The following is a 57,669-nucleotide window of genomic DNA, read 5'->3' as shown; positions in this document are numbered from 1 at the left end:
CGGCGCGGGCTTCGATGGCGGCGGCAGCGCCGGCACCGTCGAGGCGGTCCATGTTGGCTTCGGTGGCGTGGCCGGCGTTGGCGCCTTTGGCGGCTACTTCGCCTTCTTCTTCTTTGTCGAATTCGTCCCAGCTCAGCATGACGTGTCGTCTCCTGCGTGAGGGCTCAAAGGTGCCCGTGTGAAACCGGATGGTTGGGTGTTCACACGGCCCAGAGGCCGCGGTGGATCTTAAGGAATCGTTTGTTGCAACAGCTCGCGCAGGCAATTAAACGGAATAGGGTTACGGGTTCTGCTTGAGGCTTGAGGTGCGCAGCAACAGATGCAGGCTCGCGCGCAGGCCTCAGGTCTGGCTCTTCATCCCAGTGTAAAGGGATATTGCAGGCCCGATTTACCCGCGCATTATAGGGAAAAAATCGGCTTTGTGTTGCGGCGGATGGTCACGATGGAGGGCCAAAATGCTGTGGTTTTCGGCCGGAGCGTGTGTTTGCAAGGCTTTGCTGGGGTAGGAATTTTTTGACGGGCGGTGGGATAGTTTTTGTAGGGCTGGGGGAGGTGGGTGTGTGGCGGGCTTTGGCGGGTGTGTGAGGCCGAAATCGCCATCGCCGGCAAGCCAGCTCCCACATTGGGTGGGCGGTGGGCCAGAGGGCGGTTCTTGGCCGCAAGAACGATTTCTTGCGGCGACCAAGATCCGGGTTTAAATCTTTCTGAAAAAGTTATTACCCGTTAGAGCAACCATTGCCCATCACTTGATAATTAAGAATATGCCGCTGACCTTGCGAGTCTTCATATTCCATTTGTACCGGTACAACGTTGCAGACATCCGGGATGTTGCTCATGGACAATACTTTGGCCACATCCAAGTGTGTGCTGTAAGTGTAGTCTTCAACGATCGGTGGGTTCTGTCCAGCCAGCTCAGTCGGGGCTTCGTCGGCCAGGGCGGCGGTGGCGCACAAGCTGCTGAGGGCCAAAACTACTAACGCTTTCATTTGTGTATTTACCTTCTTCAGGGCGAAAGGGGTCACGGGGCCCTTATGAGGCCGCGTGTGTAACTTAAGAGTTGGGAAGTTCGGATTAACGTTGCCTTGGTGGGGGCTGTTACGGTGTTAATCACGTTGCCTTGTTGGCGGAGTTGATTTTAGGCCTGCGGGTTATATTCATATACCCGTGCTTTTGATAAACACTATTGGCGGTTTTTGTAACAATCCCGCGGTAAAGGTTTTTTCATCAGGCGCCAAAGCCGCGCAGGCCGTGGGCCAGAGCCCTGAAAGGGCATAGCAGGGCATTTTGTAGGGGCTTGTTACTACCATCGTCGAATGGTTCTATGGGGCAGCCCCGGCTACAACAGGGGCCATACAACAACAACTATGTCACCGAGGTAAGAAAGATGAGTGCGGCTTCCCTGTACCCCGTTCGCCCCGAAGTAGCAGCCAACACGCTGACCGACGAGGCGACCTACAAGGCCATGTACCAGCAGTCGGTGGTCAACCCCGATGGCTTCTGGCGCGAGCAAGCCAAGCGCCTTGACTGGGTCAAGCCTTTCACTGCGGTCAAGCAGACCTCTTTCGACGACCACCATGTCGACATCAAATGGTTCGCCGACGGCACCCTCAACGTTTCCTACAACTGCCTGGACCGCCACCTCGCCGAGCGTGGTGATCAGGCGGCGATCATCTGGGAGGGCGATGACCCTTCCGAAAGCCGCACCATCACTTACCGCGAGCTGCATGAAGAAGTCTGCAAGTTCGCCAACGCCCTGCGCGGCCAGGATGTGCACCGCGGCGACGTGGTGACTATCTATATGCCGATGATCCCCGAAGCCGTGGTCGCCATGTTGGCCTGTACCCGCATCGGTGCGATTCACTCCGTGGTGTTTGGCGGTTTTTCACCGGAAGCCCTGGCCGGTCGCATCATTGACTGTAAGTCGAAGGTGGTGATCACCGCCGACGAAGGCATCCGCGCCGGTAAGAAAATTCCGCTGAAGGCCAACGTCGACGACGCGCTGACCAACCCGGAAACCAGCAGCATCCAGAAAGTCATTGTGTGCAAGCGTACCAATGGCCACATCAAGTGGAACCAGCATCGCGACATCTGGTACGAAGACCTGATGAAAGTGGCGGGCACTGTGTGCGCGCCTAAAGAGATGGGCGCCGAAGAAGCGCTGTTCATCCTTTACACCTCGGGCTCCACCGGCAAGCCTAAAGGCGTGCAGCACACCACCGGCGGCTACTTGCTGTACGCAGCCCTGACCCACGAACGCGTGTTCGACTACCGCCCAGGCGAAATCTACTGGTGCACCGCCGACGTCGGCTGGGTCACCGGCCACACCTATATCGTTTACGGCCCGCTGGCCAATGGCGCGACCACGCTGCTGTTTGAAGGCGTGCCGAACTACCCGGATATCACGCGGGTGGGCAAGATCGTCGACAAGCACAAGGTCAATATCCTCTACACCGCACCGACCGCGATCCGCGCGATGATGGCGTCGGGCACCGCTGCCTGTGAAGGTGTGGATGGCAGCAGCCTGCGCCTGCTCGGTTCGGTGGGTGAGCCGATCAACCCGGAAGCCTGGGACTGGTACTACAAGAACGTCGGCCAATCCCGTTGCCCGATCGTCGACACCTGGTGGCAGACCGAAACCGGCGCCACCTTGATGAGCCCGCTGCCGGGCGCTCACGCGCTCAAGCCGGGTTCGGCGGCACGCCCGTTCTTCGGCGTGGTGCCGGCGCTGGTGGACAACCTCGGTAACATCATCGAGGGCGCTGCCGAAGGCAACCTGGTGATCCTCGATTCGTGGCCAGGCCAAGCGCGCACGCTGTATGGCGACCATGACCGTTTTGTCGACACCTACTTCAAAACCTTCCGTGGCATGTACTTCACCGGCGACGGTGCGCGTCGCGATGAAGACGGCTACTGGTGGATCACCGGGCGGGTGGACGACGTGTTGAACGTCTCCGGGCACCGTATGGGCACCGCCGAGATTGAAAGCGCGATGGTTGCGCACCCGAAAGTCGCCGAAGCGGCGGTGGTGGGGGTGCCCCATGACATCAAGGGGCAGGGCATCTATGTGTATGTCACGCTCAAAAATGGTGAAGAGCCGAACGAAGCGCTGCGCCTGGAGCTGAAAAACTGGGTGCGCAAAGAGATCGGGCCGATTGCCTCGCCGGATGTGATCCAGTGGGCACCGGGCTTGCCGAAAACACGTTCGGGGAAAATCATGCGCCGGATTCTGCGCAAGATCGCCACGGCCGAGTATGACGGGTTGGGGGATATCTCCACCCTGGCCGACCCAGGTGTGGTGGCGCATTTGATTGAGACGCACAAGACCATGAACGTCGCGTAAGGCGGGCTGGGTCAGATAAAGCCCCATTTGGCGTGAGCCGGGTGGGGCTTTTTTGTGGGGCTCGAAGACGAAGGAAATCCCCTGTGGGAGCGGGCTTGCTCGCGAATTCGGTGGATCAGTGAGCAGAGATGTAGCTGACCCACCCCATTCGCGAGCAAGCCCGCTCCCACATTTTGAATGTATTTCATGGCCGGAATCAGCGGTGTCTGACGGGCCCGGATAAACACGAAGCCAATAAATATCGGTTTCTCTCGCAGGAAGTTTCTGAATGTTACCGTCCAGCCTAAATGTGTAACCCCACGCCCAAGCCTGAGGCAATGCGCTACGCCCATGCCCCGAAAACCCGCGTTTTAGACACCCTCACAAATAAGATTAAACGCCAGACTTGCCGTGCTAGAAGGGTTTGCGAATAATAGGCCCGCAATTTGCAGCATCATCAGGTTTTATATCTTTTGTCTCTGCATAAAAATCAGAGGCTGTCAATAAGCTGGAACCGCTTTCTCGGTGCTTCTGTAAATTGTTGTCGCATTGAGGAAATATCGGCTTCCGGCCTGTCGTTAGAATGCCGATCACTCGCTCGTCGTCTCCTGTATCAATTCGGGGTAGGACGCAGCACCGCTATTCGGTTTCACTTAAGTCGCATCGTGGGCCACGGCTCATTCTGCTTTTTGCCCTATACCGATGGAGTCCCAAGATGAAGAAACTTGTGCTGTTGGGCGCCCTGGCGCTGTCCGTGCTGTCCATGCAGGCCTTCGCTGATGAAAAGCCTCTGAAAATTGGTATTGAAGCGGCTTACCCTCCGTTTGCCTCGAAGGCGCCGGATGGCAGCATCGTCGGTTTTGACTACGACATCGGTAACGCGCTGTGCGCTGAGATGAAGGTCAAGTGCGTATGGGTCGAGCAGGAATTTGACGGCCTGATCCCTGCGCTCAAAGTGCGCAAGATCGACGCGATCCTGTCGTCCATGTCCATCACTGAAGACCGCAAGAAGTCCGTGGACTTCACCAACCGCTACTACCTGAGCCCGGCGCAGTTGGTGATGAAGGAAGGCACCACCGTCAGCGACAGCCTGGATGAACTCAAAGGCAAGAAAATCGGCGTGCAACGCGGTTCGATCCACGATCGTTTCGCCAAGGAAGTCCTGGCCCCTAAAGGTGTCACGGTGGTGCCTTACAGCTCGCAGAACGAAATCTACCTGGACGTGGAAGCCGGTCGCCTCGATGGCACCGTGGCTGACGCTACCCTGCTGCAAGACGGCTTCCTGAAAACCCCGGCCGGTAAAGGCTACGCGTTTGTGGGCCCACAGTTCACCGACGCCAAGTACTTCGGTGACGGCATCGGCATCGCGGTACGCAAAGGCGACAAGGCCGACCTGGACAAGATCAACGCGGCCATCGCTGCGATCCGTGCCAACGGCGAATACAAGAAAATCCAGGACAAATACTTCGACTTCGATATTTACGGCGCTGACCCTAAGTAACTCGTCGCAGCTGTCTGTCCAGAATGGCGCAAGCAACAGAAGATTCTGAAGTTTGCGCCATTTTTTCATCCCCCTTTTCGAGGACCTGAATCATGTTGAACGGCTACGGGGCTGTCATCCTCGATGGCGCATGGTTGACGCTTCAGCTCGCCTTGTCGTCCATGGCCTTGGCCATTGTTCTGGGTCTGATCGGGGTCGCGTTACGCCTGTCGCCGGTGCGCTGGTTGGCTTGGCTGGGTGACTTGTACTCCACGGTGATCCGCGGGATCCCCGACCTGGTGCTGATTCTGCTGATTTTCTACGGCGGCCAGGACTTGTTAAACCGCGTCGCGCCGATGCTTGGCTATGACGACTATATCGACTTGAACCCCTTGGCCGCCGGTATCGGCACCCTGGGTTTCATCTTTGGCGCCTACCTCTCGGAAACCTTCCGTGGCGCCTTCATGGCCATTCCCAAGGGCCAGGCCGAGGCCGGCCTTGCGTATGGCATGAGCAGTTTCCAGGTGTTTTTCCGTGTGATGGTGCCGCAGATGATTCGGCTGGCGATCCCCGGTTTCACCAACAACTGGCTGGTACTCACCAAGGCCACCGCGCTGATCTCGGTGGTGGGCCTGCAAGACATGATGTTCAAGGCCAAACAGGCGGCAGACGCCACCCGTGAGCCTTTTACCTTCTTCCTCGCAGTGGCGGCGATGTACCTGGTGATCACCAGCGTATCGTTGCTGGCCCTGCGTTATCTTGAGAAGCGCTACTCGGTAGGCGTAAGGGCGGCTGATCTATGATCTTCGACTACAACGTCATCTGGGAAGCCATGCCGCTGTACCTTGGCGGCCTGGCAACCACCCTGAAACTGCTGGCCATTTCGCTGTTCTTCGGCCTGCTCGCCGCCTTGCCCCTGGGCTTGATGCGCGTGTCCAAGCAGCCGGTCATCAACGGTGCGGCCTGGCTCTACACCTACGTGATCCGCGGCACGCCGATGCTGGTGCAGCTGTTTTTGATCTACTACGGCCTGGCGCAATTCGAAGCCGTGCGCGAAAGCTTCCTGTGGCCGCTGCTGTCGAGCGCCACGTTCTGCGCGTGCCTGGCGTTTGCGATCAACACCAGCGCCTACACCGCCGAAATCATCGCCGGCAGCCTCAAGGCCACGCCCAACGGTGAGATCGAAGCGGCCAAGGCCATGGGCATGTCGCGCTACAAGCTGTACCGCCGCATCCTGCTGCCGTCGGCCCTGCGCCGGGCGCTGCCGCAGTACAGCAACGAAGTGATCATGATGCTGCAGACCACCAGCCTGGCGTCCATCGTCACCTTGATCGACATCACCGGTGCTGCACGCACCGTGAACGCCCAGTACTACCTGCCGTTCGAAGCCTATATCACCGCCGGCGTGTTCTACCTGTGCCTGACCTTTATCCTGGTGCGCCTGTTCAAGTTGGCCGAGCGCCGCTGGCTGAGCTACCTGGCTCCACGGAAGCACTGATATGGAACGTATCGATCATCTGTTGCCCTGGGGCCACCTGGGGTGTGAACGCCAACTGAGCGTATTTCGTTTCGGCAGCGGCGAGCGCAAGGCCTATATCCAGGCCAGCCTGCACGCCGACGAATTGCCGGGCATGCGCGCGGCGTGGGAGCTGAAAAAGCGCCTCACCGAACTGGAACAGCAAGGCGCGCTTAACGGCGTGATCGAGCTGGTGCCGGTGGCCAACCCGATGGGCCTGGGCCAGTTGCTGCAAGGCAGCCACCAGGGGCGTTTCGAGGTGGGCAGCGGCAAGAACTTCAACCGTGATTTCGTCGAACTGAGCGCGCCGGTTGCCGAGTTGCTCAAGGGCAAGCTGGGCGATGATCCGCACGCCAATGTGCGCATGATCCGCCAGGCGATGACCGACGCACTCAACGCACTGCCCGCGCCGAGCAGTCAGCTGCAAGGCATGCAGCGCACCTTGCTGAGCCACGCCTGCACCGCCGATATCGTCCTTGACCTACATTGCGACGCCGAAGCCGCGTTGCACATGTATGCGTTGCCACAGCACTGGCCGCAGTGGCGCTCGTTGTCGGCGCATTTGAACGTGAAGGTCGGCCTGCTGGCAGAAGACTCCGGCGGCAGTTCGTTTGATGAGGCGTGCTCACTGCCGTGGTTGCGTCTGTCCCAGGCGTTCCCCGAGGCACAGGTTCCGCTGGCGTGCCTGGCGACTACCCTGGAATTGGGCGGCCAGGCCGACACCGGCCGTGATGAGGCGATTTTCCACGCCGAAGGCATCCTCGCGTTCCTGGCCGAGCAAGGCTTGATCACCGGCCAATGGCCGGCGCCGCAGTACGACGCGTGCGAAGGCTTGCCCTTCGAAGGCACCGAGTTGCTGTTTGCGCCCCATGCCGGTGTGATCAGTTACTTGCGTAAAGCCGGTGACCGGGTAGAAGCGGGCGATGAGATTTTTGAAGTGATTGACCCTCTGACCGACCGCGTCAGCATTGTCTGCGCGGGTACATCCGGGGTGTTGTTTGCCGTTGAACGGCTACGTTATGCCCAAGCGGGTTTCTGGCTGGCCAAGGTGGCGGGGCGCGAAGCGCTGCGTCACGGGCGCTTGCTCAACGACTGACCACCTGTTTTTGTGAGAACCGACCGCATGTACAAACTTGAAGTCCAAGACCTGCATAAACGCTATGGCAGTCATGAAGTGCTCAAAGGCGTGTCCCTGGCCGCCGCGGCCGGTGATGTGATCAGCATCATCGGTTCCAGTGGTTCGGGCAAAAGTACCTTTTTGCGCTGCATCAACCTGCTGGAGCAACCCCACGCCGGCAAGATTCTGCTCAATAACGAAGAGCTGAAACTGGTGGCCAACAAGGACGGCGCCATGAAGGCCGCCGACCCTAAACAATTGCAGCGCATGCGTTCGCGTCTGTCCATGGTGTTCCAGCATTTCAACCTGTGGTCGCATATGACGGCGCTGGAAAACGTGATGGAAGCGCCGGTGCACGTGCTGGGCATGTCGAAAAAAGACGCGCGTGAGAAGGCCGAGCATTACCTGGCCAAGGTCGGCGTGGGCCATCGTAAAGATGCGTTCCCCGGCCACATGTCCGGCGGTGAGCAGCAGCGCGTGGCGATTGCCCGTGCCCTGGCGATGGAACCGGAGGTGATGCTGTTCGACGAACCGACCTCGGCCCTCGACCCGGAGCTGGTCGGCGAAGTGCTCAAGGTGATGCAGGACCTGGCCCAGGAAGGCCGCACCATGGTGGTGGTGACTCACGAAATGGGCTTTGCCCGTGAAGTGTCGAACCAGTTGGTGTTTTTGCACAAAGGCATCGTCGAAGAACGGGGTGACCCGCGTGAAGTGCTGGTGAACCCGCAGTCCGAGCGGTTGCAGCAGTTCCTTTCGGGTAGCTTGAAATAATCAAGACTGCTTTTGTGCACTCAAATAGTGCATATTTCGCAGCTCGGAAGTTGACTTCCGTCCCTGTGGGAGCTGGCTTGCCTGCGATAGCGATATATCAGTAACCGGTGTGCCATCTGACCCACCGCCATCGCAGGCAAGCCAGCTCCCACATTGGATCTCCATTTGTTTTGAGATTTGTGTTGGTTTCCGGGCTAGCATTGGCCCTTGTCTTCATTACTGTTACTCGCTTCGGATAGCCCCTAAATGACCGCCCATAAAATTGGTTTCCTGATTTGGCCCAGCACAAAAGCCCTGACGCTTGCGCTGGCTGAGGAGGCTTTGCGCGTTGCTCAGCGGGTGCATCCGGACGTGGTGTACGAACTGTCGTTTTTGCAGGCCGAACCGCGCACCGAGGGCGACTGGCAATTGCCGGGCGAGCCCTGGGCCGGCAAGCTTGAAGGCTTTCAAAAACTGTTCCTGCTGGCGGATGAGCCGCCGACCGTCATCGCCTCCCAGCTCAGCAGCGCGCTCAAGCAGCTTGTGCGGGCTGGCTGTGTGATTGGTGGCTTGTCGGCGGGCGTGTATCCCTTGGCCCAGTTGGGTCTGCTCGACGGCTACCGCGCCGCCGTGCACTGGCGCTGGCAGGATGACTTCGCCGAGCGTTTCCCCAAGGTGATCGCCACCAGCCACCTGTTCGACTGGGACCGCGACCGCCTGACCGCCTGTGGTGGCATGTCGGTACTCGACCTGTTGCTGGCGGTGTTGGCCCGTGATCATGGCGCCGAACTGGCCGGTGCGGTCTCCGAAGAACTGGTGGTGGAGCGCATCCGCGAGGGCGGCGAGCGCCAGCGCATCCCCCTGCAAAACCGCCTGGGCTCCAGCCATCCGAAGCTGACCCAGGCCGTGTTGCTGATGGAGGCCAATATCGAAGAACCGCTGACCACCGACGAAATCGCCCAGCATGTGTGCGTGTCGCGACGACAACTCGAGCGCATCTTCAAGCAATACCTCAACCGCGTTCCCAGCCAGTATTACCTGGAACTGCGCCTTAACAAGGCGCGCCAGATGCTGATGCAAACCAGCAAGTCGATCATCCAGATCGGCCTGTCGTGCGGCTTCTCCTCGGGGCCGCACTTCTCCAGCGCCTACCGCAACTTCTTTGGCGCCACCCCGCGTGAAGACCGCAACCAGCGGCGCAGCAGCAGCCCGTTTGAGTTGTCGTCGGTGCCTTCCGAGCGCGGGTGAGCATTTTTCATTCTTCCCTTCTGCTCGTCCATTGGCATCCGGCGTGAAGGCTGTAATCAGCGGCGCAACAGCCCGTCAGTCCTCTTCCGTGTCGGGATAACTCATCGGCAACGGGTTGCCTTGATCATCCACTGTGGCGGCGTCAACCTGGAAGTCGATGCCTGTGCGTTGGTAATACTCACGCATACGCGCAAGGCTTGGCGCCGATAACGGGTTAGCGCTCAGGTCGCTGTCTTCATTGAACGGTGCCGGGGCGTGCAGCAAGTCCGCCGGTATCTCGCTGATCCCGTTATTGCTTAAATCCAGTGTGTGTAATTGATCCAGACGGAATACCCCTTCCGGCACTTCGCGCAATCCCGCATTGCTCAGGTGCAGAGCGGTCAGTTGGTGCTGGGAACTGACGTCAGGGGCGAGCCCCAACGGGTTGTGACTCAAATCAAGGAACTCAAGTTGGCTCAAGCTCGCCAGCGCCTCGCGGGTGTCGGGTGTCAAGCGGATCGCGCACTCCTCCATTGCAAGTGTGGACAGCTTGGGCATGTACTGGATCGAGTCAGGCAGAACGCCCAAGGAACACTTTTCGAGCGTCAGCGATTGCAGGTTGGTAAAGCTTCGCAGTGTGCCGTCGACGCCGGTCGTGGTGCCGTTGCCGGTCAGATGGAACGAGCTTACGTGGCTGAAGTTGGCGTTCAACTGCGGCAAATCACCCAGTATGGGTGTGAGCAAATTCACTTTATGGGTCAGTTCATCGTCCAGACTTTCTTCGTCTTCGATGCTTTCCCGTCGCCAGGCTTCTTCCAGCAGTGTCTTGAAGTTGCGCCGCGACAGCTGGTCCTGCGCACGGGTTTGCTCGTCAATCGGCACATCCAGGATCGGGTGCCGATCCGGCACATCCTGTACCCACAGTTGCAGGTCGTCTCTGAGTTGTTCGTATTCGGCTTTCAGGCGCGTCAATGTCGGGTCGACTGACGCCATGTCGCCGGGCAGGTGAAAGATAAACCGGTCTGCCTCGGTGTCCAGGAACGTGGGATAAAGCTGCTGCGCTCGGATGCGTTGTTCTGCGGGTGCCTGGGCAGCGAAGCTTTCGCCGGTGCGCTGGCAGTAGCGTTTGATCGACTCCAGGGTCTGGGGTGTCAACGGGTTTGCTGAAAGGTCCAGGCTGCTGGTGGATGAACTCGGCAGGGAAAAGAGTTCGTCGGGAAGTTGCTCAATGCCGTTTGCGCTCAAGTTCACCGTCTGGCGGGGTGGGTTACCCAGCAGCTCAAGGGGCATCTGCGTCAGCCCCGTATTTTTCAGTGAGACATGGCTCAAGCCGGGCAGGCGACTCAAGTCCGGCGGTTGTCCCAGAGGGTTATGGTCCAGGTTCAAGTACCTGAGGTTGTTCATCGCTTGCAGCCCCTCCCTGCTGGTGGGGCTCAGCGCGATTGAGCAACGTGGCAGCCCCAGTATGTCCAGTTCGGGCAGGTTGAGCACTGAGGGTGGGATGTCGCCGAGCATAACGTTATCGATGTCCAGAATCTTGAGGGCCGGGAAGCTGTCGATAAAGGCGGTTGATCCCATCGAGCCGCCGCTGCCTTTGATCATCAGCGAGCCAATATGCTTGAAGCGCGCGCTCAGGGTGGGCAACTCGCCCGCAAGCGCCTGAGGGATTTCCAGGTCATGGACCAATTGAGTGTTTTGAGGTGTTTCCCGGCGCCAGCTGTGCTCAAGTAATGTATTGAGCTCACGGCGCCGGGCGGTTTCCAGTGGCTGCGACTGCGGTTGTTGCTTCCACTGGTTGAGCTCGTGCTGCAAGGTGTCCAATTCACTGGCCAAACGTGCCAGCTCGCGCTTACCCGCTTCCAGCTCGCCCGGCAGGCTGTAGATGAACTGGTTGATCTGCTTGGCGTCGAGCGAGGGATATAACAGTTTTGCGTCGCGTACATCTACTGCGGGGGCATCGGCCTGCCAGTAAGTTCCATGTTGCTGGTAATAGGTTTTGACACGCTCAAGGGTGGCCGATGACAGCGGGTTGCCAGACAGGTCGAAGGCAACGCTGGCATGGGCAGGCATTTCGAACAGGGCCTCAGGTAATTCACTGATTTGGTTGCCGTTCAGAAAGGCCGCCGTCAGTTCGTTGCGGCTGAGCAGGCCAGGGGGGAGGCGATTGATGCCGGTGTTGGACAGGTCCAGGGTGTGTATTTCGTTCATCGCTTCCACACTGGGCACCCGGCTCAAGGGGTTGTTATGCAGGTCCAGTACTTGCAGTTGGGTCATCGAGGCGAGCCGGGTTTGGCTGAACGGCTTTAAGGTGATTGCGCAGTTGCTCAGGCTCAATGTGTTCAACGCGGGCATCTGGAAGACTGCCGGCGGCACGTCACCCAGCGCGATACTGTCAACGGCCAGATGGCGCAGTCGGGGAAAGTAGCCCAGGAACGCGGGCGCCCCCTGCGTGTGGTTGCTGCCTGCCAGGGTCAGCATTGATACGTGATCGAAGTTGGCGGATAACCGGGGCAGTTCACCGCGAATGGGGTAAGGAAGGTTCAGACGGTGGCCGTCACGGGTCGGGTCTTCGAAGAAGTCATCTATGGGCAATTCCCTTCGCCAGCAACGTTTGAGTTCGCGGGCAATGTGCGCGCGATTGTGTTGCTCGTACTGACGCTGCTGCAGGTTTAGTACGGGGCCGTTCCCGGCTTCCTGATGGGGAATATTGCCTTGCCAGGTATTGAGGTCACGTTTGAGTTGTTGGTATTCGATGTGCAGCGCTTCCAGGCCGGCGACCGCGCCACCAGGCTGTGAGTGCAAGTGGTTCAGCAGGTCAGTTAATTGATGTTCGGCGAGTTGGGGGTAGAGGGTACGTGCGCGCTGATGCAGGGTTGGAGCGCCCAGCGGCGTGGGCGCTTGGGCGTGGTAGCCATTGTCGTTGCCCAATAGGCGCAGGGTTTCAGTGACCTGTCGCGGCTCACTTTGAGGGGTGAGCAGTACACGTAGTTCACTGCGTGGCAGCGGCTTTTGGCGCAGACGCTGCTTGAGTTGTGCGCCCTGGTGTATGCCCAGGCCTAGCTGATCACGCTGCTTATCGGGCAGGGCACTTAAAATGGCTGAGTACAGGTCCGTCTCGCTGGAGAGGGCGCCCTGTTGATCATGAGGCTGGTAGCGGCCCGCTTCGGTGCGCACCAATGTGCGATGTATAGGCGCGTCATCCGGGCCTACCCGCAGCCAGGTCTCCCCAGTGGCCGAATGGTGACGGGCCTCAAGTTGTACCTCGCCCGACCAGCCCTGTAGTGTGCGCAACGAACTCAAGGCCAGGTGATCAGTGTCCAGAGGCTGCGGTGCATTCAGGTGCTGACCCTCATAGGCACGGTTGAGCCGCACTTCATTCAAGGCCGTGCGTGCCAATTCGGCCAGGCGCGGGGGCGTGTTTCGCTCGTGCAAGGCTTCAAGTTCTGCGCCGCTCGCCTCGCTCACAAGGGTGTTCGCAACGCTTGCCGGCAACTGCGGCGTGGTGTTGATCAATTGCTGCGTAAGCGGTTCGGTAGAGGCTTGCAGCGTCGCGTACCGCGATTCGAACAACGCGGTGCGCTGGCGATCGGCAATATCCGCCAGGGTGTGGCGCAATAGCTGGGCACGACGCACCAGGCTCAGCTCTGGGTCGCTGGCGCGCTCGCCGAACTGTGTGCGGATCTCTTCACTGGTCAGGCCGCGCAAGACGGTTTTCAGCAAGTCTCCGTTGTCCAGCTGGGTTTCGTATACCTGAACCACCGGCATGTTCTTGTCCCCGAACTCCCAGGCGGTCTGCCCTTTATCATTGACGATGCGCAAGGCTTTGGTGGGCGGCCACGAGCCGTGGGTGGTCAATAGTTGCAAGGTGTCTTGAGGATCAATCCGTTGGTACGCCGCTGGGTCGTCGCTGCGTAGCTGCTCGATAAGCCGTTGGATGTCGCGGTCGATGCGCAGACGGCTCAAGGTATCGTCCAGCAGCGCCGCCGGGCGCTCACCGTTGACGTGCATTTTGCGCAACGCGTGTTCAGTGGTGCCACTGATGTGCAGGGCCAGTTCGCGGTCGGCTTCGCTCAAGTCCTGGGCGCTGTGCCCCAGCCGACGCAACAGTGTGTGTTTGTCCCACTGCAAGGGCTGTTCGAGTTCCGTATGCCACGCGCCGGCTTGGTTGTGCTGCACGCTTGGGCGGTAGGCTTCAGGGCGGGTCGGGTGTTTGATCTGGTAAACCTCGCTGCTCGAGGTTTTCTCCACGGTGTAGAGCTTGTTTTCCAGTGGCAGGATTGTCTCCCCGCGCACCTCGTGCAGGCCCAACTCGTTGATGCCAAGGCGCGCAGGTAACGAGGATGGGCACTGGTAGGGCGTCAGGTCCGGTTTCCAGTAACGCTTGGCCTCATTGGCCAGGCTGACGGGTTTGAACGTGTCGATATAGGCGAGTACGTCCTTGGGCAGCACTTTACGCAACTCGGCCGGGCCAATATGGCTGCCCGCAGCGAATGCGCCCAATTGCACCAGAGACTCCAGCACGCCCATGAGATGACCGAAGGCTTCCTTGCCCTGGCCCTCAGCCCAATCGACAATGCCTTCGAACACCTCATCGAGCAACTGATAGGCCATGTAGCCAAGCATCAACTCGCCCAGCCCGGGGACGAAGGGCGCCACCACCATCAAAGCCGCGTTGAAGATCGAGGCAGCCACCTCGACGAACGAGTCCCAAAGCCGCCACCGCGCCTCACGATCCACATTGGCAGTGGAGACCGCAAGGGTGCGGGCATCGTTGAGCATTTTGTCGAGTTTGCGCTGGAACAGATGCGACCAGACATCGCCCCGGATCGGCACTGCATCAAACTGCAACTTGGGGTCGTCGGTAGGTGTGCTGCGCCAGGGCGCCTCGCTGCTGCCCTTGACGGGGGGATGCCAGGTAATGCGCGACAGGCGCCGGCCCAGGCCGGAAAAAAACTCCCCGCGATGGGAGTGGGGCACAAAGCGGCTGAAAAAGGTTTGGTAGTCAGGGTTACGCAGTTGTCGGATCAGTTCCTGTTTGAAGGCCAGCGACGAGGCATACTCCTTGAGTGGATGTTGTGGGTCATCCGGAACATAGGCCACCAGGCGTTGGGACGAGCGGGGATTTTCCAGGTTGGGAGCGAACAATTGGATACCCGTGAGCGGGATCCCCATCAGTTGCAAGTCTTGACAGAGCAAAGGCTGCCCCTGGAGCTTGAGGTGCGGCTTACCGTCGATCAGCCCTTCGATCAAGGTGGCGAAGTCATCGCTGATATCTGCGTGGATACGAGCCAGTTGCAGCGCTGCGCGCAGTGCGGTTTTGTGGCTGCGGTCGACCTCATGGCGCAGTACGGCGGCGGCAACGGGGTTGTCCATCGCTAATGCATCGTCAAGGTAACGAGCGTAGCGGGCACCAATGTCCACGTCGCGACACAAGTTGGTGAACGCCGAGATCGACAACACATGCTTTATGTGCGGCAAAGTGTCGAATTGCCCACTCTCCGAGGGGCGCGTGATGAAGGTTGAGGCCGGTTCATAGGCATCGGCCAGTGTTTCTTTGTGTTCGAAGTTGTGCAGGGCGGCGTCGAGCAGCGAGACCGTCCAGGTCCGCGTGGCGCCGGAGCGTATCGAGGTCCACGGAATGTGGTCGGGGATATACAGGCGCACGAAGGTGGTTTCGACGTCCAGTTCCAGGCCAAAACGGGCTTTCAGTGCCTGTTCGAGGAGGGGGGTTGCAAACGCCTTGACGTCCTGCAAGTGCTGCAATGTCTGGTCCACACTGTTTTGTGCAGCCCAGTGGGCGCCGGTCAGCCGCTTGAGTGCGGCGCGCTGCTCGGCGCTGCCCTGCAGCAGCCGTTGCGGTGTGGCCTTGGCAAGCGCCTGGCGTTTGTCGGCAGAGGCATTGCCCAGCCAGGTGGGCAGGGCGCGGGTCAGCAGTTGATAGTGGCTATCGGGCAGGCGGGTGTCGGTAAGATCGATATTTGTCATGGGGCGGGTCCGTGCAAGTCATGAAGGCTCGCAGTAAACCAGCCGCCTGCGGGCAAGCGACTTTAGATAGTTAGGGTGTTGCAGTCCTTTCACCTGATGACCTGACGCAAAGCGCCGCAGCGTTTAAACTGCGCCATTGCGACGCTATTTGTCGCATTGGCGTAAACCCGCCAAAAACGCGGGTTGGCGCTATAAGAAGTTGTCGCTTGGCGGCAAGGCCGCACTGAAAACTGTCCTTACAATCCCTGCATCGCCCGCCAGTTCCAGGCAGGCGTTCCTCTTCAGGAGACTCCGATGTCCGTTGAGCAAGCCCCGGTGCAACGTGCCGATTTCGACCAGGTGATGGTGCCTAACTACGCACCTGCCGCCTTTATCCCCGTGCGTGGCGCAGGTTCGCGCGTGTGGGACCAGGCCGGTCGCGAGCTGATCGACTTTGCCGGCGGCATCGCGGTCAACGTATTGGGCCACGCCCACCCGGCGCTGGTGGGTGCACTGACCGAACAGGCCAACAAGCTGTGGCACGTCTCCAACGTGTTCACCAATGAGCCGGCCCTGCGCCTGGCGCACAAGCTGATCGACGCCACCTTTGCCGAGCGCGTGTTCTTCTGCAACTCCGGCGCCGAAGCCAACGAGGCCGCGTTCAAGCTGGCCCGTCGTGTCGCGTTCGACCGTTTCGGCACCGAAAAGTACGAGATCATCGCCGCGCTGAACAGCTTCCACGGCCGTACCCTGTTCACCGTCAACGTCGGTGGCCAGTCCAAGTACTCCGATGGTTTCGGGCCTAAAATCACCGGCATCACCCACGTGCCTTATAACGACCTGGCCGCGCTCAAAGCCGCCGTGTCGGACAAGACCTGCGCCGTGGTGCTGGAGCCGATCCAGGGCGAAGGCGGCGTATTGCCGGCCGAGCTGGCTTACCTGCAAGGCGCCCGCGAACTGTGCGACGCCAATAACGCGCTGCTGGTGTTCGACGAAGTGCAAACCGGCATGGGCCGCAGCGGCCACCTGTTCGCTTACCAGCATTACGGCGTGACGCCGGACATCCTCACCAGCGCCAAGAGCCTGGGCGGCGGTTTCCCGATCGCGGCCATGCTGACCCGTGAAGACCTGGCCAAGCACCTGGTGGTCGGCACCCACGGCACCACTTACGGCGGCAACCCGCTGGCGTGTGCGGTGGCCGAGGCGGTGATCGACGTGATCAACACCCCAGAGGTACTGGCTGGCGTGAATGCCAAGCACGACCTGTTCAAGGCGCGCCTTACGCAGATCGGCAAGCAATATGGCATTTTCACCGAAGTGCGCGGCCTGGGCCTGCTGATCGGTTGCGTGCTGAGCGATGCGTTCAAAGGCCGTGCCAAGGACGTGTTCAACGCGGCCGAAAAAGAAAACCTGATGATCCTGCAAGCCGGCCCCGACGTGGTGCGTTTCGCCCCAAGCCTGGTGGTGGAAGAGGCGGACATCAACGAAGGCCTGGACCGCTTCGAACGTGCTGTGAAGACGCTGACGCAAGCCTGATGGACCGTTCGGCGCCTGGCGATCCGGGTGCCGAACAAAAATTCTAAAGGCCGGACCGGGTCAAATGTGCGAGCTGGCTTGCCTGCGAAGGCGGTGGTACAGGCAACCTCTGTGCTGACTGACACACCGCCATCGCGGGCAAGCCCGGCTCCCACATGGATTTGCTTACACCATCAGAATGGGGTGAGCAGGCCTCCTGTCCGGCATTTTTCCCTCTGTGAGTTTTTCGAGTTAAGGAGTGACACCATGCTGGTGATGCGCCCCGCGCAAATGGCTGATCTGGGCGAGGTACAGCGTCTGGCTGCGGACAGCCCGATTGGTGTCACCTCCTTGCCGGACGATGTGGAACGCCTGAGCGATAAAATCGCCGCCAGCGAAGCGTCCTTCGCGGCCGAGGTGAGTTTCAACGGTGAAGAAAGCTATTTCTTCGTGCTCGAAGACACCGAGACCGGCAAGCTTGCCGGTTGCTCGGCCATCGTCGCCTCGGCCGGTTACTCGGAGCCGTTCTACAGCTTCCGTAACGAAACCTTCGTGCACGCTTCCCGCGAGCTGAAGATCCACAACAAGATCCACGTGCTTTCCCAGTGCCACGACCTCACCGGCAACAGCCTGCTCACCAGTTTCTACGTGCAGCCTGCGCTGGTCGGTTCGCCGTGGTCGGAACTCAATTCCCGTGGCCGCCTGCTGTTCGTCGCCAGCCACCCCGAGCGCTTTGCCGACTCGGTGGTGACCGAAATCGTCGGCTACAGCGACGAGAACGGTGACTCGCCGTTCTGGGACGCCATCGGTCGCAACTTCTTCGACCTCAACTACGCTGCCGCCGAGCGCCTGTGCGGGCTCAAAAGCCGCACCTTCCTCGCCGAGCTGATGCCGCATTACCCGATCTACGTACCGCTGTTGCCGGACGAAGCCCAGGAAGCCATGGGCCAGGTGCACCCGCGTGCGCAGATCACTTTCGACATCCTTATGCGCGAAGGCTTCGAGACCGACCACTACATCGACATCTTCGACGGTGGCCCGACGTTGCACGCAAGGGTCTCGGGCATTCGCTCGATCGCCCAGAGCCGCGTGGTGCCGGTAAAAATCGGCGAGATGGTCAAGGGTGTCGGTCGCCAGTACCTGGTGAGCAACGCGCAATTGCAGGATTACCGTGCGGTGATGCTGGAGCTGGACTACGCGCCGGGCAAGCCAGTGACCCTGGACCTGGAAGCAGCCGAAGCGTTGGGCGTTGGCGAAGGCGCGAGTGTGCGTCTGGTAGCGGTTTAAATAGAGTTTCGCGGGTGGCTGACAACAGCGGCCCGTTCGAGGAGATAGCATGATCGTTCGTCCCGTACGCAGCAGCGATTTACCGGCCCTGATTGATCTGGCGCGCAGCACCGGCACCGGCCTCACCACCTTGCCGGCCAACGAAGAGCGCCTGACCCACCGGGTTGGCTGGGCGGAAAAAACCTTCCGTGGCGAAGCCGGGCGCGGCGATGCCGACTACCTGTTCGTGCTGGAAAACGACGAAGGTCGCGTGGTGGGCATTTCCGCCATCGCCGGTGCCGTCGGCCTGCGTGAGCCTTGGTACAACTTCCGGGTCGGCCTGACCGTCAGCGCCTCCCAGGAACTGAACATTTACCGCGAGATTCCGACGCTGTTTCTGGCCAACGACCTCACCGGCAATTCCGAATTGTGCTCGTTGTTCCTGCACGCCGATTACCGCAACGGCCTTAACGGTCGCATGCTGGCCAAGGCGCGCATGCTGTTTATCGCCGAGTTCCCTCAGCTGTTCGGCAACAAGATCATTGCCGAGATGCGTGGCGTGTCCAACGATGCCGGGCGCTCGCCGTTCTGGGAAAGCCTGGGCCGGCACTTCTTCAAGATGGAGTTCAGCCAGGCGGATTACCTCACCGGTGTGGGCAACAAGGCGTTTATCGCTGAGCTGATGCCCAAGTTTCCGCTGTACAGCTGCTTCCTGTCGGAAGACGCGCGCAATGTGATCGGCAAGGTCCACCCGGACACCGAGCCGGCGCTGAGCATGCTCAAGAGTGAAGGCTTCAGCTACCAGGGCTATGTGGATATTTTCGACGCCGGCCCGGCGGTGGAGTGTGAAACCAGCAAAATCCGTGCGGTGCGCGACAGCCAGTCGCTGGTGTTGGCCATCGGCACGCCGGGGGACGACGCCACGCCGTTCCTGATCCATAACCGCAAGCGCGAGGAGTGCCGCATTACGGCTGCTCCGGCCCGGCTGGCGGCAGGCACATTGGTGGTCGATCCGCACACCGCCAAACGCCTGCAACTGGTGGTGGGTGATCAAGTGCGCGCTGTTGCGTTGTCTGCTGCTCGGGAGTCGAAATAATGAATTCGTTGTATATCGCAGGAAGCTGGCTGGCTGGCCAGGGTGAACTGTTTGAATCACGCAACCCGGTGACCCAACAGGTGTTGTGGGCCGGCAATGGCGCCACCGCCGAGCAGGTTGAGTCGGCCGTGCAAGCCGCGCGCCAGGCGTTTCCAGCGTGGGCCAGGCGCCCGCTGGAAGAACGCATCAGCGTGCTGGAAACCTTCGCCGCCACCTTGAAAAGCCGCGCCGATGAAATCGCCCGTTGCATCGGTGAAGAAACCGGCAAGCCCCTGTGGGAATCGGCCACCGAAGTCACCAGCATGGCCAACAAGATTGCCATCTCGGTGCAAAGCTACCGCGAACGTACCGGCGAGAAGAGCGGCCCGCTGGGCGACGCCACGGCCGTATTGCGTCACAAGCCCCACGGTGTGGTGGCGGTGTTCGGCCCCTACAATTTCCCTGGTCATTTGCCGAACGGGCATATCGTCCCGGCCTTGTTGGCGGGTAACACGGTATTGTTCAAGCCGAGCGAGTTGACCCCCAAAGTCGCCGAGCTGACCGTGCAATGCTGGGTCGAGGCCGGTTTGCCGGCGGGCGTGTTGAACCTGCTGCAAGGTGCGCGGGAAACCGGTATGGCCCTGGCGGCCAACCCAGGCATTGACGGGTTGTTCTTCACCGGCTCCAGCCGTACCGGCAATCATCTGCACCAGCAGTTCTCCGGGCGCCCGGACAAGATCCTGGCCCTGGAAATGGGTGGCAACAACCCACTGGTGGTCGACGAAGTGGCCGACGTGGACGCGGCGGTCTACACCATTATTCAGTCGGCGTTTATTTCGGCTGGCCAGCGTTGCACCTGTGCCCGTCGTTTGCTGGTGCCGCAAGGCGCCTGGGGCGATGCGTTGCTGGCGCGTCTGGTGGCGGTGAGCGCGACGATTGCAGTCGGTGCATTCGATCAACAGCCGGCGCCGTTCATGGGCTCGGTGATTTCCCTCGGCGCGGCCAAAGCCTTGATGGACGCCCAGGAACGGATGCTGGCCAATGGCGCCGTAGCGCTGCTGGAAATGACTCAGCCGCAGGCGCAGGCCGCCTTGCTGACACCCGGCATCATCGACGTGACCGGCGTGAGCGAGCGCGAGGATGAAGAACTGTTCGGCCCCTTGCTGCAAGTGATCCGCTACGCTGATTTTGCCGGTGCGATTGCCGAGGCCAACAACACTCAATATGGCCTGGCGGCGGGGCTGTTGTCGGATTCCGAAGCGCGCTACCAGCAGTTCTGGCTGGAAAGCCGCGCCGGTATCGTCAACTGGAACAAACAGCTGACCGGCGCTGCCAGCACTGCGCCGTTCGGCGGTGTGGGCGCCTCGGGCAACCACCGCGCCAGTGCCTATTACGCGGCGGACTATTGCGCGTACCCGGTGGCTTCGCTGGAGACCCCGAGTTTGGTGGTCCCGGCAACACTGACGCCAGGGGTAACGCTAATCTAAATGTGGGTGCGGCCCATGTGGGAGCGGGCTTGCTCGCGAATACGGTGTGTCAGTCAATACATCTGGCGACTGAACCACCGCTTTCGCGAGCAAGCCCGCTCCCACACAAGCCCGCTCCCACAGTTGATTTGTGGTGTGTTCAAGTAATTTGATGCCTATAAAAACAGATGTTCGTGGAGCCTCGCCGATGAAATCCTGTGAAGTCAATTTTGACGGTCTAGTGGGGCCGACCCATAACTACGGCGGTTTGTCCTACGGCAACGTCGCGTCCCAGAGCAACAGCCAGCAGTCTTCGAACCCCAGGGAAGCGGCGTTGCAGGGCCTGCAAAAAATGAAGGCCCTGATGGACATGGGCTTTGTGCAAGGCGTGCTGGCGCCGCAAGAGCGCCCGGATGTGGTTGCGTTGCGCAGCCTCGGTTTCAGCGGCACTGACGCCCAGGTGATCGAGCAAGCCGCCAGGCACGCCATGCCGTTGCTGGTGGCCAGTTGCTCGGCGTCGAGCATGTGGGTGGCCAACGCCGCCACGGTCAGCCCGAGCGCCGACACCGCGGATGGCCGCGTGCATTTCACCGCCGCCAACCTCAACTGCAAATACCACCGCAGCATCGAGCACCCGACCACCAGCCGTGTGCTGGGGGCGATGTTTGCCGATGGCAAGCACTTCGCCCATCACGCCGCGTTGCCGGCGGTGGCGCAGTTCGGCGATGAGGGCGCCGCCAACCACACGCGGTTTTGCCGTGAATACGGTGAGGCCGGGGTTGAGTTTTTCGTGTTCGGCCGCAGTGCGTTCGACACCCGTTACCCGGCCCCGCAGAAATACCCGGCGCGCCAGACCCTCGAAGCCTCCCAGGCGGTTGCACGCCTGCACGGCTTGAAGGATGACGGCGTGGTGTACGGCCAGCAGAACCCGGCGGTGATCGATGCCGGTGTGTTCCACAATGATGTGATCGCGGTGGGCAACGGCGAAGTGCTGTTCTATCACGAGGACGCGTTCCTCAATACCGAGCAGATGCTTGCCGAATTGCAAGGCAAGTTGGGCAAACTGGGGGGCAACTTCCAGTCGGTGTGTGTGCCGCGTGCCCAGGTCAGCGTCGAGGACGCGGTGCGTTCCTACCTGTTCAACAGCCAGTTGCTGACCCGCGCCGACGGCTCGATGCTGCTGATCGTGCCGGAAGAATGCCGCGCCAACGAGCGTGTCTGGCAGTACCTGCAAGGCCTGACCGCCTCCGGCGGGCTGATCCGCGAAGTGAAAGTGTTCGACCTCAAGCAAAGCATGCAGAACGGCGGTGGCCCGGCATGCCTGCGCTTGCGCGTGGCCTTGAATGAAACGGAACTGGCGGCGGTGAACCCAGGCGTTATCATGACCGCGCCGTTGTACGAAACCCTGACCCAATGGGTCGACAAGCACTACCGCGACAGCCTGCGTGAAAGCGACCTGGCTGACCCGCAATTGCTGCTTGAGTGCCGGACGGCACTGGATGAACTGACGCAAATCCTTAAACTGGGCTCGGTTTATCCTTTCCAGATCAATTAAATCTGCCTCTTTTTACACCCTATGCTGAGAACAATTTATGACCACCGACACCCTGAAACTGATCCTTGAAGACACCGACGGCACCCAGCTGGAAACCTCCTGCACCCGCGTCGCCGTGGTGTGGCAGGGCAAGGAAATCTGGATCCAGCACGACGGCCGTGGCCAACTGCTGATCGGCGTAGACGTGGAAGAAGGTGACGCCGAATACGCCAACCTGCTGATGCGCCCGCTGGCCACCAACCTGATGAGCCTGCAATTGGAAATGGAACCGGCCGACGTTGAAGGCGATGACGACGATCACGTTCACGGCCCTGGCTGCAACCACTAAGGAAGCTGCTTATGCTCGCCCTCGGCAAACTGCTTGAACTGACCCTCGCCGGTCGTGAACCGGCGCAAAAAATTCAACTGACTGTCGACGGCGTGCAGATGCGCTGGCTCAGCGAAGGCGCGCTTGAAGTGCGCCCACCGCTGGCATTGGACAACGGCGGCGACCTGCTGCTGTCGTCCGGCATCCATGGCAACGAAACCGCGCCGATCGAATTGCTCGACCGCCTGTTGCATGGCATCGCCCGTGGGGAGATCAAACCCCGCCATCGTATTCTGTTCCTGTTCGGTAACCCTGAGGCCATGCGCCGCGGCGAGCGTTACCTGGAGCTGGACGTCAACCGGCTGTTCAATGGCCGCCACGAACAAAACATCGGCCCGGAGGCCATGCGCGCCGCCGAGCTTGAGCAGTTGGCTCGCAGCTTCTTCAGCCTGCCGGGCCGTTCGCGCCTGCATTACGACCTGCACACGGCCATCCGCGGTTCGAAGATCGAGCAGTTCGCGCTGTACCCGTGGAAAGAAGGGCGCCAGCATTCGCGTCATGAGCTGGCGCGCCTGAACGCTGCCGGTATGCAGGCGGTTTTGTTGCAAAACAAAACTTCGATCACCTTCACCGCGTTTACCTACGAGCAACTGGACGCTGAGGCCTTTACCCTGGAATTGGGCAAGGCCCGGCCGTTCGGGCAGAACCAGGGCGTGGATGTGTCACGCCTGGAAACGCGCCTCAAGCAGATCATCGAGGGCAATGAGCCCGAAACCGGGAGCCTCGATGGCTTGCAACTGTTTGCCGTCTCCCGCGAAGTGATCAAACACAGTGATGCGTTCCTGCTGCACCTGCCGGCGGATGTGGAAAACTTCTCGCCGTTGGCCAAGGGTTACCTGTTGGCCGAGGACGTGGCCAAGACCCGCTGGGTGATCGAGGAGGAGGGCGCGCGCATCATTTTCCCGAACCCGAAGGTCAAGAATGGTTTGCGGGCGGGGATATTGATCGTGCCGACCACGGATGCTGGCCTGGCCTAAATCTTAAGGCTTGCAGGGATCCAAATGTGGGAGCGGGCTTGCTCGCGAAGGCGGTCTGTCAGTCATTTATGTATTGACTGACACTGCGCTTTCGCGAGCAAGCCCGCTCCCACATTGGTTTTGTATTGTTGCTTAGACCGCTACAGCACGCGGCTCGCTGCGACGGATCGCACGCACCTTGTGCAGCGTGTCGGCGCAGGTGCGCGCAGCTTCCTGGCCTTTGTGCACGAAGTGCTCATAGAAGAAAGTGTGGTGCTCGCTGCCCGCGTGGAAGTGGTGCGGGGTCAGGGACACGGAGAATACCGGCACTTCGGTTTCCAGCTGAACCTGCATCAGGCCGCTGACCACCGATTGGGCGACGAATTCATGGCGGTAGATGCCACCGTCCACCACCAGCGCGGCGGCGACGATGCCGGCGTAACGGCCGGTCTTGGCCAGCAGCTTGGCGTGCAGGGGCAGTTCAAAGGCGCCGCCGACTTCGAAGAAATCGATGTCCGATTCCTGGTAGCCCTGGGCGATCATTTCGGCGAGGAAGCCTTTGCGCGATTGGTCGACAATATCCTTGTGCCAGCAGGCCTGGATAAACGCGACGCGCTCGCCGTGGTGGTTTTTGCTTTTGCTGTCGATTGCGGTGGGTTGCATGTTCTGACTCCTGTTTAAGAAAAAAACAGGGCGTTATGAATCGAATGGGATTTCGAGGGTACGAACAGCGGCGTCATGCAGGCATGAGTTCAGCGCGCGGCCCTCGGGTGCCAATCCCGTTCTCTCTTCATCCGGACTATGACCGTCGGCCCCGGGATCACACCGGGTCTGCTGACCTTGTCGCCGTCCTGCGTGAGCAGTTCGAGGCGCCAAGCGCTCGCGGGCTATGCACATTGCGTGCAATTACCGCCGGTGGGGAATTGCACCCCGCCCTGAGAACGTTGCCGCCAGAACCCTGGCGGCGGAGAGTTTTTAACATGGTTTTTCAGAAACTGCACGATCGCCGTATCGATAACCTATATCGGTTTGTTTGGTTGGTATTCGATTGAATGCACGTGGGGCTTGATATTGCGTGGCTTTGCCCGCAGTAATCATCAATACGACAACCCTGTTCAGAGGCCCCCGGATGACCGTCATAGACCTGCGCAGCGACACCGTGACCCAACCCACCGCCGGCATGCTCGATGCGATGGCCACTGCCGTCAGCGGTGATGACGTCTACGGTGAAGACCCGAGCGTCAACCTCCTGGAGGCCGAACTGGCCAAGCGCCTGGGCTTCGCTGCGGCGTTGTTTGTGCCAACGGGCACCATGAGCAATCTGCTCGCCTTAATGGCTCACTGTGAGCGCGGCGAGGAATACATCGTCGGCCAGCAGGCCCACACCTACAAATACGAAGGCGGTGGCGCGGCGGTACTCGGCTCGATCCAGCCGCAGCCGCTGGAGGTGCAAGCCGACGGTTCCCTGGACCTGGAGCACGTACTGGCGGCGATCAAGCCGGATGACTTCCACTTCGCCCGTACCCGCCTGTTGGCGTTGGAGAACACCATGCAGGGCAAGGTGCTGCCGCTGGCGTACCTGGCCAAAGCGCGGGCGTTTACCCGTGAACATGGCCTGGCGTTGCACTTGGACGGCGCGCGGCTCTACAACGCGGCGGTCAAGCTCGGCGTGGATGCACGGGAGATTGCCCAGCATTTCGACTCGGTGTCGGTGTGCCTGTCCAAAGGCCTCGGCGCGCCGATCGGCTCGGTGCTGTGCGGCTCCACGGCGTTGATCGCCAAGGCGCGGCGCCTGCGCAAGATGGTTGGCGGCGGCATGCGCCAGGCCGGCTCGCTGGCGGCGGCGGGCTTGTATGCCCTGGATCATCAGGTGCAGCGCCTGGCGGATGACCATGCCAACGCCCAATGGCTGGGGGAAGCACTGCGCGACGCCGGCTTTGAGGTGGAGCCGGTACAAACCAATATGGTGTACGTGCAGATTGGCGATCAGGCCCAGGCGCTGAAGGCCTTCGCCGCCGAGCGCGGGATCAAGTTGAGCGCCGCGCCGCGTCTGCGCATGGTCGCTCATCTGGATGTCAGCCGGGCGCAGATGGAGCACGTGGTGCAGACATTTGTCGAGTTTTCCCGAAAATGATCGTGCAGACCGTCTAATTGACTGTTTCTATCACATAAACACGCTGTACCACCGGCAAAGGGCCGATATAATGCGGCCCTTTGCCGTCGCTCCGTCTGATGATGTTGCGCACTGGCCTTTGGCCGCAGACTCCGTGGAAGAACCTAATGAAAAGCGCAGAAATCCGTGAAGCCTTCCTTCGCTTCTTCGAAGAGCAAGGCCACACCCGTGTAGCCTCCAGCTCCTTGATCCCAGGCAATGACCCAACCCTGCTGTTCACCAACGCGGGGATGAACCAGTTCAAGGACTGCTTCCTGGGCCAGGAAAAGCGCGCCTACACCCGCGCCACCAGCAGCCAGAAGTGCGTACGCGCCGGCGGCAAGAACAGCGATCTGGAAAACGTCGGTTATACCGCCCGTCACCACACCTTCTTCGAGATGCTGGGTAACTTCAGCTTCGGCGACTATTTCAAGAAAGATGCGATTACCTTCGCCTGGACCTTCCTGACCGGCGTGTTGAAGCTGCCCAAGGAAAAGCTCTGGGTTACGGTCTACGCGACCGACGACGAAGCCTATGACATCTGGACCCAGCAAATTGGTGTGCCAGCCGAGCGCATGATTCGCATCGGCGACAACAAGGGCGCGCCTTACGCGTCCGACAACTTCTGGACCATGGGCGATACCGGCCCGTGCGGCCCGTGCACCGAGATTTTCTATGATCACGGCGCCGACATCTGGGGCGGCCCACCGGGCTCGCCGGAAGAAGACGGCGACCGTTACATCGAGATCTGGAACAACGTCTTCATGCAGTTCAACCGCACCGCCGATGGCGTGTTGCATCCGCTGCCGGCGCCGTCGGTGGACACCGGCATGGGCCTGGAGCGGATCAGTGCGGTGATGCAGCACGTGCATTCCAACTACGAAATCGACCTGTTCACCCACCTGCTGAGCGCCTCGGCGGCTGCCATTGGCTGCGCCAATGACAACCAGTCTTCGCTCAAGGTGGTGTCGGACCACATCCGTTCGTGCGGTTTCCTGATCGCCGACGGTGTGCTGCCGTCCAACGAAGGCCGTGGCTATGTGCTGCGCCGTATTATCCGTCGCGCCTGCCGTCACGGTAACAAGCTGGGCGCCACCGGCAGCTTCTTCTACAAGATCGTGGCCGCGCTGGTCGCCGAGATGGGCGATGCCTTCCCGGAACTCAAGCAGCAGCAAGCCAACATCGAGCGCGTGCTCAAGGCTGAAGAAGAGCAGTTCTCCAAGACCCTGGAGCACGGCCTGAAGATCCTCGAGCAGGACCTGGCTGAGCTTAAAGGCACCGTGGTGCCGGGCGATGTGGTGTTCAAGCTGTATGACACCTACGGTTTCCCGATGGACCTGACTGCCGACATCGCCCGCGAGCGCGAGCTGACCGTCGATGAGGCCGGTTTTGAGCGTGAGATGGAGGCCCAGCGCGTGCGTGCCCGTTCCGCCAGCTCCTTTGGCCTGGACTACAACACCCTGGTCAAGGTTGACGTGCCCACCGAGTTCACCGGCTACGCGGCGACCGTGGGCGCGGCCAAGATCGTGGCCATCTACAAAGACGGCAAGTCGGTCGACGTATTGAGCGAAGGCGAAGAAGCGGTAGTCGTGCTGGACCAGACGCCGTTCTACGCCGAATCCGGTGGCCAGGTGGGTGACTGCGGTTTCCTCAGTTCGACCTCCGGGCGTTTTGAAGTGCGTGACACCACCAAGACCGGCGGCGCGTTCCTGCACCACGGTGTACTGGTGTTGGGCAACCTGACGGTCGGTGCGCCGGTTGACACTCAAGTCGACGCCGACGTGCGGCATGCAACTGCTTTGAACCATTCCGCCACTCACTTGCTGCACGCTGCGTTGCGCCAGGTGTTGGGTGAGCATGTGCAGCAGAAGGGTTCGTTGGTGGACAGCCAGCGCCTGCGTTTCGACTTCAGCCACTTTGAAGCGATCAAGCCTGAGCAGATCAAGGCGCTGGAAGACATCGTCAACGCCGAGATTCGCAAGAACACCCCGGTTGAAACCGAAGAAACCGATATCGAGACCGCCAGGAAGAAAGGCGCCATGGCGCTGTTTGGCGAGAAGTACGGCGACGAAGTGCGCGTACTGAGCATGGGCGGCAGCTTCTCGGTGGAACTGTGTGGCGGTATACACGCCAACCGTACCGGCGATATCGGCCTGCTGAAAATCATCAGCGAAGGCGGCGTGGCCTCCGGTGTACGGCGTATTGAAGCGGTCACCGGTGCTGCGGCCCTGGCCTACCTCAATGCGGCGGAAGAACAACTCAAGGAAGCGGCCGGCCTGGTCAAGGGCAGCCGCGACAACCTGATCGACAAGCTGTCGGCCGTGCTGGAGCGCAACCGCGCACTGGAAAAACAGCTGGAGCAGTTGCAGGCCAAGGCGGCGAGCGCAGCGGGCGACGATCTGTCGGCCTCCGCGTTGGACGTCAAGGGCGTGAAAGTGCTGGCTGTGCGCCTGGATGGCCAGGACGGCAAGGCGCTGTTGGCCTTGGTCGATCAGTTGAAGAACAAGCTCGGCCGCGCAGTGATCCTGCTCGGCGGTGTCCATGAGGAAAAGGTCGTTCTGGTTGCCGGTGTAACCAAAGACCTGACTGGCCAACTCAAGGCCGGTGATTTGATGAAGCAAGCCGCTGCGGCAGTGGGCGGGAAGGGCGGTGGTCGTCCGGACATGGCGCAAGGCGGTGGTGTAGACGCAGGCTCCCTGGACGCGGCCCTGGCCCTGACCGTGCCGTTTGTCGAGGCTGGCATTTAAGGCACTGTTAGCGAGCCCATGGTTTAGTCATGGGCTCGTTTGGGTGCTGGAAGATTTGTTTATTGGGCGCCCCTTTACGGGCTGAGGCGGCTTAGAAATGGCTTTGATCGTACAGAAATTCGGAGGCACCTCGGTCGGTTCTGTCGAAAGAATCGAGCAGGTCGCCGACAAGGTTAAGAAATTCCGCGACGCCGGCGATGACCTGGTGGTGGTGCTGTCGGCCATGAGCGGCGAGACCAATCGCCTGATCGATCTGGCCAAGGCAATCAGTGGTGATCAACAGCCGCTGCCGCGTGAGCTGGATGTGATCGTGTCCACCGGCGAGCAGGTGACCATCGCCTTGCTGGCCATGGCGCTGAACAAGCGTGGCGTGCCGGCGGTGTCCTACACGGGCAGCCAGGTGCGCATCCTCACCGACAGCGCGCATACCAAGGCCCGCATCCTGCAGATCGATGATCAGAAAATCCGCACAGATCTGAAAGCCGGCCGCGTGGTAGTTGTAGCAGGCTTCCAGGGTGTGGACGAGCAGGGCAACATCACGACCCTCGGGCGTGGCGGTTCGGATACCACCGGTGTGGCACTGGCAGCGGCCCTCAAGGCCGATGAATGCCAGATCTATACTGATGTGGACGGCGTGTACACCACCGACCCGCGTGTGGTGTCCGTGGCCCAGCGCCTGGACAAGATCACCTTTGAAGAGATGCTGGAAATGGCCAGCCTCGGTTCCAAGGTGTTGCAGATCCGCGCGGTGGAGTTCGCCGGCAAGTACAACGTTCCGCTGCGCGTATTGCACAGCTTCAAAGAGGGTCCGGGCACCCTCATTACTATTGATGAAGAGGAATCCATGGAACAGCCGATCATTTCCGGCATCGCTTTCAACCGCGATGAAGCCAAGCTGACGATCCGTGGCGTGCCAGACACCCCGGGCGTGGCCTTCAAGATCCTCGGCCCTATCAGCGGCGCGAACATTGAAGTCGACATGATCGTGCAGAACGTTTCGCACGATAACACCACCGATTTCACCTTCACCGTGCACCGCAACGAGTACGATGCAGCCGAGCGTATCCTGCAGAACACTGCGAGCGAGATTGGCGCCCGTGAAGTGGTCGGCGATACCAAGATTGCCAAGGTGTCGATCGTGGGTGTGGGCATGCGTTCCCATGCCGGCGTTGCCAGCCGCATGTTCGAGGCGCTGGCCAAGGAAAGCATCAACATCCAGATGATCTCCACCTCGGAAATCAAAGTCTCGGTGGTGATTGAGGAGAAGTACCTGGAGCTGGCTGTACGCGCACTGCACACTGCTTTTGAACTGGACGCTCCGGCGCGACAGGGCGAGTAAGGCAATGCCCGGAAGGCGCGGTTTACCGCGCCTTTCATTTTTTTGTGGAGCGCATGGTCTTTTGCGTGCGCTCGACAATACTTAGGCCGTTAGGGCTATGGCCGTCAGGTCATGGGTCGAACGCCTTTTTTTTGCAGACTGTTGTTCCTGAACTGAAATGCGTGAGGTGAAAGGTATGCTGATTCTGACTCGTCGTTGCGCAGAAAGCCTGATTATCGGTGATGGCGAAATCACCGTGACTGTGCTCGGCGTCAAAGGCAATCAAGTGCGTATCGGGGTTAACGCTCCGAAAGAGGTAGCGGTCCACCGCGAGGAAATCTACCTGCGGATCAAGAAAGAGAAGGACGAAGAACCAAGCCTTTAATTTTTATCGTTTTTTATGTTTGCAAACGGGGATGAACGTGGTTAATATACGCCCCGTGTTGCGGAGAGCTGGCCGAGTGGCCGAAGGCGCTCCCCTGCTAAGGGAGTACACCTCAAAAGGGTGTCGGGGGTTCGAATCCCCCGTTCTCCGCCATTATTTGCTTAGTACGTTGCAATCTGGTTTTTTCGCTAAGTTGTTGAAATTAAACGAAAAAATAGCTTTACATAGAGATTGAACGGCCTATAATGCGCGGCAACAAATGCACTCGTAGCTCAGCTGGATAGAGTACTCGGCTACGAACCGAGCGGTCACAGGTTCGAATCCTGTCGAGTGCACCATTTAAGAGTCAGTTGCAGCAATGCAGGTGACTTGGCTTCAACCAGTTGTGATCTGGTCTAAAAACACAATCTGCACTCGTAGCTCAGCTGGATAGAGTACTCGGCTACGAACCGAGCGGTCACAGGTTCGAATCCTGTCGAGTGCACCATACAAACAAAAAGCCCGCCTAGTGCGGGCTTTTTGCCGTCTGGGGTTTGTGTAGGATTTCAGCTCTTTCTTCCGGCCTCATGTGTTTTCCTTCCGGGCTGTGTCGTCGCAGTTCATAGATGCAGCCGATGCTCAGCTTTGGCTCGCAAGCGCTTGTTCTTTCCAGTTTTTTAACGTTAAAAGCGTGCGCAGCGTGTATCATTGCGCCCGTCAGCCCCGCCGGGGCTTGTGGAATACCTCCATGGACTTACCCAGTAGTTGCTCAGTACCCCGCTTTACCAATCATGAATTGACTGATTGATCCTTCCGGCGTGCCCCGCTGCTGGGAGTGGAGTTCGCCTATGACCGAAGTAGAAGTAAAGAAAACACAAGACAGCCTGCAGGATCGCCTGGCTCAAGTCATCGAGCTGCTGCAGCGTCAGCGCGTGGTCGAAGACCTCACGCACCGCCAGGAAGGTCCGCACCACGACCGCGTCGAAAACCTGGTTCACCGGCAAAACCTCGTTGAGCTGCAACGCAAGCTCGATGACCTGCACTCTGCCGACGTCGCTTATATTCTTGAAGCCTTGCCGCTGGATGATCGACTGACCCTGTGGCAGTTGGTCAAGGCTGACCGCGACGGCGACATCCTCCTCGAAGTATCCGACTCGGTCCGTGAAACCCTGATCGCCGACATGGACGATCATGAGCTCCTGGCTGCCGCCAAGGAGATGGACGCCGACGAGCTGGCTGACCTGGCGCCTGAGCTGCCGCGTGATGTTGTCCATGAATTGATGGAGGCCCTCGACAGCCAACAGCGCGAGCGTGTGCGCTCCGCGTTGTCTTATGACGAGGATCAGGTTGGCGCACTGATGGACTTCGAGATGGTCACCATCCGCGAAGACGTCAGCCTGGAAGTGGTTTTGCGTTACCTGCGTCGCCTCAAAGAGCTGCCGGGTCATACCGACAAATTGTTCGTAGTCGACTACGAAGGCATTCTCAAGGGCGTGTTGCCGATCAAACGTTTGCTGGTCAATGATCCGGACAAGAAAGTAGCGGATCTGATGGCCAGCGATACGGTGAGTTTCCACCCGGATGAAGACGCCTACGAGGCCGCCCAGGCATTTGAGCGTTATGACTTGATCTCGGCGCCGGTGGTCGACAAGAACGGCAAGCTGATTGGCCGTTTGACCATCGATGAAATGGTCGACCTGATTCGTGAAGAGAGTGAAACCGAAGTCCTCAACATGGCGGGTCTGCGTGAAGAGGAAGATATTTTTGCGTCAGTCTGGCGCTCCCTGCATAACCGCTGGGCGTGGTTGGCTGTCAACCTGATCACGGCGTTCATTGCCTCGCGCGTGATCGGTCTGTTTGAGGGGTCGATCGAGAAGCTGGTAGCGCTTGCGGCCCTGATGCCGATTGTGGCCGGTATCGGCGGCAACTCCGGTAACCAGACCATCACCATGATTGTGCGTGCCATGGCACTGGACCAGGTCAGTACGGCCAATTCCTCGCGCCTATTGCGCAAAGAGTTGGCCGTGGGCCTGATCAACGGTTTGGTGTGGGGCGGCGTGATCGGTGTGGTGGCTTACTTGCTATATGGCAGTTGGTCACTGGGCGTGGTAATGACGGCAGCCATGACCCTCAACCTGCTGTTGGCGGCGCTGATGGGCGTGTTGATCCCCATGACGCTGGCACGTCTGGGGCGTGACCCGGCCATGGGTGCCAGTGTGATGATCACGGCCATGACCGACAGCGGTGGCTTTTTCATCTTCCTGGGCCTGGCGACGATCTTTCTGCTCTGATCCCTGTGGGGGCCCGGCTCCCGCACCGCCCTCTGCCGTGCCCCTCAAATTTCACACAAAAAAAGCCAGCATAGCGCTGGCTTCGGCTTTCAGTTGCAGATCAATTGGCTTCTGCGGCCGCCTCAACGTCGTGCGCGATAAGCGAGACGAGAGCATTTTGCTGGCGGTGGGAGAGCTGACGAAAACGCTGCAGCAGTTCGCGTTCGTGCAGTGACAGCTCGGGGCTGTCCAGGCGCATGCTCAACTCTTCGCCCAGCGCACCTTCCTGAATAAGGCTCTGCTCCAGGCGCGCGATGATTTCGGAGTTCATGCTGCGGTGATGATTGCGAGCCACCTCGGCAATGCGTTCCCGCATTCCGTCTGGCAGACGTACGACGAACTTGTCAGCCGTACGGCTGGAATAAATTGCCTGTTTCAATGGGCGCATATATTTAACCGGTTAGTTCAGGGGAGCGGTTTCTGGAATTGGCCGCAAGATGAGTGTTAAGACAAGGCTCACGACCAAAGTTCAACCCGAATTGCAAAGAGGCCGCATCATGCCTCAGATTTGACAGTTCCTTGGCGTCAATTCTGTGACAAATATTGAACTGCCTAAAGGCTTAATGCCAGCACTCATTTGTATTTTTGCGGACTGGTTGGAAAACTTTCAAACGGGTCATTCCGCAACGGAACTTCCCGTCAGTCCAGGCCGGCACAGGGGTTGAGGCCGCACATCCTAAAGCAAAGTGGCCTTTTGCCCTTATTTTTAAGACTAGTGGCAATTTGCCGATTTGCTAGCGCGGGGCGACATAAGGTCGAAGGGGGAAGGTGCGGTGCAGGGGGCAGCGCAAAACTGGATCGAACTTTATTTTGCGGCCCATGAAAAGCGTCAACAGGAGGAAGCTTGTGAACACAGCCGCAGCAACAGTTGCAGCGGTTTGCCCTTCTTCAGAGGTGGCGCCCAGACCCAGAACGCCAGTGGCGATAGTCAGGCACAAAAACAGCCAGGCGGATTTGCTCATCAATGGCTTCCTCAGAAAACCCAATGTTCGGATGCCGGTGCAGTCTGGGTGCCTTGGGTCAGACGTATCGGCGATTGCGCGTTGGGCGTCATCACCGCCAATTGCGGGCGTTGTTGCAGGTGGTGCGGCACGGCCTGGCTGATCTGTGCAGGATCATTACTGCCGGTCGATTGGAAATGAAACATCACCAGTGCAGCCAGGGCTATGGTGTTGAGGGCTAACAGAAGGGCACTGTTCATGGTCATGTTCTCCGCTAAACGCCGTGGCTGAATGGGTTTGTAGGAGAAGTATTGCAGGTCCCGTGCCAATCTATTATTTCAATAAAATCAACGCCTTAAGTCTAATCTAAAGCATCGCCAGGTTGCAATTTGCAATGATGGCATTTTGGGGTAGTGCATTTTGCACGACAGGGTCCGGGCCCCGTGGTTGCGGGGCAAGGCGCGCATCGGCGGAACAAAAATCGGCCTACACTTAAAAAGCCCACGGACGACATGACAAAACCCACCTCGGCCGTTAACATGCACGCCGTCCGTCGCAGTGCCCCGTGCCCGATGGCTGTCATTTGTCCCAGTAGCTCAATTGGATAGAGCATCCCCCTCCTAAGGGGAAGGTTGGCCGTTCGAACCGGCCCTGGGACACCATCTAATTCAGTGCTTCCAGCCATTTTCCTCTTGTCGCTCCAGTTGCCGTGACAGCAGGGTGACAGCAGCGGCTAGAATTTGGCTAATCAAAAGTCTTTAGCCAGCGTCCTCATCCTCCGTTATTTCTCCAGCCCAAATATTGAATTCCGGCCGATATTTTTCGCAGCTCCCGCTATCTGCTGCGACTCTGTGCGTTCAGCTACGTCTAGAATGTCACGCTTACCCGTGTATCAATGGATAGGTATCGGATGGACAACGTGCGGGATATCGAGGAACGGATGATCAGCTTCCTCCTAAGCCAAAGCCATGTGACGCCTCTTGATGGTCATGTTCCCCAGCCTAGCGGCGTCAAGATCGCGGATTATCTTTTCTTCAACAGGCAAGCGGTTGTTGAGCTCAAAACGCTAAAGGTCGACCCGAAAGACAAGATTATGGATGGTGCCAAATCGCTAATGGAGTCTGATGAGTTTCCGCTGATCTTTGGCGACTATGACCTCGAAACCGCGATCAAGAACACACCGGGCGGGAAAGAGCATCTCGACAGAATGTTCTCTAACGCAACCAGGATGGTTGAGGGAGTGCTTAGGAATGCCAAAAAACAGATCGCCTCATCCAAAAGGCTATTGAGCCTTGACCCCGATACTCCCGGAATAGCGCTTATACTGAATGACACCGTCGAAAGCATTCCCGCCTCTCAGCTCGCCGACAGGTTCAGTTTCCGGCTCATCGGTGACGGCAAAGATCCAGGCCGGTTCTCGGAAATTGATTTTATTATTTTGATCCAGACTACGTACCGGTTGCAGCGAGGCGGAGGTGGTTCAACCCTCTTGCCGGCCTTCGTTATCAGCAATGACTTCAATGCGCATCGCCATCATAAAATTGAGCAAGAAATTCAGCTTTTTCTGCAAGCTTGGGCGCGCTCGCAAGGTCACAACTATGAAAGTACGAGCGAAACATCCTATCTCCAATTTGAGCGCAACCAAGGTCCCCGGCCGGCCCCCAAGTCTTTACAGGACCTGGTAGAGGCACAATACCGGGCGGATAGGTATATGAAGGAATGGAGCGAAGAAAGGCTGATTGCTCATGGAAAGGAGGTGATTCAGAGGATGCTTCCAATATTCATCAAAGGAGCAGAAAAACCTACAGAAACCGATTCGCATCTTTACATAAAGCAATTTACGGAGTTGCTTGAAGAAGGCCGCATACGGGGTTTTGACTTGAGAAAAATCCTAAATGAGATCCCTCGGGCCAGATAGTCATTATCCTTCTCTCTCTTTGATTCTGAGGGCTATCGTAGTGATGAATTTGGCGTGTTTAGCAGCCAGTGTCTACCTGGAGAACGCCAGCGGCGCCACGGTAGACCGGCCTGGGCTGCTGCGCTTGCCCAACGATGCGCGCAAGAGCGACGTGCTCCCGGTCGAGTCAAAGGTCGCCTCTCACGGCTTCCTGTAGAGGACTGGCAGAAGCTCAAGGCCGCAATCGTGTAACAGCTGTCAATGATGTAACGCTATATTTCGACAACTCCATTCCAACGTGTAACGCGAGAAAATTCCTTTAAATCAGTGGCTTAAGATCTTTTGTAACATGTGTAACGCCCGTAACAAGGTTTGAAGCTGCGTCCCCTTGCCCCTTGTAGCAACGTTTCCTGCAGCGACAGAACGTCACTAATGGTTGGCAGCATCAGATGTCTCAATTGTCGCTACCCGCTTTGCTCAGGTGTAACACCTACCACTCATGTAACACTATCTTGCCGCACCACGTTGTTGAGTGTGACGCATGGAAAATCCTTTAAATACAGATTGTTAGAGTTTTCGTAACGTGTGTAACACCTGTAACACGGTTATGAAGGTGTGTCCCCTGTCCCCTGTAGCAACGTTTCCTCCAGCGAGAGGGCGTTCCGATTCGTTGACAGCATCGGAAATCTCACTGTGGTCGCCGGCTCTGATATCGCTACTCGGTTATGCGGACGTTGAACCACCAGCGGATTGACCTAAGCGAATCAACATCGAGCCATGCTCAGACATGGGTTGTTGTAGGCAATTCAATACGTGGTCTGAAGCGATGCTTCATCAAATGGCACATCGAAACTCGCTGGGGACCCTGGCGCTATTCGAGGGATACGGGGTCGGAAACCCGCGGGATCGTGGTAGCGGCAATCACACCAGCTTACTGAAATTTCAATGTTGAAATTGAAAGGATCTTGAAGAAAAAGGGGCATCGTTACCGTATTGGTAATGGTACTCGCAGAAGGCTGAAAGGGTAGGGCGTGTGCACAGGTGAACTGGAGTTTACCAGGTTCACCTGTTCACTAAGCTGGGTGCCCTTCCGCTAATACGATCCCTCGGGTTTCATGCCCCGTACCTTCGAGAGTGCGCTAGGGTCCCCACTATCGAACCACAGCCAAGAGCATGGTAGGCCTAGCTTCGCTGGAGGGGCAATATTAACGGGGCTATGGGGATGCCCTAATAAAACCGTGTTACGGGTGTTGCGCGTGTTACGCAACTCTATAACTCTATGATTTTAAACGATTTATTTTGAGTTACACTGCTCGGTCTGGTTTTCCTATATACGTGTTACACGGTAAATAGGTGTTACATAAATGAATGCTCTGGAGGGTCGATTTGTCGTGATTAAGGCGAGAGATCATCGATCTAGGGGCTTTCGCTTATAAGGGCCGCTACTGGCCGATTCTGTTGAAAAGTCGCCCATGGTTTCCACGGCAGAAAAGTACGCGCTTGAGATTGAAATCTTTACTTTGAGCAGAGGGTTCCGGGCTCGGATTTCGCGTAGCCGCGCGCAAAAAAGGCATGTTCAGCAGTAAGTACATGCGCAGCCTGGAAGGACCGACTTTTTCAACACAGTCGGCCAATAGCGGTCAGTCACGGTCGATAGCTAACCGTATTAGTTTAACTGTTCGAATGTCTGCGTCGATCCTTCTGCACTCCGCTAAGGGCGGTTTCAGATCGAAAGCAGCCGACCAATGTTTCGCAGTGCGCCGGTCAAGTGCGAATGCACGCGGAGGGTTAGGACTAAACCAATGCGTGGCTAAGCCCTAGCAACCACGTACTCTAGCCACCTGCCCCTTTCTACTGCTATTGCGTAACTCAGCTCGATAGGATTCCATCCGATAATCAAGGATGGAGCCCCCTAATGTACCTAGCTGAACTCACCATAAAAAACTTCCGCAAGCTGCGTGACGCCAAGCTGAAATTCCAGCCTGGACTGAATGTTCTCGTCGGTCCCAACAACGTGGGGAAAAGCGCCGTAGTGGATGCTCTGCGGACCCTCTTGGCCGGGCATGAGGAGCCTTATCCCCGCCTCGATATCGCCGACCGTCATCGGGCTAAAGAAGGGGAACCAGAAGGCGACATAAGCTTCCACTTTGTCTTCAAGGATCTCAGTCACGACGACGAGGCCGACTTCATCGCGGCTCTGAAGCCAAGCGCTGACAACGCCATGGAAGCGCACATCCACGTCAGGTACACCGATGCCGATAAGTCTGGCCGCTTCCGGGTGAAGCGGTGGTGTGGAGATTACCAGAACATCCCTCTCACCTCGGACATGATGGAAAACCTGCGTGGCGTCTACCTACAACCTCTGCGTGATGCTGCCCAAGGGCTGCGTCCTAGCCGCAACAGCCAGCTGGCTCGCCTACTTCACCTTCTGACCGATGATGAGGGGCGTGAGGCGATCAACGTTGCGTTGAAAAAACTAGATGATCAGTTGCAGCAGAGCGAGGCAATTAAAAGTACTCATGCTGCGATCTCCACCCGGCACGGCTCCATGATGGGTGAGCAGTTGGCGCAGGTACTGGCCGTCGGACTCAGCGCAACCGATTTTCAGCGCCTTTCCGCCCGACTATCCCTGACTGCTCAGTCCATGGAGATTGAGCAAAACGGCCTTGGCTTCAACAACCTGATTTTCATGGCAGTGGTGCTAAGCGAGCTGGCCAAAAATCCCGATGCCGCGTACCGAAGCTTGATCGTGGAGGAGCCGGAGGCTCACCTGCACCCCCAACTTCAGCGCGTACTATTAAGCTACCTGGCCGGCATCCCCACCAAGGAAGGTGAAAAACCGGTGCAGTTGTTCGTCACCAGCCACTCTCCGAATTTCGCCAGCAATTCGAAGCTCGAGTCTCTGGTGTGCTTAGTTGAGAACGAAGCCGGCGTTGAGACCTTCTTTCCACGTGATGTCCAGTTCGCGAAAGGCAAGCGGGAGAAACTGGAGCGCTACTTGGACGTGACCCGAGCTGAGCTATTTTTCGCCCGCCGCGTGATTTTCGTAGAGGGCGCCGCAGAACTCATGCTGGTAGACGCGCTCGCGAAAATTTTGGGATTCGATTTAAGGGAATATGGGATCAGTTTGATCAGTGTCGAGGGACTGAATTTCGACTCGTTCCTGCCGCTGTTTGGAGAGAAAGGACTGCGCATCCCAGTCTCGGTCATAACCGATGCTGACCCGTTCGACGAAGAAGAGGTATCTGAACCCGCTGGGGCCGAGCGACCTGACGAGGAGATTCAGGAGGATCTGCTCGCGGAGGCAGCCTACCTCGAAGAAGCAGACGTGGAAGACGGGGATGAAGCCGAACGGTTGGCCGACAAAGGTGACGAGCCAACGAAAAAGAAGAAGCTAAAAGCTGCATATCCGGGGCTCGACGATGCTATCCGGATATCGAGCAACACGCTGAAAATGAAGGAATCCGAAGATGAGTTTGTGAAGGTGCTCCACGGGGTAAAGACCCTTGAGTACGACCTGGCTCTACTGGCGGAAAATCGGGACGCGATGCTGAAAGCATTGGCCGAACTTCATCCCAGGATCTCTGTGGCGCTGCGCAAAATCGTGGACGGCGCGCCGGACAACACTGCCAAAGCCAAGGCGCTGTTCTGCGGGATGTTCGAGCGCAAAGATACCAGTAGTAATGTGCAGAAGGGCCGCTTCGGCCAAGCGCTTGCCGAACAGATTGCTATAACGCCTGGATGCAAGGTCCCAGAGTACCTAGAGAAAGCGATCCGACACGTTTGCCGGGGAGCGGACAAGCCATGAAGCTATCCGATGAGCAGAACGGTATAATCGAAGCTCCTTTAGAACCGATGGCGGTCACGGCTTGCGCCGGCAGTGGTAAAACAGCCACAGCTATTCGGCGGCTGATCGCCATTCGGCAAAAGCTGGCCGATCACCGCGGCCGGGTCGTGCTGTTGTCGTTTTCCAATGTCGCCGTCAATACATTCAACAAGGGTTACGCAGAGCTGGCCTCGGCTCTACCTGACGACGCCAATCGTAAGCGCGTAGAGGTTGACACGCTCGATGGTTTCTTCACCCAGCATGTTCTGCTTCCCCATGCCTACCGCACCATGGGCTCCAAGCAAACCCCCTATCTTGTATTGGGCTCGGAGCCCTTCTTAAGTAGCTTCCAGTACTGGAAGAGCGAAACCGAGCGCCCAATCCCGATCAAAGATGTGCAGGTAGGCGTAGAAAATGGGAAGTCGGTCTTTTTCATCGACATCTATGGGGCATCTGAACATCTTGATCGGGCCAAGGCCAAGGCGCTCATCGAAAAGCTAGGACGCACTGGCGCATATACCCATGACCTAGGACGCTACTGGGTAGTTCGAACGCTGCTTAATCAACCAGCCATTCTGCGGGCATTGGCCAATCGATATCCGCAGATCTTGGTCGATGAGTCCCAGGATCTGGGCACAATGCACAAAGTGACCTTGGAATTGCTTATCAAGGCTGGCGTGCAGGTTTCACTGATTGGTGACGTTAACCAAGGTATCTTCTCTTTCGCCGGGGCTGATGGCATGTTTTTGAAAACCTATGCCGACCGCGAAGGAGTCAAAGCCTACAAGCTTACCCGTAACTACCGCTCCCTCCCTCCAATCATTGATATTGCCAACCACCTCTGCGGTCGTAACGATGAGCCAGACAGGCAACCCGAGCAAGGTGGAGTATTTTTCGTAGGATATAAAGACGCCGAACTGCCTAAGCTGTTCAGCTCTTTCAAAGTTCGCCTCGGCGAACTGGGTATACACGCAGCAGACTCAGTCATTCTCAGCAGGAACGCTGATCGTGCCGCCAAGCTTGCGGGTAAGTCAGCCGCCCCAGGACTGGGTGTTGTGAACCTTTTCGCAGAAGCGTCATTGGCCCGCGATCAGTTGCATCGTTATCAGGATGCCTTCCGCCTGGTTTGCAGCGCGGTTTTGAGTCTCCTCGAGGATGCCCCGCTTGGGCTCAGTTCGGCGCTGCAGGGTTCGCCTAATGATGGCTGGATGCTGAGACTCAGGAGATTGCTGTGGGCATTTACTCGCAATGCGGAGTCCGGGCTACCGTCCTCTTCGCTGCAAGCCAAAGCAGAATGGCATCCGATGCTCGTCGCAAATCTGCGCTCTTTGCTTGCCAAAATTGATCAACAGTTCGGTCTGACCACAGTCGCTACGTTCGGAAATAAAATGGCCAAGAGACGCTTGGACGACGTCGCGCTTAGCGGTGCCAACGCCGATGATAAGGAAGCACCTGGCCTACGAGTTGAAACTGTTCACCAAGTTAAAGGCGAATCCATCGACGCGGTGCTCTACATCGCGACTAAGGCCAACATCAGCGCGTTGCTGGCCGGTGTCGCTACGGAAGAAGGACGCATCGGCTATGTGGCACTGACGAGGGCGAAAAACCTATTTTGGCTGGCCGTCCCAAACAGTTGCTTGGGTACAATGCGCGCAGACTTAATCAACGCCGGCTTCATCGAGGCCGCAACACTGTAACGATCAGATGGCCGTCATCGCATACCGTGAGAGGTAGTTTTCAGTGCAACGAAGACATTAGGTCTCTCACGGGGCATTTTCAACCTTTTCATGACTGCCGGCTTTTCTGTCAGAATCGACCTTTGAGGCTTAGCTGAACAGCTATGTTCCCAAATCGTTACGTCTGAACCGCTTTTATCTGATCGCTACTGATGCTGGCCGGAAGATATCGAAACTGTTATTGAAAAAAATTTGAATAAAGACCAATATGAAGAATCAGAAACGCGCAGATTAATTGAATAGTTGGCGAAAAATAAAGGAGTATACAAATGGATAGGGTTGATTACCAGTCTTTAATAATTCAAGATATTATTAACTTGGAAAAAGCAGGTGAACTAAATCTTAACCCATGGTATCAGCGGCGTTCAGTCTGGAGCACGCCGCAAAAATCGTATCTCACCAACACGCTAATTGAGCAAAAACCCATACCGGCAATCTATATTCGACACTCTCTCGATTTAGAGAACTCGAAAAGCATTAGAGAGGTGGTAGACGGTCAGCAAAGAACAAGGGCAATTCTTAGTTACTGTGCAGATGAATTCACCGCAAGGCATCCAGCGCATAAATTAAAAGTACTTTTCTCGCAATTAAAAAGAGACGAGCAGCAAAAGTTCTTGCTGACTTCAATTCCTGTCGGTTACTTGTTGGGAGCATCCGACTCAGACGTGATTGATATTTTTGGACGAATTAATTCCGTCAGTAAATCTCTGAACCCGCAAGAGAAAAGGAATGCCGCTCATAGTGGAGAAATGAAACAGTTTTGTCTTTCGCAAGCATCTAGCAGAATGCCGTTCTGGAGAAATTACGATATATTTTCTTCCACCGACATCTCTCGTATGAATGAAGTTCTATTTATATCTGACTTGGTTCACAACATAATTAATGGGCTTTCGGATTTTAGTCAAACTGCATTAGATAACATATACAAAGAATATGAGGAGGAGTTTGAAGATATAGATATTGTCACAAAGAAACTTGATTCCGTTTTTGACAAAGTCGCCTCCCTCGATCCGCAACATATAACAGACACGATTTTCAAGCGTCAACCTGTCTTCTTTTCACTGTTGATGGTGATTAATCAGAACCCCCGCATAGCAACGAAAAGACTCACCAATGCGATAATTGAAATCGATCAGCGATTTAACGCAGAGCAAAACCTCACTCAAGCAGATCTAGACTTTAAAACAGCGTGCTCATCAACGACACAGCGCATTTCGCAGAGGAGAGTTCGTGACAGCTACATTAAAGGGTTTATTTAATGGCGCTGCCAAATTTAGCGATCACTCTTCGTGAGGCGCATGCCCAAATTGACCGACTACAACATCACAAAGTTGATGCCGAAAGGCTTGATGCAAAATACCAGCATTTTATAGGTGAAATGATTATGCTTCGCTTGTTTACTATATTTGAAGACAGTGTAGCTGAGTTAGCCTATAAAATTGCTGCTGGGGGCAAATATTTGAATGGGACGTCAGCAGCTCTTACAGTCAGAGCAAGTCGAGCTCAAGATTCCCGGGCTCTTTTTTTATCGCACGGTAGAGCCAAGCCGATCTATAATCTGAAATGGACAAAAGCTAAGTACATTCGCGAAAGTGTTGATAACATAATACCCACAACTGAAAAATTCATAATTACCGCACAAGCTCACGGCCAAATAATTGAAGATATGAGGCGAGTGCGAAACGCATTGGCTCATAATACTACGAGTGCGAGAAGCGACTTCAAGGATGTTATACGTCAAACATATGGGGCGCACATAAATTTGACGCCTGGAGTATTCTTAATCTCAACAAAACGCACCAAAACCTGTCTAATCAATAGATATCTCTCATCTACCAAGGCAATTCTTACAGCGATGAGTAGTGGAGTTTAGTTTCAGTGATGTTCTCATTTGCGTTGCGGAGATAAAATATAATATTACCGCAATAGGAGAAACATAATTAGCTGGTCTATAGATATATCCCAGAGGTCCTAGAGCTTGCAAAAACGGTCAGGAATATATTTTTGCGGGTCAAATTCGTATCTTAACCTTCAGGTAGCCAGTAAAGATGCCAACCGAAAAGGCTCAAGTTGTTAAGCAATTTTTAAAAGATCATGTATACAATTTAATGGTATCTAGTCGTGGGGGCGGTATTGTTGGGCTGCCTGATTATGAAATTCATCCGAGAGAATTTTTAGAGTATGCTGAAGCCGAGCTAGGCGACCTAGAGTCTGATCGCTCTGTTATTAATTGTATTTCAAATTTGAAGCGAGCAATAGACTGTCAAATAGACGTATTCCTCTTCTCGTTAAATTTGTTTGAGTATTACAAAAAGAAGCGGTTAGGCATTGATAGAAAGCTGGGCTTCATTGAAAAGTGCGGTATGTTCAGCAAATACTCGCTAAGTCGGATAAATGCAATAAGAAATAGGCTTGAACATGAGTATAAGATACCAAAAGCAGACGATATTTATGTGTATTTTGATATTGTAAGCTCATTCATTTCTACGCTTGAAGTGCAATTGCTAGTCGGAGGGGGTGATGGCATGTTGAGCTTTCTTCTTGTGGAATATCCAGAGAGTGAAAACGAAGACGAAGTTCCTATAGGAAGATTGATTTCTGAGTACACCCCTGATAACTGTACGCATACATTTACCTGGAGCAAAAAAGGGGTAGAGGAAAAATACATGGCGAATGCAGAAAATCTCGATGAGCTTGCAGCATTTATCAGGTATCACATTCTGCTTTTAAATATAAATAGAACTTACCATGGCGAGTACGCGAACTCACAATTTGCACGCCTATAGCACTAAGGGCTGCCGAAAATCATGTAATAACCTTGAACAGGTAATGTGGCGTAGCGTAGTGTTTTGAGCATTTGAATGACCGCTTCTGACCGATGGTGTTGAAAAAGTCGATCCTTCCAGGCTGCGCATGTATTGACTGCTGAACATGCCCTTTTTGCGCGCTGCTATACGAAATCTGAGCCCGGACCCCTCTGTTCAAAGTAAAGATTTCAATCTCAAACGCGTACTTTTCTGCCGTGGAGACCATGGGCGAATTTTTCAACAGAATCGGCCGAAAGCAGTCATCAGCCCACAGTCGCCACAGACCTAAAGTCAAAAAATTTGAAGCCTTGTTTGTAATGGGTGAATGTAGCGAAGCGGAAGTTGCTTAAGCTTCCGCCTCCTCATTAACTGTTCTTTCTTTTGAGCTGAAGGTCAATGAAATCAAGCTCTGACTTAATTGCAACAATCGTGAGCGTCTCGACTTTATTGCCTTTGTTTGCTCTTGCATTGAGCTTGTTCATATCACCCAACACGAGAATGATCTCGTTCAAATGGAGTTTCCGGGCCTTTAGGTAATCAGGCATCTGTGCTCTGTTCTGTGGTGGTTTATTCATGGTTAGACCGATGGTTGGCCCGAAGCAACATGTCCTCGCTGGTTGCCTCGGGGAGGGTTTGGCTAGGACGCCAATAGGTCAATCAGGCTGTGTTGGCGCGAGCGATCTGCGAGTTCTTGCCAAGTCCAGCTTCCAAAGCGCTCGCCCTGTTCAGGGATATCCAGCTTCATCAATGCAACCGGATCTCGATTAATCAGGTTGCGTGCTGCCCACAACTTACCTCCGGTTTCCAGCAGCGCCTTCGCGGCTTCGTTCCACTTTTCTTCTAACACCGTGTTTGCCAGGTGTGCTGCTTCTTTTTCAATCTTGGCATGTTCTTTTTGTGCCTCCGTGATGTGCTGATCAATCGTTACCAGCTCCTGCTCCAAGGCGGTGATGAGCAGTTGTTGACGGCGATGATGCTCAACCGCAGTTGTGAGGTTTTTTGCTGCTTTTTGAGCTTCTGCGTTAGCGGCTTTCTCGCCCTCCACATCACCCCAGGCGACAGCCTGCGCATATGCGGTGGCCGCGTCTGTTTCAGCTTGTCGAGCCTTTGCCATCTCTTCCTGATCGCTCTGGCGTACCTGCTGCAGCCGAGTCTCTATGCTGTTGCGCTTCTCGTTGAGTTCCATCTCGTCGGCCTTCCAGGTCGCCATCTCGGCGATGTAGCCCGCAGCCAAGCTCTCACGGTTCGCCAGTGCCTCGAGGCGATCAATCTTTTGATTCAGACGGTGGATCTCAAAGTCTCGCGAGTCGATGCGTCTTTTGTGATCGTTGATTTCATCCTGCACAGCCCGCTGACGGCCTTGCTGGATAACCTCTGGGCTTTCCAGTGCCGCTTCGAAGGGCGCCAGGTCATTCTGAATTCTCTCCATTTCGAGGGTCAGAGTGTCGCGGCGGTCTTTCAGTTCTTGAATAGTGTTCATCTGTATTGTCTCTGTGCATTACGATTTATAAAGATGGTTGAACGGCTGGCGAGGCCGGGAATGAGCCGGCGCTACCTCGGTCAGCAGGTGTGTCGTCAGGCGGCCTTGGCCTCGTTCTCATTCGTTCCTGGAACCGTCTTCACCACGTAGCAGCGCTGAGGGCCTAATCCAGGCAGGCGAATCAGGCTGTATGCCTTTCCATTGCTTCCCGGCTCGAGCGCGCCCCGTTGCAGCAACTCCTTGTTCACGGCGCTGATGTTCATGCCCTTGAAGATCTCGGCCCTCCAGGCTTCAGGCAGCACGTAGTAGGTGTTGGTGGTGTGCAGGGCGTCGCCCATGCCGTGTTCCATCGTCTTGCGAAAGCCCAACCGATCAATCGTGCGTGGACCGTGCTCGTCGATTTTTGCAGCAGCAGATTCCCAACGGGTAAAGCGGCTTTCTCCAAAACGTTCGATGATCTGGCGCAGTCGCGCCAAGATCGCGTCGCCTTCGAAATTACCGGCACCACCACGTTCGGCCAGCCACGCATGCAGGCACACCCGTGCGGCGGTCGTGGCCGCGCCATCAGGCCAACCAGTGACGCCGAAGGCGGTGGCCAACTCTCCGGCCGCTGCCGCGAGGCCAAAGCGAAGGGCTGCACGCTGGGCCTGACCACTGGCCGAGGCGGGCAGGTTTTGGGTGATGAACTGCTCCACCGTGCGGCGAACGATCACAGACCATCTGAGCATTTCCCCAGGTGCGCACAGTGCGTGCAGGAATGCGGTGAGGGGTGTGCCGTAGTATTTGGCTACACGCGCCTTGAGCGCATCGGAGAGGGCGGCAGCGTCCTCAAAACCGTTCAGCACATCGAACATGCCGAGCCCCTTGCTCGCGTCCGCAGGCACGGCGAGCATGCGCACTTCCATGCCTGCTTTCAGCTCCTTGTTGGCATCCGCCATGTGTTGCGCCAACGTCTTCTCGCCGGTCGAAAGAAACAGCAAGCGCCACTCCTGCACCTGTCGACCCGCTTGTCCTCGTTCATTCGCCCGGGCTTTGCCGGTGCCATTGCCGAGCATGTACACCGTTTCGCCAATAATGCGCGGGTCACACATACCGATTTCATCCAGCACCAGAAGACCGTCTGAGTGGGCTGCTGCGATGGACTCCAGGGCGTTATCTGTCGAACGCCACGAACGCACCAGACGCGGCCCTCCATAGACCGAGGCAGCGACTTGCAGGTGAGTGGTCTTGCCCCCGGAACTGTCACCGTACAGGTGGAAGCCGCCCGACTCATGCCCGAGCAGGTTCAACAGTGGTCCTGCAAAGGCCACAGAGACTACAAACGCTAAGCGGTGGTTGCCAACGCACAGCGCGCCGATTTGCTGCTGCCATTGTTCCAGAGAGCCCGCCTCGCTGATTGTTGGCAGCTGGGCACCAGCCTCATAAAAATGCAGGTGTTCGGCGTGCGAGCCAATTTGCTGTTCGGGCAAAAGGAAAGCGTTGTTATGCCAGCCCAGGCGTGTCACCAAACGTGCGCGCTGGGCGCTGTCGAAGCCGCCGAGATAGCTTTGTAGGTCGTTGCGAGCATTGCGCCCTGATCGGCTTCCCGCGAGGCGCAGGCCCATGTCTACCAATGGACCGAGTACGTCCTTGCCGAAGTCGCCGGTCATGGTCCTGGCTGGAATATTCCAGCGTTTTTTGGCGCCGTCCGGGTCGTCGAACTCGACCAACAAGCCCCAGTTGTGGCCCTTGTCGTCGCGAGTGCGTGCGATGATTTCCAGAGGCGAACAGACGGGGCGCGCCTCGCCATCATCGCCGGAGTAAAACACCCCTTCAGGCGTCAGCCGAAAACCGCCCGGCAACAGATCATTTTTCGATTTCGCAGGTCGTTTGGCTGGTGCCTTAGCCTTCTGTCCTTTAGGCTCAGTGGACTCAACGGCACTGCCGAAAAAACCGCCGTTGCGCACCAGCTTGGTCACGTGGCCAGCGGTCCAACCTTTGGCTAGCGCATCCGCTGCATCATCGCCATCCGCCCATTTGCCACCCTTGATCAATGTCGGCTTTCCATCTTTGTTGCTGGGCTTGAGCTTGAACACGTCGAGCGAGACTCGTTGCACTGAGGCGGCGCCCAGCTCAATCAGCTTCAGCTCGATAGCGTCCATGCACGCCGTGCCGCTGGCATCGTTATCCGGCCACAGCACCACAGCGCGCCCTTTGAGCAGCGTCAGATTGGCCTTGTGCCAGGAGTTCGAGCCGTTCGGCCAGCAGGTGGCTACGTGGCCGGGCATCAGTTCGGCGGCGGCATCAGCAGCCTTTTCGCCTTCACACAACACCACAGGCGCATCGGTGCGCTGTGCCAGCTCATCCAGGCGCAGCAGTGGCCGAGGCTCGGGCAACCCCTGCCAGCGCCATTGTGTGGTTTGCCCATCGGAGCGCTTGCACCAGGTCAGCGGTGCAAAGACCTTCTTCGGTTTGCCGTCTTCATCTGGGGCCAGGTCGAAGCGATACAGCGCCATGACCGGCTGGCCCTGGGCATCACGATAGATCCACACCTTGGACGGAACACCGTGTTGCCGGTGTTTGGCAGGGCACTTGTTCATGGCCTCGGCCGGGATCGGTTGAATCGCGATCCACTCCGGCGTTGCGCTCTTGGCCGGTGTGCTTTTGGCGGTTGCAGATCCTGCGGAAACGCTGAGCAGATCTGCCAGTTTTTTACAGGCCTCAACGCCCGTGCCGCCGTCGATGTAACGCACCAGGTCGATCAGGTCGCCGCCCTTATCGCCGGTGGCAAAATCCGCCCAGGTGCCTTTGCTCAAATTGACCTTGAGTGAGCCCGCACGTTTGTCCGTGCGCGTGGGATTCGGTGCGGTGTATTCCTTGCCGCCATCAACACGTTTGCCGTTTGGCAGCCAGTGAGCAAGCACACGGTCGATGTTCTTCAGGGCCGCGCTTTTTACGTCGGCAAAGCTCGGACGTTTTGAGGTGTTGCCGGTGCGCTGAGTCATGGTGCGGTCCTCGAGTCAAGCAGCGCCTCGTTCACGTCGTCGATCAGCGCTTTGGCCATCTCGCCGAGGTAGAACGCAGGCCAACTAAAGCGCTCGCCTGCATCGCTGATGGCTGCGTCGAGGATCAGTTGATTGGCGTGGTGCAGAATCTGGGAGACGGCTTCAAGTGCGTCCTCTAGCGGGATCCCTGCATTCACCCGAAACAGGTTTTGGCCGTTACCGTTGGCAGGGGAAAACTCGGAGCGTCCAAGCGTGCTGGAGTGGGTCACAGCGCACCGCCTTTCTGGCCCATCGGCACAGAGGAGGCATCACCGTACATGGTGAGTGTTTTGATCAAGCCCAAGGTGCCGCGCACGTCCCAAATAACAGACGACAGTACGCGGTTGGAAAGCAGGGGTTTATCGCCGTCTAAGTGATCTTCCAACAGCATGAGCACCGAGTCGGCGCGGTCGAGCGCACAGGTGATGGCGTCGATAGGCAGACCGGCTTCGGCGTCTTGACTGACACAGAGCAGATCCTCGGGAAGTGCAAAGCCTGGGAGCATGCTCATCGGGCACCTCCTGAGCTTCCCAAGTCATCATGTTTTTTTTGGGGAGCGTAGGTGTTCGTCCCTTCTAAGGAGTAACTATCTGGCTTAATGCGAATGGTGCGTGGCACTTGAACTCTACAGGCGCCATGAGTACGAAGAGTTTCAAGATCAACCACACGTGTTGTGTTCAACATATTGCGGTGGCCAAGAATTACGCCCATACGGTCTAACAAATGGATGGTGATATGCTTAGGGGGTTGCATTGCGGTCTGCTCAGATTTGCTGTGTGACAGTCGGGTCAGTGGTACGAACACTGACTCGACACCTCTTTCTGCTGAGGCCGGTTCTAGGGCCAGTCTTCTAGGGGACATCCCAGCAAAATTTGCCCCCTCGACTTTTACCGCGTTCACCGGGAGCCTTCCTTTGCTGCGCGTTCAATCCAAGCTTTGAGTTCAGCCATCAAAATCAGACGGCGCCGCCCGAGTTTGAAAGCCTTAAGGTCACCAGAAGCTATGAGTTCATAAACTCCTGATCTTGAGTAGCCAACCACGCGGGCTGCGTCCTCCACGCTGACTGCAAGAGGTGCGATGTGTTCGGGGTTGTTCATTAGCTTGTCCTTGATCGATGGGGTGGACTGTACGATACTGGTCCAGACGTAAACATCCTATTTGTAAGTAACATTACCTGCAAGCAAAAATTTTGTAGACATTTTGAGGCGTGCAAATGGCAAATCGTTCGAAGAAGGTTGTTTTATCGGCTAGGGTCGACCCCTACCTTAAAGCTGCGCTTGAATTGCTGGCGGCATCACGCAACGAGAAAATCGTGAAGATCCTGGAGTCATGCCTTGAAAATGGGATGAATGACAGGACCATTACTAACCCGTTTAAAGCTCCGCAAAAGGATTTGGGAACAATCAGTTTTATGGTCGCGTTCACTGCGATCTGGTCGGAGAATGAAACTCTTTACAAGCTGCGCGCCGGAACGCTTGGGCCCGATTTCGCCGGGGAGGAGTTATCGATGGTCGCTATGTTTATCAATGGCGATAAGTATTTCGAAGGGGAGTTCGATGTTTTCGGGGATTTGAACGGTTCGACAGAGAAGTTTGGGTTCACACCGAGAATGCAGCCTCGGGTAGACCTTGCATTGGTAGAGAAGGAGTGGCCAATTGTTGAGGAATATGTGAGGTTTCTGGCGAACAACAAACCGCTTCAGCCGGGCTATGCCGATTACAAAAATATGCGAGCTCAATCTCTAGCTAAATGAGTTCAACCGCCGCGGCTTTTGTTCCCGGAGCCAAGTGGGCATACCGGAGTGTCATCTTGATATCGGCGTGCCCCAGCAGATCCCGTACCGTGTTTAGCGGTACACCGGCCATTACTAGGCGTGAAGCGAAGTCGTGGCGCATATCGTGCCAGCGGAACCCGTCGATCTGCGCCCGCTCTAGCAACTTGAGCCAGGCGCTTTTCACGTCCTCAAAGCGACCGCCGCCCTGACCTGGGAACACATACGGCGACTTGCTCACCTGCTTCTTCCAGGCTTCTAGCACACCAACAGTCTCTTTGTTCATCGGGATGTGGCGCGTATCGCTTGTCTTGGTGGTGGCCCCGGCGACTGTGATTGTCTTCGTGTCGAAGTTCACCGCTGACCATTTCAAGTCGAACAGCTCTCCGCGCCTCATGCCGGTATTCAACGATACCAAAACCATTGGCTTCAGGTGATCGGTGAAGGGCAGTTGCAGCAGGCTTGGCATCGGTTCTCTGTGGCGGTCCGCCCGCCAAATGTTCGCACTCTCACGCTCGACCCTCATTTCATTCTGTCGAGCATCCAAGGCCTCGCGTAGGCGCTTGGTCTCGTCGGCAGCCAGGTAGCGAATCACCCCCTTTGAGTCGACTTTGAGCTGTTTCAGCTTGGCCAGAGGATGCTCGTCGATGTAATCCCACTCGACCGCTCGGCTGAATACTCCGCTGATAGAGCCCATTTTCCGGTTGACCGTGGAGGGCTTGTTGCCGGCCTGCATCCATCCTGTGCGGATCAGCTCCAGGTCTCGCCCGGTGATCGCGTCCAAGCGCTGGGGCATGATTGGGTCGAAGTTATTGTTGAGGGTGTGCTGCGTCTTCTCATGGCCTTTGTGATGGGCTTTGAACCACGGCATATAGTTGTCGTCGATAAAGTCGCGCAGCGAGGGCAGGGCTGACCCCTTGCGGCCCTGGGCGATGGCCAGAGGCTCGCCATGGGCGTGCGCATCGGCTAAGTACTGGGCGGCCTCGGTGCGGGCTTGGTCAAGAGTAAGCACGCCGACACGCCCGAGGGTGGCGTTCTTGTTTCGGCCCCACGTGACCATGTAGGACTTGTGACCGCTGGGCAGTACGCGAATGAAGAAACCGGGTTGCACGGTGTCATGCACGCGGTATGCTTTCGCCTCGGCGGCTAGGCTGCCAATTAGCTTCTGAGTGATTTTGGTTTTCAAGGGTTCGACCGTGACAGCAGGGTGGCAGCAAAAAGCACTATACCGTTCGATGTTCACGGACTCAATGGGACTAAAAGGCCCAATAATATTGGGCTTGTGGCTGTACCCACTGGGCCTGAATTGACCCTCCTAAGGGGAAGGTTGTGGTTCGAACCGGCCCTGGGACACCATCTTCAAAAGCCCTGCACAGGTTGTCCTGGCAGGGCTTTTTTGTGCGCACCGGCAACACCGGTCGAACCTTGCCGCCAAGCAGGGTTCACAGCAGGGGCGCCGTGTGTTTCGCGTACTCGCGTACTTTTGTACGTTGCATATGTACCCTGCATGCGACCAGGCAGCGTCTGAACGATTAAGCAAAAATATTCCCCGGAAAACGGCCCGCTGCTTCTGTCCGCTCCCGGCAACCCCGGACTATCATGCTGATAGCCCTGTCCCTCACTTCAAGGAGCCGCTCGGAACGCCGATGCGCCAGATCTGGAAATCTTTTCGAGCCCTTTATTTCGCCTCCTTGATGATGTTGATCGGGTCCGGCCTGCTCAGCACTTACCTTGCCTTGCGTTTGGCAGCCGACCACGTCGACAGCCTGTGGGTGGGTGCCTTGATGGCGGCCAACTACTTCGGCCTGGTGCTGGGCGGCAAGATCGGCCATCGGCTTATCGCCCGCGTCGGGCATATTCGCGCGTATGCCACCTGTGCCGGGATTGTCGGCGCGGCGGTGTTGGGCCATGGCCTGATCAACTGGCTGCCGGCCTGGATTGTGCTGCGGATGATCGTGGGCCTGGGGATGATGTGCCAGTACATGGTCATCGAAAGCTGGCTCAATGAGCAGGCGGACGCCAAGCAGCGTGGCGTGGTGTTCAGCGGTTACATGATCGCGTCCTATCTCGGGCTGGTGCTGGGTCAGTTGATCCTGGTCATGCACCCTGAACTTGGCCTTGAGTTGCTCATGCTGGTGGCCTTGTGCTTTGCCTTGTGCCTGGTGCCGGTGGCCATGACCCGACGCATTCACCCGGCGCCGCTGCACCCGGCGCCCATGGAGCCGCGCTTCTTTATCAAGCGTGTGCCGCAGTCGCTGAGCACAGTGCTGGGCGCGGGGCTGATCGTCGGCTCGTTCTACGGCCTGGCGCCGCTGTATGCCTCGCAGCAAGGCTTGAGCACCGAGCAGGTCGGTCTGTTTATGGGTAGCTGCATTTTTGCCGGTTTGTTGGTGCAGTGGCCATTGGGCTGGTTGTCGGACCGCTATGATCGCGCCCTGCTGATTCGCTGCTTTGCCTTGTGCCTGGCAGTGGCGGCGTTGCCGTTGGCCGTAATGACCCAGGTGCCGCTGGAAGTGCTGTTCGTGGCCGGCTTCCTGTGTTCCCTGGTGCAGTTCTGCCTGTATCCCTTGGCGGTGGCGTTCTCCAATGACCATGTGGAAGGTGATCGCCGCGTGTCGCTGACGGCCATGTTGCTGGTGACTTACGGCATCGGCGCGAGTGTCGGGCCGCTGTTGGCGGGCGTGGTGATGAAGCTGTTCGGCAGCCACATGCTGTATGCGTTTTTCAGCCTGTGTGCATTGATCCTGGTATGGCGTATCCGGCCGAAGGCGGTAACCAACCTGCACCAAGTGGATGATGCGCCACTGCATCACGTGGCAATGCCTGACAGTATGTCCAGCTCGCCGCTGGTGGCGTGCCTCGACCCGCGGGTGGATGAGGCGGTGGTGCAGGAGCAAATGCAGAACGTTGTGCCTGAGCCGGAACCTGAAACCGAAACTGACCCGCAACAACCCGCGGATGAACCCGCTTTTGAAGGGCCGCCGGAGCCTCTGGGGCCGGACGAGCATCCTCATGACTTGAGCAGGGCACGCCCCTGAAAGCAAAAACGGGCAGATCCCATCAGGATCTGCCCGTTTTTATTGACGCGGCCTTTAAGGTTTAAAAGTCGTCGTCCTTGTCAAAGCGCCGCGCTTCGCGCTGCAACTGGTACACAAAACGTTCAACCTGGCGCTGTACCAGGCCGCTCATGTTGTGAAAGCGCACGCCGGCGAAGGTGGTGTTGATCTTGTCTTCGAAGTGCAGGTAACGCAGTTCCACCGAAGTGGTCATGCTGCCGAAGGGCAGGGCGGCGATAAAGCGGTCATAGACCTGGCCCAGTTGCAGGCGATCGGCGATGTCGCCTTCAAAACGCAGCTTGCAGCCGGTGGCGGAGATGTCCAGCAGCTTGCCGCTGATCGGTGCCTTGAGCTTTTCGCCACCCAGCTCGATGCTGACCAGTTGTGCCAGCTTCAATGCGGCGCGAAAGGCATTGCGACGCTGATGGTAGACCACCTCGTCGGGCATGCTGCCGGTGTAGATGCGATGGCCGCCTTTTTCACTGATGGTCAGCGTGCCGTTGCTTTCCCAGGCGATTCGCACGCCATCATGGAAACCTTCAATGCGGAACGGTTCGCCATTTTCAAGGTAGCGTTCACCGTCACGGGGGATCATTTCGTCGAGGGCGAGCGTTTTGCTGTCCCGATCAATATCCACCAGATAGCTTTGAAACCGCTGGCTGCGTTCATGAAAAGTGATGATCAGCGGGTCATGGCTTTCTTGCAGCATCCGCAACGTGCTGGCGATTTCCAGAGGCGTGGTGAGCACCTTGGGTGGCTGCGGAGCATCTTCCGCATTAAGGGCGTTGAACACGGTTCTTCCATCTCCAGGCAAAATACGACTACACGCAAGAACCGGCATTTTGCCAGTATGTAACGCGCCTTGGATAGGGCGCGCTGTAAACCGGCGTCAGGCTTGGCTGCGGGTGCTTGGCTTTACCAGTCGCGAGGTGGAACCCTGGGCGTTGTACAGCGCAGGAGGCTCTCCGCCGTGGAGTATGCGCAACTGGTTGGCGGTCGTAGCCTGCTGCAGCTGGATCGACTGGCCGTTGAGCAGGTTGGCTTCCTGGCACTGGGCCAGCAATTGATTGAGTGCGGTGCTCTGCGCCAGCAACTGATCGCCTACCGAGGAGTGGCTGGCCAGTTGTGCCAGGCCGTCATGATCAGCCGGCAGGCCGAGGCTGATGAGAATTTCGCTGCGCTTCTTGCCATGCTGCTCCAGCAGCACGATCAGCGACTGTTTGCGCGCCAGGATTTCCTCCAGCAAGCGCATATCCCGGCCATAGAGGGCCAGGGATTCTTCTTTGAGCAGCTCGAGCAGAAGTTGCGTCGGCGCCAGATCATCAATGATCAGTTCAAGCAAATGTTCGTCGTGGTGCATGGCTGGCCTTGGGTTTTAAGCGTCCACAAGCCCTGCGCAGGCCTTTGCCTAGCGCTCGGCTTCGAAGTTAAGCAGCTTGCTGGCTACACGGTTGCTGTCGACTTTATAGCTGCCATCAGCGATTGCCTGCTTCAATTCGGCCACGCGGGCTTTATTGACAACGGGTTGATCGCGCAGCGAGTCAGTGACCTTCTGCAACTGTTGAGCCTCATTGCTCAGGTGTACCGATTCCCCGCTCTGGCTGGCGCTGGCCTGTTCTGCCTTGGCGGCAGGTGCTGGCTGGGACTTGGCGTCTACGCCGTCCTTTGCCCCGCTGGTGCGCGTATTGCCCGGCAAAGCCTGGGTGTTATTTAAACGACTGAAATCAATGACCATGTTAAAAAAACCTCTGGGTATTTGGACGCTTGCCATGTTTTCGGCCATACCCGGACAAACTTTAGGCTCGATTGACAATAAACCTGTACAGGTCGACATCCCACGCACAGTGTAGGAAAACCTGGCGTTTCACACCAGTGATCTATAGTGCCACCTCGACCTGGCCCGGCGCCGTCACCTGCGCCTTGATCACACGGTTGGAATTGAGGTTCTTGACCCGGATCTGCTCGCTCATCCCGCCATTGGACAGCGCTTCCCCCGGCATTTTCACCGTCAGCCCACCGCTGCTGGCGGAAATCACCACCTGGTCGCCCTTGCGAATCACCTCAGCCTGTTCCAGATGCACCAGCGTAATAACCTGGTCGGTGACCATTGGTCGGGTCAGTTTCTGCCCGATGGCTTGGTCCACAGCGGTGAGGTAGCCCTGGTTGATCAGGCTGATGTCGCGTTCACGCAGGGCCACGTCTTCGAAACCAATGATGCCGGTGCGTTTGAGCGGGCGTGTGACGACCACTACGTCGCGGAACAGTTTGACCTGCGCCGGCACAAACACGGTCCAGGGTGAGGCGCCCTCGCAGCGCACTTTTACCGTCACGCGGCCGATGGGTTGGGCCGGGCTTTCAAGGCTCGCCGTCAATTCCTTGTCGCACATGGGCATGCGCAGGCGCGGGTCCAGTTGGTTGACCTGGATTTCGTAACGCCCCGGCGTTTGGGTGGTTGCCAGATAATCTTCTACAGTGAACTCAAGAAAGCCTTGGGTGACGCCGATAAGGAGATCAGGCAAGGTGACATTATCTGCGCGAGCCGTGGTGCCCGAGCCCAAGGCAAGCAAAGCCATCGTTGCGCAGAGCAATCTGCGATACCGTGGGATGCGTCGGAAAACTGTCGTTTTAAGGTTCATAGACCAATAAATAGCAAAGCCCGTGCCGTTTAGTGTTGGGTGAGCGTCGTTGCCCTTGTAGGTATAGCCAAAGGTTTTAGCGTAGGAGTCAAGGCATGGCAGGAGTAATGGACTCAGTAAACCAGCGCACACAGCTGGTAGGGCAGAATCGCCTGGAACTGTTGCTTTTTCGCCTGGACGGCAAGCAGCTGTACGGCATCAATGTGTTTAAAGTGCGGGAAGTGCTGCAGTGCCCCAAGCTGACCATATTGCCTAAATCCAGCCCGGTGGTCTGCGGCGTAGCGAATATCCGAGGCGCGACCATTCCGATTCTCGACCTGGCCATGGCCACCGGTTCTTCGGGGTTGCAGGACCGCGAAAGCCCCTTTGTGATCATCACCGAATACAACACCAAGACCCAGGGTTTCCTGGTGCGCTCGGTGGAACGCATCGTCAACATGAACTGGGAGGAGATCCATCCGCCGCCCAAGGGCACCGGGCGCGATCACTACCTCACGGCGGTGACGCGGGTCGACAACCAGTTGGTCGAAATCATCGACGTGGAAAAGATCCTCGCCGAAGTCGCCCCCACCTCGGAAACCATTTCGGTTGGCGTGGTAGACGCCGAAACCGCGCACAAGGCAGTGTCACTGCGTGTGCTGACGGTGGACGACTCCTCGGTGGCGCGCAAGCAGGTCAGCCGTTGCCTGCAAACCGTCGGCGTGGAAGTGGTGGCCTTGAACGATGGTCGCCAGGCCTTGGATTACCTGCGCAAGTTGGTGGACGAAGGCAAGAAGCCGGAGGAAGAGTTCCTGATGATGATCTCCGACATTGAAATGCCGGAAATGGACGGCTACACCCTCACGGCCGAAATACGTAACGACCCACGCATGCAAAAATTGCATATCATCCTGCATACTTCCTTGTCGGGCGTATTCAATCAGGCGATGGTCAAGAAGGTCGGTGCCGATGACTTCCTGGCCAAATTCCGCCCTGATGACCTGGCATCCCGGGTAGTCGACCGGATCAAGGCAGCAGATCACGGCTAGGGGGATTTCCTCCTGGCGGTCACACGATTTAAGAGGCGGTATCATTGTCTACGGGTAATTTGGATTTCGAACAGTTCCGGGTCTTCCTGGAAAAAGCCTGTGGCATATTGCTCGGTGAAAACAAGCAGTACCTGGTATCCAGCCGTCTCAACAAACTGATGGAGCAGCAGGGCATCAAGTCCCTGGGCGAGTTGGTGCAGCGCATCCAGGGCCAGCCGCGCAGTGGGCTTAAGGAAATGGTGGTAGATGCCATGACCACCAACGAAACCTTGTGGTTTCGTGATACCTACCCCTTTGAAGTGCTCAAGAACAAAGTGCTGCCGGAGGCCATCAAGGCCAGCCCCGGCCAGCGCCTGCGCATCTGGTCGGCCGCCTGTTCTTCGGGGCAGGAACCGTACTCGATCTCGATGTCGATCGATGAGTTCGAGCGCACGAACATGGGCCAATTGAAGGCCGGCGCGCAGATTGTCGCCACCGATTTGTCCGGCACCATGCTCACCAACTGCAAGACCGGCGAGTACGACAGCCTGGCCCTGGGCCGTGGTTTGTCCCAGGAGCGCCTGCAACGCTTCTTCGACCCCAAAGGGGCCGGGCGCTGGGCGGTCAAGGCGCCGATCAAGAGCCGTGTGGAGTTTCGCTCGTTCAACCTGCTCGACAGCTATGCCAGCCTCGGCAAGTTCGACATGGTGTTCTGCCGCAATGTGCTGATCTACTTCTCGGCAGAGGTGAAGAAGGACATCCTGCTGCGCATTCACGGTACGCTCAAGCGCGGGGGCTATCTGTTTCTTGGCGCGTCCGAAGCGCTCAACGGGCTACCGGACCATTACCAGATGGTGCAATGCAGCCCAGGCATCATTTATCAGGCCAAGTGACGGTGGCTTGAGCAAAAAAAACGGGAAGCCCCGCAAAGGCTTCCCGTTTTTATGTGCGCCGAGCGCCGGTTTTTTTTACGGGCGGTGGTTAGGGCCTGGGTGTCATTCGGAT

The 57,669-nt window shown here is 57.4% G+C and carries 45 protein-coding genes, 4 tRNA genes, 3 pseudogenes and 1 riboswitch (1 of these 53 cut by a window edge); of the genes and pseudogenes, 34 read left to right on the top strand and 18 right to left on the bottom strand.

The genetic code is table 11. From position 1 onward, the window contains the following. A pseudogene (locus BFP92_RS31145) lies at positions 1-139 on the bottom strand (ribonucleotide-diphosphate reductase subunit beta); the annotation flags it as partial. 577 nt (positions 140-716) lie between these two features. Beyond that, the gene (locus BFP92_RS09995; RefSeq protein ID WP_058422476.1) at positions 717-986 is read right to left on the bottom strand and encodes a DUF2790 domain-containing protein; all 270 of its coding nucleotides are present in this window, start codon (positions 984-986) and stop codon (positions 717-719) included. Between the two features lie 398 nt (positions 987-1,384). On the opposite strand from BFP92_RS09995, the gene acs reads away from it, so the two are divergent. The 7 genes from acs (at position 1,385) to BFP92_RS09960 (ending at position 9,430) form a co-directional block, all read left to right on the top strand. After that, on the top strand, positions 1,385-3,340 hold the full coding sequence (gene acs, locus BFP92_RS09990; RefSeq protein WP_065929366.1) for an acetate--CoA ligase: 1,956 nt from the start codon (positions 1,385-1,387) through the stop codon (positions 3,338-3,340). Positions 3,341-4,034: 694 nt separating this feature from the next. Then, positions 4,035-4,820 (top strand): ABC transporter substrate-binding protein, encoded by a 786-nt coding sequence (locus BFP92_RS09985; protein ID WP_065929365.1) that lies wholly within the window; start codon positions 4,035-4,037, stop codon positions 4,818-4,820. 92 nt (positions 4,821-4,912) lie between these two features. Next, positions 4,913-5,602: an ABC transporter permease gene (locus BFP92_RS09980; RefSeq protein WP_017138431.1), complete on the top strand. Its 690-nt coding sequence runs from the start codon at positions 4,913-4,915 to the stop codon at positions 5,600-5,602. After that, entirely contained in the window at positions 5,599-6,297 is a 699-nt protein-coding gene (locus BFP92_RS09975; RefSeq protein ID WP_058422264.1) for an ABC transporter permease, read from the top strand. Before BFP92_RS09980 ends, BFP92_RS09975 begins: the two co-directional genes overlap by 4 nt. Before the next feature lies 1 nt (position 6,298). Next, positions 6,299-7,411 (top strand): succinylglutamate desuccinylase/aspartoacylase family protein, encoded by a 1,113-nt coding sequence (locus tag BFP92_RS09970; protein WP_065929364.1) that lies wholly within the window; start codon positions 6,299-6,301, stop codon positions 7,409-7,411. A 27-nt stretch (positions 7,412-7,438) separates the two neighbouring features. Beyond that, entirely contained in the window at positions 7,439-8,203 is a 765-nt protein-coding gene (locus BFP92_RS09965) for an ABC transporter ATP-binding protein (RefSeq protein WP_065929363.1), read from the top strand. A gap of 246 nt (positions 8,204-8,449) precedes the next feature. Next, positions 8,450-9,430: a GlxA family transcriptional regulator gene (locus BFP92_RS09960; protein ID WP_056861681.1), complete on the top strand. Its 981-nt coding sequence runs from the start codon at positions 8,450-8,452 to the stop codon at positions 9,428-9,430. A gap of 75 nt (positions 9,431-9,505) precedes the next feature. Here the strand turns inward: BFP92_RS09960 and BFP92_RS09955 are convergent, their stop codons facing one another. Continuing rightward, positions 9,506-15,394 (bottom strand): dermonecrotic toxin domain-containing protein, encoded by a 5,889-nt coding sequence (locus BFP92_RS09955; protein WP_065929362.1) that lies wholly within the window; start codon positions 15,392-15,394, stop codon positions 9,506-9,508. Between the two features lie 294 nt (positions 15,395-15,688). Here BFP92_RS09955 and BFP92_RS09950 point away from each other — a divergent pair, with 294 nt between their 5' ends. From BFP92_RS09950 to astE, 7 genes are all read left to right on the top strand, one after another. Continuing rightward, entirely contained in the window at positions 15,689-16,909 is a 1,221-nt protein-coding gene (locus BFP92_RS09950) for an aspartate aminotransferase family protein (RefSeq protein ID WP_065929361.1), read from the top strand. 246 nt (positions 16,910-17,155) lie between these two features. Beyond that, the gene (gene aruF / locus BFP92_RS09945) at positions 17,156-18,175 is read left to right on the top strand and encodes an arginine/ornithine succinyltransferase subunit alpha (protein WP_017138424.1); all 1,020 of its coding nucleotides are present in this window, start codon (positions 17,156-17,158) and stop codon (positions 18,173-18,175) included. A 49-nt stretch (positions 18,176-18,224) separates the two neighbouring features. Beyond that, on the top strand, positions 18,225-19,250 hold the full coding sequence (gene astA / locus BFP92_RS09940; RefSeq protein ID WP_065929360.1) for an arginine N-succinyltransferase: 1,026 nt from the start codon (positions 18,225-18,227) through the stop codon (positions 19,248-19,250). Continuing rightward, positions 19,247-20,716, top strand: coding sequence for a succinylglutamate-semialdehyde dehydrogenase (gene astD, locus BFP92_RS09935; protein WP_163005471.1), 1,470 nt, complete (start codon positions 19,247-19,249; stop codon positions 20,714-20,716). Before astA ends, astD begins: the two co-directional genes overlap by 4 nt. Positions 20,717-20,903: 187 nt before the next feature. After that, positions 20,904-22,250, top strand: coding sequence for an N-succinylarginine dihydrolase (gene astB / locus BFP92_RS09930; RefSeq protein WP_065929358.1), 1,347 nt, complete (start codon positions 20,904-20,906; stop codon positions 22,248-22,250). A gap of 37 nt (positions 22,251-22,287) precedes the next feature. Further along, positions 22,288-22,578, top strand: coding sequence for a hypothetical protein (locus BFP92_RS09925; RefSeq protein WP_003214319.1), 291 nt, complete (start codon positions 22,288-22,290; stop codon positions 22,576-22,578). Between the two features lie 11 nt (positions 22,579-22,589). Next, positions 22,590-23,594 (top strand): succinylglutamate desuccinylase, encoded by a 1,005-nt coding sequence (gene astE, locus BFP92_RS09920; RefSeq protein ID WP_065929357.1) that lies wholly within the window; start codon positions 22,590-22,592, stop codon positions 23,592-23,594. Between the two features lie 132 nt (positions 23,595-23,726). On the opposite strand, the gene BFP92_RS09915 is transcribed toward astE, so the two are convergent. After that, positions 23,727-24,236, bottom strand: a complete 510-nt coding sequence (locus tag BFP92_RS09915) for a 6,7-dimethyl-8-ribityllumazine synthase (protein WP_065929356.1) — start codon at positions 24,234-24,236, stop codon at positions 23,727-23,729. 114 nt (positions 24,237-24,350) lie between these two features. Beyond that, positions 24,351-24,520: riboswitch (FMN riboswitch) on the bottom strand. A gap of 182 nt (positions 24,521-24,702) precedes the next feature. Here BFP92_RS09915 and ltaE point away from each other — a divergent pair. The 8 genes from ltaE (at position 24,703) to mgtE (ending at position 32,445) form a co-directional block, all read left to right on the top strand. Beyond that, positions 24,703-25,707 (top strand): low-specificity L-threonine aldolase, encoded by a 1,005-nt coding sequence (gene ltaE, locus BFP92_RS09910; protein ID WP_065929355.1) that lies wholly within the window; start codon positions 24,703-24,705, stop codon positions 25,705-25,707. 146 nt (positions 25,708-25,853) lie between these two features. Continuing rightward, the gene (gene alaS / locus BFP92_RS09905; protein ID WP_065929354.1) at positions 25,854-28,472 is read left to right on the top strand and encodes an alanine--tRNA ligase; all 2,619 of its coding nucleotides are present in this window, start codon (positions 25,854-25,856) and stop codon (positions 28,470-28,472) included. A gap of 97 nt (positions 28,473-28,569) precedes the next feature. Continuing rightward, positions 28,570-29,811, top strand: coding sequence for an aspartate kinase (locus BFP92_RS09900; protein WP_056861669.1), 1,242 nt, complete (start codon positions 28,570-28,572; stop codon positions 29,809-29,811). Between the two features lie 175 nt (positions 29,812-29,986). Then, the gene (gene csrA / locus BFP92_RS09895) at positions 29,987-30,175 is read left to right on the top strand and encodes a carbon storage regulator CsrA (RefSeq protein WP_003175645.1); all 189 of its coding nucleotides are present in this window, start codon (positions 29,987-29,989) and stop codon (positions 30,173-30,175) included. A gap of 62 nt (positions 30,176-30,237) precedes the next feature. Next, positions 30,238-30,328 (top strand) — tRNA-Ser (locus tag BFP92_RS09890). A gap of 108 nt (positions 30,329-30,436) precedes the next feature. Continuing rightward, positions 30,437-30,513: transfer RNA gene (locus BFP92_RS09885), tRNA-Arg, on the top strand. Positions 30,514-30,585: 72 nt separating this feature from the next. Next, a tRNA-Arg gene (locus BFP92_RS09880) sits at positions 30,586-30,662 on the top strand. A gap of 340 nt (positions 30,663-31,002) precedes the next feature. After that, positions 31,003-32,445 (top strand): magnesium transporter, encoded by a 1,443-nt coding sequence (mgtE, locus tag BFP92_RS09875; protein WP_065929353.1) that lies wholly within the window; start codon positions 31,003-31,005, stop codon positions 32,443-32,445. 100 nt (positions 32,446-32,545) lie between these two features. On the opposite strand, the gene BFP92_RS09870 is transcribed toward mgtE, so the two are convergent. The 3 genes and pseudogenes from BFP92_RS09870 to BFP92_RS09860 form a co-directional block, all read right to left on the bottom strand. Continuing rightward, on the bottom strand, positions 32,546-32,872 hold the full coding sequence (locus BFP92_RS09870) for an Arc family DNA-binding protein (RefSeq protein ID WP_003193592.1): 327 nt from the start codon (positions 32,870-32,872) through the stop codon (positions 32,546-32,548). A 397-nt stretch (positions 32,873-33,269) separates the two neighbouring features. Beyond that, positions 33,270-33,446 (bottom strand): annotated as a pseudogene (locus BFP92_RS09865) (PA3371 family protein); the annotation flags it as partial. Between the two features lie 11 nt (positions 33,447-33,457). After that, a complete protein-coding gene (locus BFP92_RS09860) occupies positions 33,458-33,685 on the bottom strand; it encodes a hypothetical protein (RefSeq protein ID WP_065929351.1) in 228 nt (75 codons plus the stop codon). Positions 33,686-34,010: 325 nt separating this feature from the next. Between BFP92_RS09860 and BFP92_RS09855 the strand changes: the two genes are divergently transcribed. The 8 genes and pseudogenes from BFP92_RS09855 (at position 34,011) to BFP92_RS09825 (ending at position 43,670) form a co-directional block, all read left to right on the top strand. Next, positions 34,011-34,087 (top strand) — tRNA-Arg (locus tag BFP92_RS09855). Between the two features lie 248 nt (positions 34,088-34,335). Continuing rightward, entirely contained in the window at positions 34,336-35,343 is a 1,008-nt protein-coding gene (locus tag BFP92_RS09850; protein ID WP_065929350.1) for a hypothetical protein, read from the top strand. A gap of 58 nt (positions 35,344-35,401) precedes the next feature. Further along, positions 35,402-35,568 (top strand): annotated as a pseudogene (locus BFP92_RS09845) (recombinase family protein); the annotation flags it as partial. Positions 35,569-37,237: 1,669 nt separating this feature from the next. Then, positions 37,238-39,130, top strand: coding sequence for an ATP-dependent nuclease (locus tag BFP92_RS09840; protein ID WP_065929348.1), 1,893 nt, complete (start codon positions 37,238-37,240; stop codon positions 39,128-39,130). Continuing rightward, positions 39,127-40,845, top strand: coding sequence for an ATP-dependent helicase (locus BFP92_RS09835; protein WP_065929347.1), 1,719 nt, complete (start codon positions 39,127-39,129; stop codon positions 40,843-40,845). Before BFP92_RS09840 ends, BFP92_RS09835 begins: the two co-directional genes overlap by 4 nt. A 308-nt stretch (positions 40,846-41,153) precedes the next feature. Further along, positions 41,154-42,143 (top strand): DUF262 domain-containing protein, encoded by a 990-nt coding sequence (locus tag BFP92_RS09830; protein WP_065929346.1) that lies wholly within the window; start codon positions 41,154-41,156, stop codon positions 42,141-42,143. After that, the gene (locus tag BFP92_RS31135) at positions 42,143-42,757 is read left to right on the top strand and encodes a hypothetical protein (protein WP_138814203.1); all 615 of its coding nucleotides are present in this window, start codon (positions 42,143-42,145) and stop codon (positions 42,755-42,757) included. Before BFP92_RS09830 ends, BFP92_RS31135 begins: the two co-directional genes overlap by 1 nt. 175 nt (positions 42,758-42,932) lie before the next feature. Beyond that, on the top strand, positions 42,933-43,670 hold the full coding sequence (locus tag BFP92_RS09825; RefSeq protein WP_065929345.1) for a hypothetical protein: 738 nt from the start codon (positions 42,933-42,935) through the stop codon (positions 43,668-43,670). A 658-nt stretch (positions 43,671-44,328) separates the two neighbouring features. Here the strand turns inward: BFP92_RS09825 and BFP92_RS09810 are convergent. The 5 genes from BFP92_RS09810 to BFP92_RS09790 form a co-directional block, all read right to left on the bottom strand. Continuing rightward, positions 44,329-45,171, bottom strand: coding sequence for a coiled-coil domain-containing protein (locus BFP92_RS09810; protein WP_065929342.1), 843 nt, complete (start codon positions 45,169-45,171; stop codon positions 44,329-44,331). A 95-nt stretch (positions 45,172-45,266) separates the two neighbouring features. Beyond that, positions 45,267-48,155: a DUF927 domain-containing protein gene (locus BFP92_RS09805; protein ID WP_065929341.1), complete on the bottom strand. Its 2,889-nt coding sequence runs from the start codon at positions 48,153-48,155 to the stop codon at positions 45,267-45,269. Then, a complete protein-coding gene (locus tag BFP92_RS09800; protein ID WP_065929340.1) occupies positions 48,152-48,424 on the bottom strand; it encodes a DUF3077 domain-containing protein in 273 nt (90 codons plus the stop codon). Before BFP92_RS09800 ends, BFP92_RS09805 begins: the two co-directional genes overlap by 4 nt. After that, positions 48,421-48,705 carry a hypothetical protein gene (locus BFP92_RS09795; protein ID WP_017846196.1) on the bottom strand — a complete coding sequence of 95 codons (285 nt, stop codon included), beginning with the start codon at positions 48,703-48,705 and terminating at the stop codon, positions 48,421-48,423. Before BFP92_RS09795 ends, BFP92_RS09800 begins: the two co-directional genes overlap by 4 nt. Positions 48,706-49,090: 385 nt before the next feature. After that, positions 49,091-49,291, bottom strand: a complete 201-nt coding sequence (locus tag BFP92_RS09790) for a helix-turn-helix domain-containing protein (protein WP_065929339.1) — start codon at positions 49,289-49,291, stop codon at positions 49,091-49,093. A 116-nt stretch (positions 49,292-49,407) separates the two neighbouring features. Between BFP92_RS09790 and BFP92_RS09785 the strand changes: the two genes are divergently transcribed. Next, positions 49,408-49,947 carry a hypothetical protein gene (locus BFP92_RS09785; protein WP_065929338.1) on the top strand — a complete coding sequence of 180 codons (540 nt, stop codon included), beginning with the start codon at positions 49,408-49,410 and terminating at the stop codon, positions 49,945-49,947. Here the strand turns inward: BFP92_RS09785 and BFP92_RS09780 are convergent. After that, complete coding sequence (locus BFP92_RS09780) at positions 49,940-51,151, bottom strand: site-specific integrase (RefSeq protein ID WP_065929368.1); 1,212 nt, start codon at positions 51,149-51,151, stop codon at positions 49,940-49,942. The genes BFP92_RS09785 and BFP92_RS09780 overlap by 8 nt on opposite strands. A gap of 460 nt (positions 51,152-51,611) precedes the next feature. On the opposite strand from BFP92_RS09780, the gene BFP92_RS09775 reads away from it, so the two are divergent. Next, positions 51,612-53,003 (top strand): MFS transporter, encoded by a 1,392-nt coding sequence (locus tag BFP92_RS09775; protein ID WP_056861666.1) that lies wholly within the window; start codon positions 51,612-51,614, stop codon positions 53,001-53,003. 61 nt (positions 53,004-53,064) lie between these two features. On the opposite strand, the gene BFP92_RS09770 is transcribed toward BFP92_RS09775, so the two are convergent. From BFP92_RS09770 to flgA, 4 genes are all read right to left on the bottom strand, one after another. Further along, complete coding sequence (locus tag BFP92_RS09770; RefSeq protein ID WP_056861665.1) at positions 53,065-53,814, bottom strand: flagellar brake protein; 750 nt, start codon at positions 53,812-53,814, stop codon at positions 53,065-53,067. A gap of 96 nt (positions 53,815-53,910) precedes the next feature. After that, positions 53,911-54,381: a flagella synthesis protein FlgN gene (locus BFP92_RS09765; RefSeq protein ID WP_017138391.1), complete on the bottom strand. Its 471-nt coding sequence runs from the start codon at positions 54,379-54,381 to the stop codon at positions 53,911-53,913. 48 nt (positions 54,382-54,429) lie between these two features. After that, positions 54,430-54,756: a flagellar biosynthesis anti-sigma factor FlgM gene (flgM, locus tag BFP92_RS09760; protein WP_065929337.1), complete on the bottom strand. Its 327-nt coding sequence runs from the start codon at positions 54,754-54,756 to the stop codon at positions 54,430-54,432. 142 nt (positions 54,757-54,898) lie between these two features. Continuing rightward, complete coding sequence (gene flgA / locus BFP92_RS09755; protein WP_065929336.1) at positions 54,899-55,657, bottom strand: flagellar basal body P-ring formation chaperone FlgA; 759 nt, start codon at positions 55,655-55,657, stop codon at positions 54,899-54,901. 95 nt (positions 55,658-55,752) lie between these two features. On the opposite strand from flgA, the gene BFP92_RS09750 reads away from it, so the two are divergent. Next, positions 55,753-56,685, top strand: coding sequence for a chemotaxis protein CheV (locus BFP92_RS09750; protein ID WP_017138388.1), 933 nt, complete (start codon positions 55,753-55,755; stop codon positions 56,683-56,685). Between the two features lie 44 nt (positions 56,686-56,729). After that, positions 56,730-57,557 (top strand): protein-glutamate O-methyltransferase CheR, encoded by an 828-nt coding sequence (gene cheR, locus BFP92_RS09745; RefSeq protein ID WP_017138387.1) that lies wholly within the window; start codon positions 56,730-56,732, stop codon positions 57,555-57,557. 88 nt (positions 57,558-57,645) lie between these two features. Here the strand turns inward: cheR and BFP92_RS09740 are convergent, their stop codons facing one another. Then, positions 57,646-57,669, bottom strand: partial view of a hypothetical protein gene (locus BFP92_RS09740; RefSeq protein ID WP_065929335.1) — the final stretch only. The gene runs 759 nt beyond the window's last position; only the last 24 of its 783 coding nucleotides appear in the window; the start codon falls outside the window, past its right edge; it ends in the stop codon at positions 57,646-57,648.

Origin of the sequence: Pseudomonas sp. 58 R 3 (genome assembly GCF_900006605.1) — a bacterium.
Taxonomy (GTDB): domain Bacteria; phylum Pseudomonadota; class Gammaproteobacteria; order Pseudomonadales; family Pseudomonadaceae; genus Aquipseudomonas; species Aquipseudomonas salomonii.
The sequence above is the reverse complement of the archived record's forward strand: the minus strand, read 5'-3'. Positions and strand labels throughout refer to the sequence as shown.

Coding starts and splice junctions, on each gene's coding strand:
- BFP92_RS09995 (WP_058422476.1), bottom strand. CDS start 986: ATGAAAGCGTTAGTAGTTTTGGCCCTCAGCAGCTTGTGCGCCACCGCC.
- acs (WP_065929366.1), top strand. CDS start 1,385: ATGAGTGCGGCTTCCCTGTACCCCGTTCGCCCCGAAGTAGCAGCCAAC.
- BFP92_RS09985 (WP_065929365.1), top strand. CDS start 4,035: ATGAAGAAACTTGTGCTGTTGGGCGCCCTGGCGCTGTCCGTGCTGTCC.
- BFP92_RS09980 (WP_017138431.1), top strand. CDS start 4,913: ATGTTGAACGGCTACGGGGCTGTCATCCTCGATGGCGCATGGTTGACG.
- BFP92_RS09975 (WP_058422264.1), top strand. CDS start 5,599: ATGATCTTCGACTACAACGTCATCTGGGAAGCCATGCCGCTGTACCTT.
- BFP92_RS09970 (WP_065929364.1), top strand. CDS start 6,299: ATGGAACGTATCGATCATCTGTTGCCCTGGGGCCACCTGGGGTGTGAA.
- BFP92_RS09965 (WP_065929363.1), top strand. CDS start 7,439: ATGTACAAACTTGAAGTCCAAGACCTGCATAAACGCTATGGCAGTCAT.
- BFP92_RS09960 (WP_056861681.1), top strand. CDS start 8,450: ATGACCGCCCATAAAATTGGTTTCCTGATTTGGCCCAGCACAAAAGCC.
- BFP92_RS09955 (WP_065929362.1), bottom strand. CDS start 15,394: ATGACAAATATCGATCTTACCGACACCCGCCTGCCCGATAGCCACTAT.
- BFP92_RS09950 (WP_065929361.1), top strand. CDS start 15,689: ATGTCCGTTGAGCAAGCCCCGGTGCAACGTGCCGATTTCGACCAGGTG.
- aruF (WP_017138424.1), top strand. CDS start 17,156: ATGCTGGTGATGCGCCCCGCGCAAATGGCTGATCTGGGCGAGGTACAG.
- astA (WP_065929360.1), top strand. CDS start 18,225: ATGATCGTTCGTCCCGTACGCAGCAGCGATTTACCGGCCCTGATTGAT.
- astB (WP_065929358.1), top strand. CDS start 20,904: ATGAAATCCTGTGAAGTCAATTTTGACGGTCTAGTGGGGCCGACCCAT.
- BFP92_RS09925 (WP_003214319.1), top strand. CDS start 22,288: ATGACCACCGACACCCTGAAACTGATCCTTGAAGACACCGACGGCACC.
- astE (WP_065929357.1), top strand. CDS start 22,590: ATGCTCGCCCTCGGCAAACTGCTTGAACTGACCCTCGCCGGTCGTGAA.
- BFP92_RS09915 (WP_065929356.1), bottom strand. CDS start 24,236: ATGCAACCCACCGCAATCGACAGCAAAAGCAAAAACCACCACGGCGAG.
- ltaE (WP_065929355.1), top strand. CDS start 24,703: ATGACCGTCATAGACCTGCGCAGCGACACCGTGACCCAACCCACCGCC.
- alaS (WP_065929354.1), top strand. CDS start 25,854: ATGAAAAGCGCAGAAATCCGTGAAGCCTTCCTTCGCTTCTTCGAAGAG.
- BFP92_RS09900 (WP_056861669.1), top strand. CDS start 28,570: ATGGCTTTGATCGTACAGAAATTCGGAGGCACCTCGGTCGGTTCTGTC.
- csrA (WP_003175645.1), top strand. CDS start 29,987: ATGCTGATTCTGACTCGTCGTTGCGCAGAAAGCCTGATTATCGGTGAT.
- mgtE (WP_065929353.1), top strand. CDS start 31,003: ATGACCGAAGTAGAAGTAAAGAAAACACAAGACAGCCTGCAGGATCGC.
- BFP92_RS09870 (WP_003193592.1), bottom strand. CDS start 32,872: ATGCGCCCATTGAAACAGGCAATTTATTCCAGCCGTACGGCTGACAAG.
- BFP92_RS09860 (WP_065929351.1), bottom strand. CDS start 33,685: ATGAACAGTGCCCTTCTGTTAGCCCTCAACACCATAGCCCTGGCTGCA.
- BFP92_RS09850 (WP_065929350.1), top strand. CDS start 34,336: ATGGACAACGTGCGGGATATCGAGGAACGGATGATCAGCTTCCTCCTA.
- BFP92_RS09840 (WP_065929348.1), top strand. CDS start 37,238: ATGTACCTAGCTGAACTCACCATAAAAAACTTCCGCAAGCTGCGTGAC.
- BFP92_RS09835 (WP_065929347.1), top strand. CDS start 39,127: ATGAAGCTATCCGATGAGCAGAACGGTATAATCGAAGCTCCTTTAGAA.
- BFP92_RS09830 (WP_065929346.1), top strand. CDS start 41,154: ATGGATAGGGTTGATTACCAGTCTTTAATAATTCAAGATATTATTAAC.
- BFP92_RS31135 (WP_138814203.1), top strand. CDS start 42,143: ATGGCGCTGCCAAATTTAGCGATCACTCTTCGTGAGGCGCATGCCCAA.
- BFP92_RS09825 (WP_065929345.1), top strand. CDS start 42,933: ATGCCAACCGAAAAGGCTCAAGTTGTTAAGCAATTTTTAAAAGATCAT.
- BFP92_RS09810 (WP_065929342.1), bottom strand. CDS start 45,171: ATGAACACTATTCAAGAACTGAAAGACCGCCGCGACACTCTGACCCTC.
- BFP92_RS09805 (WP_065929341.1), bottom strand. CDS start 48,155: ATGACTCAGCGCACCGGCAACACCTCAAAACGTCCGAGCTTTGCCGAC.
- BFP92_RS09795 (WP_017846196.1), bottom strand. CDS start 48,705: ATGAGCATGCTCCCAGGCTTTGCACTTCCCGAGGATCTGCTCTGTGTC.
- BFP92_RS09790 (WP_065929339.1), bottom strand. CDS start 49,291: ATGAACAACCCCGAACACATCGCACCTCTTGCAGTCAGCGTGGAGGAC.
- BFP92_RS09785 (WP_065929338.1), top strand. CDS start 49,408: ATGGCAAATCGTTCGAAGAAGGTTGTTTTATCGGCTAGGGTCGACCCC.
- BFP92_RS09775 (WP_056861666.1), top strand. CDS start 51,612: ATGCGCCAGATCTGGAAATCTTTTCGAGCCCTTTATTTCGCCTCCTTG.
- BFP92_RS09765 (WP_017138391.1), bottom strand. CDS start 54,381: ATGCACCACGACGAACATTTGCTTGAACTGATCATTGATGATCTGGCG.
- flgM (WP_065929337.1), bottom strand. CDS start 54,756: ATGGTCATTGATTTCAGTCGTTTAAATAACACCCAGGCTTTGCCGGGC.
- flgA (WP_065929336.1), bottom strand. CDS start 55,657: ATGAACCTTAAAACGACAGTTTTCCGACGCATCCCACGGTATCGCAGA.
- BFP92_RS09750 (WP_017138388.1), top strand. CDS start 55,753: ATGGCAGGAGTAATGGACTCAGTAAACCAGCGCACACAGCTGGTAGGG.